This is a genomic window from Elusimicrobiota bacterium, from assembly GCA_026388095.1.
Lineage (GTDB): Bacteria > Elusimicrobiota > Elusimicrobia > UBA1565 > UBA9628 > UBA9628.
Window position 1 is genome coordinate 1 of the sequence record JAPLKL010000041.1, and the last position, 57,671, is coordinate 57,671.

The following is a 57,671-nucleotide window of genomic DNA, read 5'->3' on the forward strand; positions in this document are numbered from 1 at the left end:
ACGAGGTCCGCCCCAGATGCATTTCCGCCGGCCTTCGGCCGTCGGTTCCGCGCGACTCTGCGAGTCGCGCGGCCGGTTTATGAACCCAAGCCCATGCGGCCGGGACTTTTTACGAGAGGCTCAAGTATTGTGTCCCCGAATCAGCGGCCGCGCTGGAGCTGGTCGAGCCAGCGCAGCTTGGGGTCGGAGATGGGCTTGTCCTGCAGGACCGAGGACTGGCGCAGCTGGTCCTCCTCGATGAGCTGCTGCTTGCGGTCGAGGTTCTCGTTGATGACCTGGTTGTAGCGCTCCACCAGGTTGTTCTTGGCCACCCAGTCCACGCCCCCGGTGTCGCCTGACTTGCGCGCCTCGTCCAGCCGCCAGGTCATGAAGTCGTGGATGAGGTCCAGGCTCACGGGCTTGCTGCTCTTGGCCGCGAATTCGATGACCTGCGGGTCGCTCTTGAGCGTCTCGAATCGGGTGCGCTCCATCTGCTTGACGTAGGAATCGATGAGGGCCCAGTCCACCTCGACCGAATGGCCGAGCTTGACGGACTGCGCCTGGGCGAACTCGTGCACGGACGGGTCGTTGCGCAGGTTCACGAACACGTCGTTGTTGCGGTACATATCCTCGAAAGTCGCGTCCTTCTGCAGGGTCTTGATGTCCATCATGAGGCGGAAGTTGCGCTGCGCGCCCAGCAGCACGCGGCCCACGTCGATGCGCCCCTCGGCCTGCAGCAGATGCACCGCGCTCATCTTGTTCGGGTCCATGACCAGCATCTCGTAGTTGGTGTAGCCCTTGAAGGCGTCGAGGCGCGGGTCGCCCTTGTCGCCCTTGTAGTCCAGGTCCAGGCCGCGGCCGCCCACGCGGGTGTCGAGCAGCAGGACCTTCACCTTGCCCGACTTCATGCCCGAGAGGTTCATCTGCTCGGCCACGTTGGCCTGCGGACGGTTGAGGCGCAGGTACTCCGCGTCCGAGAACACCTGCGCGATCTCGCTCTCCGAGGCCAAGCCGGACTTGATCAGGTACTTGCGCACGGTCTTCAGGGCCCGCGTGTCGGGCAGGCTGATGACCACCAAAGCCGTGGAGCCCTGCGGCCGGCTCACCCCGGCCAGGTAGTCGCGCACGCCGATGTCGGAGATGCTCCTGATGTCGATCACCGATTCCTTCTGGCCGGAAAGGCCCTGGCTCTCCAGGAAGGCCTTGACCGGCTCCGGCGCCCGGGCCAGGACATCGGGCGTCTTGATGGAGACGAAGCGGCCGCCCTCCATGGTCACGCCCTGGCGGCCGCGCAGCATCGCGAAGTAGTCATAGACCGGGCCGTCGGGCAGCTTCTCCAGGTCTATGACCATGGCGTCCTTCTTGGCCAGGCCCTGGGCCTCCAGGTAGGTGCGCACCTCGGGCGGCGCGTTGGCCTCCGGGGCCAGGACCTCGCCGGGGCGCACGGCCACCAGCTGGCGCGAGCGCTGCTGGCCCTTGAGCATGGCCTCGGCCACGCCCGTGTACTTGCCGCCCTCGCCCTCGCGCACGTCCACGCTCTGGTTGGCCGGCTTCTTGGCGCCCGAGCCGCCGATGGAGATGCCGCTCTCGCCCAGATGCTTGATGTACTTCTCGCCGGCCGTAGCCGAGAGGGCGAACATGCGCGTCTTCTTGTTGGAGGTCACGTCCTTGATGGTGGAGAGGGCCTTGTGCGTGTAGGGCAAGGTGATGTCGGTGCCGTATTCGAGCTCCCAGAACCGGCGCGTGGGGTTGTCCATGGTCTCGAACCACTGCCCGTTGTGGATGACGTTGGTCTTGTGGGTCAGGTTGTCCATGCGCACCGTGGCGATGTCGTCGTAATAGCCGCGCACCAGGTTCATGAATTCCTCGCGCACCCAGCTCCCTTTGGGCTGGATGGACAGCTTCGGCTTCCATGGCGGCCAGACGGACCACTCGACTTGGTACTGCTTGTTGGGGAACAGGTACGAGGTCAGCGCGTCGGCGAAGAGCTTGTCGCGCTGGCCCGCGGGCATCAGCGGGTCGGCCAGGATCTCCTTCATCATCTGCTTGGAGTAGTCCCGGGTCAGGCCGGTGATGCGCTCGTCGTAGAGCTTGATGGCCCGGTCCTGGGTCATCTGCATGCTGCGCAGCTGCACGTCCACCCCGGTCTTGAGCGCCGCCTCGCGCGCCTCGGCGCCCTGGAACACGGACTCCAGGCGCTCTACGAAGGAGGTCTCCAGGCCCGGCTGCGCCGCGCGCAGGGCCTTGAGGAAGCGCTCGCGCTCCGTGGCGTGCAGCCCGGCCATGTCCATGGCCTCGCCCAGGCTCTTGAGCGTGGCCTCCCGGTCGCCGGGCGGGAGGCTGGAGAGCTCCTGCCACTTCTCGGACTGGGTGCGCAGGATGGCCTCGGCCTGCTGGCGCAGCTTCAGGGCGGCCTCGGACTCGCCGGGCTTGGCCAGGCCCTCGACCGACTTCAGGCCCGCGCTGAGCTCCTCGGCGCCGCCGGTCATGAGGGCCTTGGACTTCTCCACGGCCTTCTTGGCCACCTCCCCCTCATCGCGCTCCCAGATGGGGCTGCGCGCCACGGCGAAGGCGTCGGCCTTCATCTTCTTGTAGATCCCGTAGAGCGGGTTCTCGGCGCCCGCGTAGGCGTCCAGGAGGGCCTTGCGGCCCTGCAGCAGGCGCAGGGCCGCGGCCTGGCTCTCGGCGTCGCCCTTGTTGATGAGGTCCAGGATCTGCTTGGAGTTGTCGCTGAAGCGCGCCTCGGCGACCCTGAGGTCCGCGGCGGTGATCCGCGTCTGGGCCGTCTCGCGCGAGCGGGCCAGCACGGCCTGCACGCCGTCGGCCTCCGCCTGGAGCGTGCCCAGCTCCTTCTGGAACGGCTCGATGGGCCGGCCGGCCTTGGTGGCGTCGAGGATCTGGTCGTCCACGGCCGCCATGCGGCGGCCCACCTCGTAGAGCTTGGAGACGTCGGCCTGGTAGGCGTCCAGGACGGCGTTCTGCTCGGGGCTGAAGGACTGGCGCAGGGCGGCGAGGTCGGTCTGCGCGCCGGAGAGCCGGGCGTCGCCGCGACGCTGGCCCAGGCCCGCGTTGATGCCTTGCGTCTCGGCCTTCAGGGCCTGCAGCTCCGTGGTCAGGGAACCCGGGACCGCGCCGGACTTGGCCGTCTCGCCCATGCGTTCCGTCAACGCCGTCATGCGCTGGCCCAGCTCGAAGAGCTTGGCCACCTCGGGGGCGGCCCCGGAGCCGCCCTTGCGCAGGCTCGCGAACTCCTTCTCGCTCTGCAAAGACCGGGAGACCTTGCCGCTGACCAGGTCGATCTGGCCCTGCACCCCCTCGAGGCTCTGGCGCAGGGAGGCCGAGGTCTCCGGGTTGGCCTCCGCCGCCATGCGTTGGCGCAGGTCCGCGGCCCGCTCCAGGAGCGTGCCGAGTTCGGTGACCCGCTTGACGTAGCCGTCCAAGGTCTTGGGCGCGCCTGCGGCCTGCTCGGACTTGGCCTGCTGGGACGGGAACTGCTCCTGCAGCTCGAAGACCTTCTCGACCAGGCGCTGGGCATGGCCGAACTGGTCGCCCGCGAAGCGCTGGGCCAGAGCCACCTCGCCCTGGGCCAGGCGCATCTCCGACTGCAGGGCCCCCTTCTGGGCCAGCAGGTCGCCCTTCTCGCCCGTGGTCTTGGCCAGCCGCTCGTCTAAGCCCGCGATCTGGCGCTTGAGGGTCTCGATGCGCGCTTCGGCCTTCTCGCGCAGGCCCGTGGCCTCCAGGCGCAGGCTCTCCACGCGCGCCTGCGCGTCGCCGCCCACCAGAGGCAGGAGGTTCTCCTGCCGGGTCAGGTTGTCGGACACCTCCTGGTTCATGGCCTTGCGCGCGACCGCGTCCATCACGACGCCTTGGTCGAGCAAAGAGGAGATCTTGGCCGCGGCCGCCTGCACCGAGCCCTTGGTGGCGTCGGGGATGCGCGCGGTGGAGTGCAGGACGTTCTGCTGCGCCTCCACGGCCTCCTTGAGCAAAGCTCCGAGGTCGGCGTCCTGCGGGGGGTTGGCCAAAGTATTGAGGAGCTCGCCCGTGGAGCGGCGCAGGACCTTGGCCTGCTCGCTGGCCGCCAAGTCCTTGGAGCCGAGCAGCTTCTGCTGCTCGACGAGCAGCTCGCGCACCACGGCCAGGTTCTCGGGCGTGGCCTGGGCGCGGGCCGCGTCCACCGCGGTCTGGACCTCCTGGCTCTTGGCGAAGAGGCGCGAGAGCGCCTCGGGGAAGGTCGCCAGGCCCGGCGCGGACATGGCCGCGTTGAGCGCGGAGAGGTGCGTGCGGATGGCCTCCTCGGCCTTGATGCGCCCCGCCGGGCTGTCCGCGCTGGAGAGCTGCTCGGCGGCCTTGAGCAGCTTCTCCGTGGCCGCGCGCGCGGCCCGGGACTCGGGGGTGCGCACGTCCAGGCCGTCGATGACGGACTGGGCCTGGCGGGCCTGGACCTTGACCTTCTCGGAGAGCTCGGCCGCGTCGCGCTGCAGGAGCTGCTCCATGCGGGTGTTGAGCTCCTCCATGCGGGTGTAGACCGAGTTCTTGCGCGTGATCTTGCCCGTGGTCTCGCCCAAGGTCAGGGCCGGCTGCAGGGCCGCGCCGTCCATCTCGTCGCCCAGGATCCAGACCTTCTCCACGTAGGTGCCGCCCTTGTTCTTGGCCTCCGCGATCTTGGACTTGAGGCCCTCATAGGTGTCGAACTCGAGCTTGGAGCCCACCTTGCGCAAGGAGCGCCATTCCAATTGGGCCTGGGCGTCGAGGTTGGACTGCACCGTGAAGAAGCCCACCTCCATGTTGTGCATGCGCGCGTCGGCCTCGGCGATGGGCATGAGCCCCTCGAAGGCGAGCAAAGTCTTGCCCCCGCCCGTGGTCAGGCGCATGAAGCCGCGCACCGGGGCCCCGCCCTTGCCCATCTCCACGACCTTGGTCAGGGACTCGAAGTAGGTGACGAACTGCCCGGGCCGCCAGCCGCTCAGGGCCGTGTTCTTGGAGTCGTGCAGGATGTAGGGGGCGCCCTTCATGTCGCTGTTGACCGCGGTGCGCAGGGCCGCGGCGTCCTCGGGCGAGATGGCGCGGCTGCTCAGGGCCTCCTTGATGCCCGTGTTGAACTCGCCCAGCATGGTCTTGAAGGGAGCGGCGTCGGCCACCGTGGTCTTGCGCGCGGCGTCGGGGACCGCGTCGCGCCACTTGGCCAGCTTGCCGCCGAAGGTGTCGAGCAGCTTCTGGACCCCGGGGCTGCCCTCGTACTGCACGCGCAGAGCGGAGAGCTCCTCGTTGACGAGCGCGTGGGTGGTCTCCACGTTGTTGAAGCTCTGGAAGCGCCCCTCCTGGGCCTCGATGAGCTTGAACATGCTGGAGAGCGCGTCGAACTGCTCCTGGGTCAGGGCGCCGGCCTTGAACTTGGCCTCGACTTTCTGGCTGAGGTCCCGCGTGACGTCCATGTAGGACTTCTTGGTGACCTGGAGCTCCACGTCCTGGCCCCACTGGGAGACGTTGTCCTTGAGCTCCTTGATGAAGCCGCCCAGAGCCTCGGCCTGGGCCTTGGTCTCGTGGACGTTGGCCGCGCTGGTCTTGAGGAGCCTCTCGGCGGGGCCGCCGGCCTTGCCCAGGCTGTTGGAATCGAGGTAGCGCTGGATGTAGCCCTGCGCCAGGCCCTGGATCTTGGGAGAGACCGCGATGCCGGCCGGGAGCTCCTCGAGCATCATGGCCGCGACCTCGCGCTGCACGCCGGGGTTGACCCGGCCGAAGCCCTCCACGTTGCTGCCGGGCTTGGCGCCGAGGATCTGCTCGGCCAAGGTCGGGTTCTTGACCAAGGCCAGCACGCACTGCTTGCGCGCCTCGATGCGCACGTCGTCCGTGTTGAAGAGCTCGCCGATCATCTTGCGCTCGGCGGGGTCGGAGCGCGAGATCTTGAGGAAGGCCTCCGGGTTGATGGTCCCGAGGTCGGCCTCGGCGTTGCCGCCCGAGACGAACTTCTTGAGCTCGCGGGCGATGGCGCGGCGCTTGATGTCCTTGGTGACCAGGAAGTTCGCGTCGGCATCCTTGGAGCCGTGGTAGGTGAAGTTGAAGACGCGCTGCATCAAGGGCGGCTTGTTCTTGCCCAGCATGGGCAGGTAGCTCAGGTCCGCCTCCGCGTTGGCCAGCTGGGCGTCCTTGCCCGCCTTTATGTACTCGTCCTCGCCCTGCGCGCTGCGCTGGAAGGACTGGGCCGCCACCTCGTACTTGGCCGGGTAGGTCGGGATGAGCAGCCAGAGCGGCGACTCGGACCAGGCCGCGCCTGTCTTCTCGGAGCGCTTGATGCGCCGCTCCAGGCCCGCCATGACTTCCAGCGGCATGTCCTGGAGCTGGGCCAGCTCGTCCTGCGAGGCCCCGGGGCGCACCACGTCCGCCTCGTTGAAGTTCGCGTACCAGCTGACCTTCTTGGCCGCCCAGCCCACGCCTTCGCTGAAGACCATGTACTTGGCCAGGCTGTCGGCCGTGCCCCAGGCGAACTGCATGACCTTGCCCACGCCGGAGGCCAGCGCGGAGCCGCCGAACTTGGCCCCGATGCCCTGGATCACGGAGCTGTAGGCGCCGCCGATGTGCTCGGTCACGTTGGCGACCAAGGAGGAGCGCTCCGCGGCTTGGCCGACCACCCACTTGGCGCCCTGTTGGAGCGAGCCGATGGCGCCTCTCTCGCCGAGGGTCTGGGTGATGCCCGCCAGGGAGCCGCCCTCGAAGTAGCTGGAAGGCAGTCCGATGTAGCCCAGCATGGGATGGAAGGAGTCGTTGGCCCAGTACACGCCGCCGGAGAAGCCCTGCGCGAAGGCGTCGGCGGGGTTGCTGAAGTTCGAGTCGCCCTCGCCGAACTTGACGATGCCGAGATTGAGCTTGAAGGGAGCCCGGCCCGTGAGGTCTCCCAAGGCCGTCATCGCGCCGGAGAGGGTCCCGGACATCAAGGAGAAAACCACTTGGCGGCCGGCGAAGCTGATGCTCCGGTTGGTGCTTTGGACCAGATACTCCCTCAGGGCCTGCATCCCGCCGCCTTTCATGTTCCCCGGCTTCATGGTCTCCCGCGAGGCCTCCAAGGAGGCCAGGCGCAGGCGGGCCTGCTCGGCCACGGCGGCGATGAGCTTGAGGTCGAGCTTGAGGGCCACATTCTCGACGATGGCCAGGCCCTTGCGCAGGAGCGGAGCGCCCAAGCCGATGGTCACGGACCAGGTGATCAGGCTGCCGGCCGTGTCGACCCAGCGGTTGATGGCGGCGATCTTGGTGATGTTGTCGCGGGTGGCCTTGAGCGCGGCGGCGAGCCTCGCCGCGTCGTTGACCTTGGGGGTCTCGCCGTTCAAGGACATGGTGGGGTGCTCGTAGACCGCGTCGGGGTTGAGCTTGATGATGGCGGCGCGCGCGTCCCAGTACTTGCCGTTGGATATCATCCCCGCGATCTTCTGATACTCGGGCAGGGCGTGGTTGACGTCCGCGCTGCTCTTGCCGTAGCTGGTCCCGCCCGCCACGGTGGCCGCGGCCTTGTGCCAGAAGCCCCAGGACCACCGGGATGACCAATTCCACGGCTTGATCGAGCCGTTGAAGTCGATCGGATTGATCGAGCCGTTCAACTGGGGAGCCCAGCTGCCGGACTGCTGCTGCAGGGCCAAAGTCATGCCCGGCGCGGCCGTGAAGAGCTCGTAGTTGGACCCGATCTCGCCGATCTCCTTCTGGCTGGAGTTCAGCGCCGCCTGAGCGAGGTCGAGGTTGGAGGCGTAGTCGGTCTTGCAGAGCACGTCCTCGACGCGGCCCAGCACGGCCAGGAGGCGCTCCAGGCGCGCCCGGAGCTTGTCGCCTTCGCCCTTGTAGCGGCCCTTGGCGGCCGCGTCCAGGGGCATGGTCTCCAGGCCAGCCTCCACCATCTTCGAGTCCGGGGAGGCGGGGTCGAGGCGCTCGAGCTGGCTGCGCACCGCGTATTTCTGGGCCTCCAGGAAGGCCAGCGAAAGGTAGCGCATCACGAACTGCTCGCCCATCTCCATGGATTTGACCTGCGAGTCCGTGATCGAGGTGGCGTCCTTGAACTTGCCCATCTCGCCCTGGAAGTAGGCGATGCCCTCGCCCGCCTTCTTGAGATAGCCGTCGCGCACCCGGGTCTTGGCCTCGGCGATGTCCCAGAGGGAGTAGGTCTTGCCCTTGTGGCTGTAGGTCTTGGCCTTGGCCTTCTGGATCAGCTCGGCCTCGAAGGCGGCGTTGACCTTGCCCGGGTCGTTGCGGTCGAAGAAGACCTGGTCCTTCTTCTGCTCTCCCAGGAGCTCGGCCATGAGGACCATGCGGTCCAGGCGCGTGGCGAGGTCGAGCTGGTCGGCCTGCAGCTTGAGGCGCCAGTAGCTGACCCCGAACATCTCGTAGTTGTAGCGGCCGGTCTCGGGGACGAAAGCGGCCTGCTGGGGCCGGGTCTTGTTGATCTCGCGCTGCATCTTCTGCAGCTCCCGGTTGTAGATGGTGACCTTGTTCTTGTTGAGCACGAAGGCCACGCCGTCCTTATCCCGGAACGCCCAGCCCTGCTCGGGGCCGAGGTCCACCTGGGTGTACTCGACCTTGGGGGCGCCCACGACCGCGGCCCCGGTCATCATGGCCTCGCGCAGAGTGCCCAGCGCGAAGGTGTCCTCCGCGGACCCGCCCGGGACCGCCGGGAGGTCGCCGAACTTCTCGTTGTAGCGCTGCAGGGCCGTCTGGAAGGCCTTCTGGTAGGCGTCCTCCTTTTCCTTGTATGTCCCGTTCTTGGTCAGGGCTTTGAACGAGTCCTGCATGCCCTGCACTTCCTCGTCCGCGGCCGAATCCGGCCGGCTCTTGAGGTATTTGTAGAGGACCGCGCCGAAAGGGGTGATGAAGCCGTCCGTGCCCACGAAGTCGCGCAGCTTCTGATTGTCGCCGTCGAAGGCGTGGCGCTTCTCGAGGTAGTCGAGGACTTGCTTGGGAGTGACGCTGACCTTGGTGGGGCCGGCGGGCGGCGGGTCGGCGGCGCGCAGCAGGGGGGCCCAGCCGGGCGGCGGGGTCAGCAGGCAGAGGCAGAGCCCGACGGCGAGGCTCCTGCGCGGCAGGTCCCGGAGACTCATGGCGTCCATAGTGTAGCAGTGGGAAGTCCCATTCCGCCAGGGACCCGAGGGCCCATAGCCCTTGGGGGATTAAGGCCCAGATGGCCTGGGCCGAAGGGCCCAAAAAAAAGGGGCGGCCCAGCGTCAGGGCCGCCCCGTGCGCGCCGACCTCAGAGCTTGTCGTCCTTGCAGGCCTTCAAGGCCGCCGGCTCATCCATGCCCCACCAGACGACCGGGCCCAGGCAGTTGTCAGCGGATTTCGTCTCATTCTCCGGGGTCCCGCCCTTCCGCTTGACGGCGTACCAAAGGCCTTTCTCCGCTTTGCCGGCGTAGCGGAACTGGCCGTCCGGGATACCTTGGTTCTTGAGCCCCCGCAGTCCGACCTTTTCGATCGGGACCGCCGGGATGGGCATGTGCAGCTTGGGGTCGCTTGCGAAAGCCAAGCCGGGGCGGCCGTTGCGCCGGACCTCCACCGTCTTGCCCTTGTCGTCGAGGATGGCGAAGCGGTAGGCGAGATACCACCGGCTGTTGTCGCCGTTGGCGTAGAGCCGGGCCGTGTCGTCGCCCGCCTTGGCGATGACGACCACGCTCTCCGCGGGGTTGACGTCCTTCTCCTCGAGGATGCTGGCCTGGTCCTGGAACGGCACGTCCGGGACCAGAGCGAAGTCGAAGGCATGGCCCGGGCCCGCGGTGTCCGCGTGGCCGGCCGCGGAGTTGAGGTTGTCCGCGATCTTCGGCCAGAACTGGCCGAAGAGCCGGTTGCCGCCGAGGTGGATGTCGATGGTCCCCGAGTCCATGCCGCCCTGGATGGTGTAGATCTCCGTCCCCTCCCTGAGCTTCATCACGGCGTCGAGGTTCTTCTGGACGTCCTGGGCGGTCTTGCCCTTCAAGGGGAACTTGCTCAGGTCCAAGGTGGACTTGAACAGCGCCGCGTCCGAGATGTTGAACGAGGACTTGCTGATCTTGCCGACGTTCTCGAAGGGATGGTTCTTGGCCTTGTCATCCTCGATCACCACCTTCGCGGGTCTCGCCAGGTCATAGAAAAGGGTCTCCCACGACCGCGTGATGGCGACGACGTGGCCGTCGATGAGGTGGAGCTCGTCGGCCGTCTCGCTGAGCGGCAGCTCCGCCGACATCGGCATGGGCATGTTGCGCGCCGAGGAGAGCTCCGCAGGGAAGATCCAGACATGCCAGTAGCCCAGCGGGGGCTTGCCGGCCAGCTTAAAGGTCCAGATCTCGATCTCCTTATCCTTGAGATCCTGGTTCAAGTCCTTGCTGATAGGGTCGATCTCGTAGTTGCCCCCCCGCAAGGTGGCCTTGACGGTCTCTAAGAGGGTCCCCGGCTTGGGGCCGGTGCCGCCGGTCTGTCCGCCCGTCGCCGTGGTGGTGGAGGTGGCGGCCCCGGGGGCGGGGTCCTGGTCGCCTGGCCCATCCTTGACCTCCCAATAGCCGTTGTCCCTGTTGAACTCCAGATGGTACGGCTTGCCGTCGGCGGCAGTGCCCAGATCCCGGCCCACCTTGTACGGGATGCTCTGGTTGCCTCCGTCCGGACCGCGCTGGTTGACCTCAGCCGCCATCTCGGGAGACAGGTTCCCGCCCGAAGCCAGGCTGTCCTTGAGGTCGCTCGGGAAGAAGAGCAGCGAGCCCTTGGCCCCGCCCTGCCCCAGCACATAGTAGGACTTGTCTCCGACCTTGGTGACGTTGCCCTCGTCGATGGCCTGCTGGGCGCGCAGCGTGAAGAGCTGCGACACCGAGGTCTGCATCTGTTTGGCATTGTCCTCGCGGCCGAAGGTGATCAACGTGTCGCCGCCGCTGGGGGTGAACTCCAGCGTGTACTTCGGCTTGCCCGCCACACGGTCGTCCAGGGCGAAGGTCGTCTTGTTGGCCCCGGCCGAGATGGAGAACTTCTGGCCGAAGGTGTCCGCCGAGTTGGTGATGTCGAAGACGCCGATCTTGTTGACCAGAGCCCCGTTCTCCTTGACCGTGTACATCTTGATGGAGATGGCGCGGGAGACCTTGTCGCCGTCCTGGTAGACGAATTCAGCGACCTTGGCGCCGCTGCGGAAGAGGCTGTTGTAGTCGAAGCCCTTGGCCGAGCCCGTGATGGGCTGGCCGCCCCCCGCGCCGGGCCCGGTCGTGGGCACGGCGATGCCCTCGGCCCGGGATTGGATCTGGTGGGCGATCTCGCCCAGCTCCTTGAGGACCGTGGGGTTGTTGAGGATGGCGGAGCTGATCTGGACCGCGCTGGCGGCATAGGACGCCTTGCCCTTCTCGGTGCCCAGGAAGCTCTGCACCCAGATCGCCGCGTCGGTCTGGGTGCACTGGCCCACGCCATTGGCGTCGGGCGGAGTCCGGGTCCAGGGCTTCATGCTCTCGATGAACTTCGCCGTGCGCTCGGCATTCTGGTTCGTCAACGCGCCGGCCAAAGCGGTGTCGCCGGCCAGCCAGGACGGGGCCTGGTCGCCCGCGCCCATCACGAAGTAGAGCTGGGCGACGGCTACGGCCTCGTCCTGCTTGACTTTCGCCGCCACCCAGGCGGCGGGCAGCTTCTTGATCCGCTCCACGACCTCCGGATGCTTGTCCCTCAGGTCCTTGGCGATGAACCCCTGGGCGTTGCCGTCGACGATGTAATCGGCGATGCGGGCGGCCATGGACTCGCCCACCTCTTTGGGGCTCTTGATGAGCTTGCGCGTGAGGATGGTGACGGGATTGGTCTCGCTGCCGCCGGACTTCTCGTCCGGCTGGCCGGCTCCGTCGGACCGTGCGGTCTGGTTGGCGAGCTGCGTCGGGGGTTTTGGGGCGGCAGCGGCCGTGTCCTCGTCCAAGGCGGCCTGGAGCCGGCTCTTCTGGCCTTTGGCGCTCGTGGTCAGGGCGGCATGGATGCCCTTGGCATCGAGCGACTTGCCCGGGTGGGCCTTGCTGTAGCTCGCGACGGCCTCGTTCATGGCCGCGTAGACCTTCCGCGTCGCGGCCTCGCCCCCTTCCTTTATCTTCTTGTATTCGCCGGGGTTCTTGTCCTTGATCATCTGCATGACCGAGACGTAAAGGGTGGCCGGGAGCCCCGGGGGCCGATTCTCGGTGACCGCGGCCGGAGCCTTCAAGTCCAGAGCCAACGGTTTGGACCCGCTCCGGTCCGCCAAGAGAGCGAGGGAATGGTTGAACACGATGACGTAGTTCAACACGTAGGGTTCGTTATCCACTCTTTCCGTCGTCTTGAACCTGTAGAGCTCGACGTTGTCCAGCGCCTTCGCGGCGCCCACCGCGTCATAGAGCTCGCAGGATTTGTTCTCGGCGAGAGCGACGACCTTGGATTTGGGGACGTAGTAGGTCTTGCCGTCGGACTTGCTGGTCACCTGCATCCAAGCGGGATTGCCGGGGACCTCGACGGGCGTCACGGTCTGCTGGGTCGAGGTGGCGGGGTCCCAATAGTAAGGCTTGCCGTTGACCATCATGCTGGCCTGGGAGAGGCTCGGCAGGAGCGCGGGGGCTGCGAGGGCCAATACGGCAAAAATGACCATGCGGGATTTGGGGTTCATGGCTTTCTCCGAAAGACTACGACTTTCTATGTTTTGAGCTGGTCCGACTATATGTTGCCTCCAATCGAGTCCTTACGGCAAGGGCCAAAGGGCCTAGGTCCGCTCACTTCGCCGCTCATTTGACCTTCGCGGTCGCCCCTCCTGGCACGCAGGCGTCGCTGGTGCTGCTTCCACCGCACAGGCTCTCAGTCCCGAGCCTCTGCAGGTCGGCAGTGGTCTTTTGGGATACTGCGCCATCATAGCCCGCCGTGGCAAGGTCACGCTCGCCGTTGACGGCGGTCGCAATCTCCCCGAGTTTGGCCTTCAGGTCGGCCACCGGAGGCGTCGCCGGGATCTCCTCCAATTTGGAGGCCACATTCTCTTGCAACTTGACGAGACCGACGTTCTTATCGCCCGCCAGACCTTCGTTGCTCAGGCCTCGGCCGTAGTTCACGTACCCTTGCAAGGTCTGGGACAGCGCCACCTCATTGCTCTTGGCAGGTTCGCCCCCGCCCTTTTTCAAGGCATCCATCTGCAGGTTGGCGGTCTTCTGCAAGCCTCCGGCGGCTTTGGAATCCTTCGGCGTGCAGTCCGGGTTGCCGCAGGCCTGCTGGAGGGCGTCAGTGATCCCTCCCTCAGCGGACTTGATGTATTTTTCAAAACAGCCCTTCGCGTCCGTGCCGCAGCCTTCCAGCTTCTTGCCGGATGCGGGCACCCCTGACAGCGCGCCCCGAGCCTCCTTGGTATCGCCCTTGGCCTTGTTCAATGCCGCGATGACCTTGTCGATCTGGTCCTGCGTCTTCTGGACCTCCGGGATCCCCGCCGCGAACTGTTTCTGGGCCTGCTTCTGGGCCTCGGTGACCTTCCCGTCGTTATCCGCGCAGCCGGCGCACAGCTCGGGGTCCTTCCAACCTGCGACCGCGGGCTTGATGGTATTAGTCAGCAGGGTGTTGGCTTCAGCGACCGTCGTAGGCTGGGGCGGAGTGGTGCCATCGAGCTTGTTGGTCACATCCTCCTTGACCTTGTTGGTCTCGCCGGTCTTGAGCGCCTCGATGTTCTTCTGGAGCAGGTTGTCGGCATCGGTGAGCTTGAGGTACCCCGCCTTCACGTAATCCTGATTGCTCTTCGTCAGCCTGCCTGCGATGTTGCCCTCCGGCACGAAATTCTCCACCGTCGCTTGGCCGCATTGCACGCTCTTGACGTTGCCGGACATCGCGTTGTTCGCGGCCATGACCGCGGCATAGGCCCGCGCCACCGGCTGGCTGACCGCTTTGTAGGTCTCGTCCTGCGCGGCGGCCATGTCGTTGCAGAGCTTGTCGTAGTTCCCCGTCATGCCGCCGGGGACCGAGGTCCTCGGCTTGGTGGGATCGGTGCCGGGGACGTTGGCATTGTTCGGCGCGACCTCCGCTTTCGGCTTGGCATCCGACGCGTCTCCTTTCTGCTTCGAGCAGGAATAGCCGCCTTGAGGGATAGGCGGACTATAAGCGTCGAAACAGATATACAAAGTGCCTTGGCTGAATTGGCAGCACGCACCGGTGACATCCTTGCCGCAGGTCTTGGTGGAGCTTGGGAAGTTCTTGCCGCCGTCGCACTGGTAATAGGAGGTGCCAGGAGCATCAGAGCCGATCTGCTTGACCGCGTCGGCGATGCCGGCGGTGAGCGCCTTGAAGGGCGTCATCACGGCCTCCTCGAGCATCTTCTGCTTGAGGTCGGGCCAGAGCATGGCTTCCTTCTCCTTGAGCTTCCAGTAGAGGTCTATGGCCTTCTGCTGGTTCTCCTTGGCGGCCAAGAACGCCAAGGACTCGCCCAAAGACTTGGAGTCCTTGTTCCCGTTGCCGCTGCCCCCCTTGTCGTCCTTGCCCGACCCGCCCTCGCCTATGCCGCCGCCGGAGCCTGTCGGCATGTTCATCCCGGCGGCCTGCTCGGCGGCGTTGACGGCCGAGCCCTGCCGGTTGAGGGCGTTGCCCGCGTTGTCCGCGGCCTTCTTCAATGCGGCCAAGGAGCTCGCGCTGCCGCCCGTCGGACTGTGGGCCCCCACTCCCGCGTAGCCCGGCATCTTGCTCACGTAACCCAAAGAATTGCTCTGGGCGGCCGTGTTGGGCGCATGCGCGTTGATCGGCGGCGGCGCCCAGCTGGCGCCTCCACCCCCGCCCGAGCCCGCGCTCAGGCCGCGCAGGCCCGCGTTGGTCAAAGCGGGCTTGGGCACGGGCAGGCTGGCGGCCTTGGTCGCCGCCGACGCGCCCTTGGACGCCGCGTTGGCGATGGCGTCCTTCCAGTCCGTGTTCTCCTTGGCCGCAGGCGCCGCCGCCGTGGCGGTCGCCGCGGGCTGCTGAGCGGCTCCGGGGCCCATGACCAAGGCGGAAGGGTCGCGCACGTTGAGGGGCGTGATCACGTCGCCGCCGCTGCCGGCGAAGCTGCCGGGGGCCATGCCGTTGACTCCGGGCTCGAAGGGGGAACTCCCGTCCCCGAAGCGGCCGCCCTTGTTCATGAAGTCCCAGCCCGGCTTGAAGGTGCCGTCGCCCGCGTTCTCCGGGCTCATCATGAAATGCTCGGCCAAAGGCGCCATGAACAGCACGCCCAGACCCGCCAGGATGAAGGCCAGGTCCTTCTTCTTGAACTGCTTGATGCGTTCCACGAGGGAAAGCCTCGCGGCGAGTCCCTTGATCCGGACCTGGGGTTTCTGGGAATCCTTGAGGGTGGGGATCTTCGGTTTCTGGTCCATAAAGGTTCTCCTAGGCCTGCCTTCTACATATCAAGAAAGACCCGCGAAAACGATTCTAAGATGCGCGACTCCACTCGACGGAATCGAGGATAGTGTAATATGGCCCCTAGAGATTGTCAATAGTGCCAAGCACTTTTTACCGAATTTAAACCAAGCCCGAGGGAAAAGCGGAATAGGGCTTAAAAAGGGCCCCTCAGAACAGCCCTGTGAAGAAGGAGCGCGAGGGGGCGGGCGGCAGTAGCGAATCGCAGTCCGTCAGCGTGCAGCCCTCCGAGGCGGTCAACGGGCAGGCCTCGATGTGCGCGCACTGCGCCGCATTGTAGAGCCTGCAGGAGGCCGTCACCTCGGCGGCCTTCTCGTCGCAGCGGCGGCGGCTCTCCCGGGAGCCCCAACTCGGCGGGCAGCCCAAAGCCCGGAACTGCTCGATGCGCGCCTGGAGCGCCAGGGAGAGCTCCTTCTCCCGCGCCGAATAATCCGCGTCGGCCCGCCGGCAGGTCTGCAGGTCCTTCAGGACCTGGTCCGCCTCATCCGGGGCGCCGGCGCCCCGGGCCTCGGCCGGCGAGAGCTGGGACGTCCCGTCCACTTGGGGGGTGCTCAGGGATGAAGGACTGGCGGCCTTGACTTGGTTGCCGTCGTAGACCGCGCCCAGGTTGGCGGCCGCGAATTCGGTGGTGCAGCCGGTGGCAGCGGTGCAGTCCGGGGCGCGGGAGCCGCTCGCCCGGTCGCGAGCCTGGACCAGGTCCGTGACGGACTTGGCGCGGCTGTCGAGCAGGCTGCGGTCCATGCTCGCGCGCATTTCCACGGAGAGCGCCTTGCCCTTGGCCTTGGGCAGCCGGCCGGGGCTCACGCCCCGGACCCCTCCCGCGCCCGCCGCCGGGACGTCGGAGCCGTCGAGAGCGCCGCGCAGGTCCTCGCCCGCGCGCCCCTCCGCCCCCTGGCTGCCGGCGAAGAAGCCGCGGCCGGCATAAGCCGTGGGCTGGCCCAGGTCCGCGCTGGCCGCGCGCTGGCCCTCCAGGTCCTCGTCGCTGAGCGCCACGCCCCGGCCCGCGCGCCTGGCGTCCTCCGGGGTCAAGATGCCGCGCACGCTCTTGGCCGCTGCGCCGGGGGAGGCGACCAGGCCCAGCTCCGCGGCGTCGCCCCGGACGAACTCCACCGAGGAAGGGCCGGCCGCGGCCGGCCCGCGGCCGAAGATGGTGGCCCAGGACAGGCCTTGGTCGCGCTTGACCGCGCTGAAGGAGGCCCGCAGCCGGGACAAGGACCCGGCCGCGCCCGCCGAGCCGGTGAGGAGGTTCGAGCGCGAGACGAACACGAGCGCGAGGGATACCGCGGTGAGGCAAAGCAGGGCGACCAGGACCCGGCGGCCCCGCAGCCACATCCCCAGGATTCCCCTCTTCTTGTTGCGCTCCAGGAAATCGGACATGTTCTTTTGCCTGATCGATGATAGTGTAATATGACCCACAAAAATTGTCAATACCGGCAAGCATTTTTTTGAAACACGGCTTTTTCTTGATATAATCGGTCACCATGGCGGACGCAGTCCAGCCGGCTCTGCCCAGCTTCGACGTCATGTTCCAGCGCGCCCTCCTGATCTATCGCGCCCGCTGGCGGACCGTGGCCTCCATAATCGCCATCGGAGCGGCCGCCACGCTGGCCGCGGCCGTGGTCGTCCCGCTCCTGCTGTTCTTGGTCCTGCTGCGGCAAGCGCCCGGCCGGTCGTGGGAAGCCTTCATCTTCTCCACGGCCTGCGCGGTCTTCCTGGCCAGCGCCGTCTTCTTGTGGGCCCAAGTCGCCCTCGGGCTCTGCCTCGTGGACCCCGAGCGCGGCCCGGGCGCCAAGGAGTGCTTCGACGCGGCCTGGGCCAGGATGGCGGGTTTCGCGTGGGTCTGCCTGCTGGTGGGGGCGGCGTGCGCGGGCGGCTTATTCCTGCTCGTGGTCCCGGGGCTGGTCCTTTCGGTGTACCTGTGCTTCGCCCCCTTCATCTACCTCAGCGAGGGAATCGGCGGCTTCGACGCCCTGCTCAAGAGCTGCCATTACATCCGCGGCCGGTTCTGGCCCGTCACGGGCAGGCTGACGGCGTTCTGGGTCCCGGCCGCGGCCACCGCCTTCGTCCCCTTCGCCAAGGGGCCGGCCAGGCTCGTGGTCATGCCCTTCGTCCTCATCGGCAGCGCGCTTTTGCTGGCGGAGCTGCGGCGCCTGCGCGGCCAGACGCCGTTCGCGCCTTCCCGGCGGGCGAAGCTGCTCCTGGCGCTGGCCGTCTCGGGCCTGGCCGTGCCCGTTTATCTGCTGCCGCGCGCGCTGGGCTGGGCCTCGCCCCGCGTCCTGGCCATGGAGAGCCGGCTGGCGCGCAAAGCGCTGGATTCTCTGGCGCCGCGGCGTCCCGGACGCCGGGGGCCTTGACAGCCCCAGCGGCTGTGTTATACCTTGCTGGAAGACCAAATGCCCGCTTGCGAAAAGTACCTTGACATCGAGGCCTCCCCCCAGCGCATCTGGGACTTCATCTCCGATTTCAGCAACTGGGGAAAGGCGCTCGAAATCGGAAGCCCGCTGCGCCCCTCCTTTCCCCTGACCTGCACCTTCCGTCTAGCCGAGGGTTCGGTCCCCGGCGAGAACGCGGTCGTGGTGATGAGCCAGGACCCGGACAAGTATGGATTGACTAGGCGCGGCAGCCGGGAGAGGCCCTTGGCTTGGCGCATCCTGGAATGGGTCCCTCTGAGGAGCATCGCCCTCGGGACCCAGCGGTCTGGATGGATCTTGAACTACACCGCAGCCATGGCTTTCACCATCGAGCCCAAGGGCCAGCTCTCCACGCGGGTCGGGTTCGCGAGCGATGTGGAGACGCCGGGCAGGCTGCTGCAGCTTTTGTACTCCGAGTCGCGGGTCCAAAGGAACGCCGAGGAGCAGGCCCGCAACGTGCTCGCCCGTCTGAGGGAAGCGGTCCTGCCCTGAGAGCGGCGTCCGCCTAGCCTCCGGCTTTCCCGCCCAAGGCCTTGCCGATCACGCTCGATACGCCCGCGAGGGCGGCGACGATGGCCAGGACCACGGCCAGGTCCTCGGCCGAGCCTCCGTTCCACGCGAAATAGGTGGCGAGCATCCCGTCGAGCACGGTGATGCCTCCGGCGATCATGAACATGGTGCCTTGAGGCGCGCCGCCCATGGAATTGATCTGCGCGCCGTTGGAGACGATCATCATGCCCATGAGGGTGCCGATGACGCCAAGGATATCCGCGATGTAGCAGAGAGTCCAATACAACCATGCCGTATACGGGATATTGAACATCTCGGCGAGCATGGACAGGACGGCTGACATCGCGAGCAGGCTGGCGGCCGTGTAGACCATCTGCGTGGTGTCATCCACCAGCTTCTGCCAGGGCGTGGAGTTCTGGCCGTTCGGATTGGTGGTGACGCAGGCGTGCCCGTTCCAATAGGCGCCCGCCTCGTAATCGCACGAAGGGTGGTCGATGGTGGGGGTGTAAGCGGGAGCGCCCGTCCCGCTGCCGGTGCCGCTGCCGGTGCCGCTGCCGGTGCCGCTGGCGGTCTGGTCGGTCGGAGAAGTGGGCGGGGTGCCGCCGATGAGCTCGGTGGCCAAGAACTGGCTCGAAGCCGCCGCGGAGTTGGCCTCGGTGACCCGGCCGCTGGCCCGGATGGCGGGATTGTATTTCGACGCCATGCCGCGCAGCAGGGCCAAAGACCTGCTGGGGGAATTGCCCAAGTGCTTGAGCTTCATGCCTTGTCCCATCCGGGGGCTCTTGGCCTGCAAAGACCCGCCCGTGCCGGCCTTGGCCGCGCTCTGCCCGAATTGCCCGAGCATGCCGGACTCGGCCAGGGACTTCTGCATGTCCGCGCCGCCGCCGGCGCCGGGACCGCCGGCGAGGGCGGAGCCGGCGCCGACCTGTCGGCCCAAGCCGCTGCTGAGCTTGGAGCCGCTGAGGTCATGCGCCATCTTGTCGACGGGCATCCCGTTGCGGAGCTCCGAGCTGGCGCCGGCCCCCTCCGAGGGCAGCCCCTCCTCCTCCGGCGTGCCCCCGGCCCCGGGCCCCGCCGCGCTGGCGGACGGGGACTGCCCGTCGGAGGCCAGCAGCCCATCGCCGGACGGGGCCATGCCCAGCCCCGCGTCGCCGGCTTGGCGGCTGATCTTTCCCGAGGAGGCGATGCCGCCCAGGTCCGGCAGCGAGCCGCTCCCCTCACCCCTGAAGGAGCCATGCATCAGACGATAGCCGACGACCGCGGCCAGGCCGGCGACGAGAGCGGCCGCGGCCAAGACTGCGGCCTTCCCCAGCAAGGTCGCGGTCATGGCCGAGAAGAAGCCCCCGACCTGGGCGAAGAGACCGGCGAAGAACCCGGTCCCGGCCCCGGCCCCAGCCCCGAGCCCGGCTCCGGCCTCCCCCAACGCGCCGACTCCCAGACCCCGCGCCGCGCTGGCCGCGGCCCGGGCGATGCTGGCCGCGGCCCGGGCGCCCCCGCCGGTGGCGCCGCTGAAAGGAGCCCCGGCCGGCTTGGCGCTGCCCCAGGCCGCGCCGGTCTTCTTGCGCTCCTCTTCCTTCTTCTTCAGGTTCGGGATATCAGCGGCAGGGACATCCTCTTTGGGGAGCTTGGAGTCGTCTTTGTCAGGCATAGCGCTAGCCCTCTGCTTGGGCTCATCGGTCATGGACGGCGGAAGAGACCCGCCAAGTTGAGTTTAGCCCCCGAAGCCCTATTTGTCAATGGAAACCATGATAATTACTATATTTTTACCTGCCCCGCAGGAGCCATTGCATCACGAGCCCGGCATGGCCGGCCGCATATCGCCAAAGCCAGGGCAAAGCCCAGGGCGCCAGGCCGATCGGGATGAGGCAGCCGGCCATGCAGCAGAACAGCATGAGCTTCAGCCGCGGCGCAGGCGCGAAAGGCTCGCCTCCGCGCAGCCGGCGCAGCTCCGCGAGCAGCGCGGCCACGTTCATCAGCACGAAAGGCCAGGCCAGCATCTGCAGCACCGCTCCGGCTACCGGCACGAAGCCCGGCAGGCCGCCCGCGGCGCTGGCCAGGCACAGCAGGCCGGCCACGGCCACGGACCGGCCCCGCACATAGTGGACGCTCTTGAGCAGCGCATCCAGGGGGCCGACGTCCTCGGTCAGATAGATGAGCGGGGCGAAGGCCAGCCAAAAGCTGGCCAGCAAGCCCGGCAGGACCAGGAGGAAGAAGCCGCCGATGCAGGCGGCGAGATAGAGGCAGCAGGTCAGCAAGAAGCCGGGCAGCTTGCGCCAAGCGGCTTCGAGGCAAACCTGCAAGCCCCCCGGCTCGGCCGCCGCCCAGAGCAAGGCCGCTTGGCTCCAAACGAGGACGGCCGCGGCGAAGGCCGCCGCCGACATCATGGCCGTGAGCCCCACCACATCGGCCATGCCGCGCGCGAAGAAGAAAGCGCCCATGAACGACGCGCAGGCGGCGAGGAAGGCGGCCAGGATCGCGGCGTTGCCCAGCAGGATGACGGCGAGCACGACTTTCCATCTCTCGCGGTAGACCGCGGCCGCGCGGGCCCACAGCGCATCCGGGCGCGCCAGGCCGCCGCTCATCCCATGGGTCAATCGAACTCCAGGCTCCGGGACAGCGCCCGGCCTCGCCACAGCTTGAGGCCGCAATAGACCAGGAAGAGCCCGGGCAGGAGGGATATCCAGGGCGTGATCTCCCAACGCGCCAAGATCCGCCGCGCCGCCCAAAAAAGGGCATGGAACGGGACCGCGCCGGCCAGGAGATCCAGGATAGCCTGGGGCAGGAACACCTCCGTCTTGAAATGCTGCATGATGATCATCGCGGCGCTGACGAAGACCACGTAGAATGAGACGCTCGAATAGGCCATGTGCCACCTGTGGGTGCTGATGACGAGCCCGGGGAACTTCCCCAAGGTGTAGAGCGAGGCGAATATCATCAGCAGGACGTGCGCCGCTCCGGCGGTGATGAAGATCCCCCCCTGCATCCGACGGACGGGGTCCGAAGGTCCGCCGATCATAAAGATGCTTTGCCGCGCCGGCCGCCGAGCCAGGAGTCCAGCCGCTCGCGGAACCGGAGCTCCCGGAACGCCTGGCGGTTCTTGCGGGCGGCGGCCTCGAGGTCCCACATGTCGCTGAAGACGAACCAGTGGGCGGGATAGCGGCCGATGGCGCTCTCCATCGAGCGCAGGATGCGCCGCTCCAGGTCTTCCGGGGAGGGCTCGCCGTCCAGGCGGATCGGCTCGTCGCAGACGAGGTGATGGCGCCCGCCCCGGAATACGGGGTAGACGGGCAGGATGGGCGCCTGGGCGGCCAAGGCGAGCTTGGCGATGCCCTGCGGCGGGGTGAAAGGCGCGCCAAAAAAATCCATTGTGCGGCCGTCCGGGAAATACTCGATGTCGGCGAGAAGCAGGACCGTCTCGTTGTCGCGCAAGGCCCTGAGGCAATGCGCCGCCGCCCAGCCCACGCTGATGAAGCGGAGGTTCCTCGCCGGCCCGGCGGCCGGCCGGCCGGGCTCGGCGTAAAGGGACATGAAGCTGAGCGGCACGCCCAGGTCGGCCAATGAGATCGCCATGAGGAGCGTGTCGCCGAAATGGGGCGAGGCCAGTATGGCGCCCCTCTTCTCGGCCAGAAGGCCCTTGAGGACCGGCAGGAGTTCCGGCTCGGCCTTGCCCTCATAGGCCCGATGATCTTCATGGGGAACGAAGGAGAATTGGTTGATCAGCGACCGCGCATAAAGGCCCGCCATCTCATCGATGATGGAGTCCAACTCCGCCGGCTCGGGCTCTCTTTTGCGCGTATAGGAGAGGACGCGGCGCAGATTGCCGCGGATCTCCCGGCCCATCCGGAGATTGCGGAAGAGCAGCGCCAGGCCCTTGCGGACCACCGAGTCGGCGAACTCTTTGCCGGCCAGGGATCCAAAGAGGTTGTAAAGGCAGGAACTCGGGTCTCGCATCCGGCGCTGGATTTCAGGGCGCCCGGGCGATGACGCGCCCGTAGCGCAGGTAGCGGTAGTGGGTCTTGAGCATGGCCTTGAGATACGGGATCCCCAGCCGGTCGCCGGCCTCCAGGACTCCGCCCGATCTCTCCAGCACCCCCAGCCATTGCCGCATGCTTGCGTCGACTTCGTCGGTCAGCTCCTCGCAGCGCAGGATCTTGAAGCCCAAGCGCTCGAGAAGGGCGCGGAACTCTCCCAAGGAGAATTGGAACCAGATGCCGTGGTAGTACATCGGCCGATGGCGCGGAAGCCTGCGCCAGGCCTCGTCGAGGTCTCCGGCGTCCCCCCGCAGCCACTCGTTGAAGCCCGCCAAGGCCCCCGGCTTGAGGTATCTCAAGGCCCGCCGGAGGGCGAGCTCCTTGTGCTCCCAATGGATGGCGGTCTCGTTGGCGTAGAGGCGGTCGAACCTGCGGCCGCCCAGGTCGAGCTCATGAACGTCCTGCCGGACGTAATCGACGAGTTTTTCCACGCCGTGCAGGGCGGCGCAACCCTTGGCGTTGGCGACCTGCAGGGGGCTGACGTCCACGCCCGTCACATGGCAGCCGTAAAGCTTGGCGCACAAGCGGGAGGGGGCGCCGTTGCCCTCCCCAAGGCTCAGGACCTTGCAGCGGGGGGTCAGCTCAAGGGCCTCGAAAAGCGCTCGGACGCCTTTTTGCCGGAAATGCGCCAGGGACTCGGCGTCGAAGGCCCAGGGATGCGCCGTCCTCGGGTCCAGCCGCCACTTGGAGTAGAGCCGCCTCAAAACGCTCGCGGGCAAGACCCGGTAGGGCCCGTCCGGCCGATAGGCGCGTATGATGCGGGAGATGGTGTCCATGCTATTTTAGGTCCGATTTTATCATATAATTCCTTCCGGCATCGCAAAAGCGATTTCCAAGAGGGAAGAGCTCATGGCTGAATTCAACGAGGCTGTGCTGCGGCGCGAGGCGCTGCAGATGATCGCGGACGTTCTCGCCCGCAAGAAGTCCCCCATCAAGCCGGACCAGATCAAGGAGGGGGTGTCGTTGACCACCCAGCTCGGGATCGATTCGCTGGACATCCTGCAGCTCATGGCGACCATGGAAAAGAAATACAAGCTGAAGATACCCGACGATGAGCTAAGAGAGCTGGACGATCTCGGCGGGTTCATCAAGGTCGCCAGGAGACATTGGCCGAAGGACTGACGCGCGCCGCCGCCCCGCCGCTCCGACCCTTGCAGATCCGACTGATCTTCCCGGCTTGGGAAAGGCTCGAGTTCCAAAGCCGGTACGTGTTTCCTCCCTTGGGCGTCACGCTCGTGGCGGCCCTGACCCCGCCCGGCCACGAGGTCTCCATCAGCGATGAGAACATCGCGCCCGTCGACGCCGAAGCCCCGGCGGACCTGGTCGGCATCTCGCTGCTCATGGTCAGCCAACTGCCCCGGGCGCTGGCCTGGGCCGACCGGTTCCGGGCCCGGGGCGTCCCCGTGGTCATCGGCGGCATCTCCGCGGGCTGCGCCTTGGAGCTGGCAGGCCGGCACGCGGACGCGGTGGTCGTGGGAGAGGCCGAAGGGGTCTGGGAGCAGGTGGTGCGCGACGCGGCCCAAGGTCGGCTCCAGCCCTTATATCGCCGCCCCTCGCCGGCGCGCCCCGGCGAGATCCCGCTGCCCAGGCGGGACCTCCTCGACATAGACCGCTACGCCTACCGGGGCGTGCGGATGCTGGAGCTGCTGGAGACGAGCCGGGGCTGCGGAGAGCGTTGTTCCGAATGGTGCCTGATCCCGAGCGTCCACGGGCGCCGTTTCCGTCCCCGGCCGGCCCGGGCCATCGCCGAGGAGCTGGGCCGCATGCGAGGAGAACGCCTCTATCTGGTGGATGTCTCGCCGCAGCAGAGCGCGGCGCACGAACGGCGCCTTTTCCCGGCGCTCCGGGACGCCGGCAAGGCCTGGGTGGGCAATCCGATCTCGGATCGGCCGGACATCCTCAAGCTGGCGTCCCGCTGCGGCTGCTGGTACGTGTATCAGCCCGTCCTGGGACCCTCGCCGGCCCTGGCGCAGCGCATCCGCAGGCTGCGCGAGCAGGGCATCGGCGTGGAGGCCGCCGTGGTCCTCGGCGGCGACCACCAAGGCCCGGACATCTTCCAGAGGCTCCTTGATTTCCTGCTCCAGAACCAGGTGGACATGGCCGAGTTTTCCATCCTGACGCCCATCCCCGGCTCCCCCCTCTTCGAGCGGCTGCGTCAAGAGGGGCGCCTGCTGCACGAGGATTGGGGTCGCTACAACGGAGCCCACGCGGTCTTCCGGCCGGCGCGCATGACCGCCGAGCAATTGAGCGAGGGCTGCCGCTATCTTTGGCGGGAATACTACCGGCACGAGACCCAGCCGGCCAGGATGTCTAGGCTTTTCCGCAGGCTCCAAGGCCGTCCCGGCGATCCTCTGCGCCAGCTCTGCGCCCAGGCGCCCGGTCTTATCCCCGCCCCGGTCTCGGGCGGCGAAGTCCCCTGGGGCCCGGTGAGATGACGGCCCTGCGGCGGGTCGCGATCACCGGGCTGGGCGTCGTATCGGCCGTCGGCCGCGGCAAGACGGCCTTTTGGGAGGCCTTGCTTTCCGGCAAGTCCGGCGCGGCCCCGGTCAAGAGCTTCTCGACAGAAGCCTATCGCACGCATCTGGGCTGCGAGGTCAAGGATGCCGTGGAGCGCGGCGCCGTGGCCTTCGCGCTGGATGCCGCGCGGCAAGCCTTGGCCGACGCGAGCGCGCCCTCGCCCTGGCGCGCCGGCATCGCCTTGGGCACCACCTTGGGCGACTCCGCCTTCATCGAGCAGGCCCTGGCCCGCGCCGCGCGCGGGTCGAGCCCTGCGGAGCTCATGCGCGAGGCCTTCCCGCATTTTCCAGGCGCCATCCCCGCCGCCGTGGCGCGCGAGCTCGGCCTGAGCGGGCCCAACGCCATGCTGACCTCGGCCTGCGCCGCCGGGAATTTCGCTTTGGCCCACGCCTTCGAGCAGATCGCCCGCGGCCGGATCGACGCGATGCTGGCCGGAGGGGTGGACGTGTTCAACGAGATCACCTATGCCGGCTTCAACCGCCTTCTGGCCGTCGCGCCGGAGCGCTGCGCCCCGTTCTCCAAGGGGCGCCGCGGGCTCATCCCGGCTGAAGGCTGCGCCATCCTCGTCCTGGAGGAGTGGGAAAGGGCCGTGGACCGCGGAGCGCGCATCTACGCCGAGATGCTGGGCTACGGCATGAGCTCCGACGCCTTCCACGTGACCATGCCGGACCTGGACGGCGTGGTCAGGGCGCTGGAGGCGTGCCTGGAGGATTCGGGGCTGAAGCCCGGGGACGTGGATTACATCAGCGCCCACGGCACGGGCACGTCCGCCAACGACAAGACGGAGACCGCGGCGATCAAGCGGGTCTTCGGCGTGGCTGCGGCCAAGATCCCCGTTTCCTCCATCAAGGCCGTCCTGGGCCACGGCATGGGCGCGGCCACGGCCTTGGAGGCCGCGGCGTGCGCGCTGGCCTTGGAGACGGGCCTGTTGCCGCCCACGGCCAATTTCACGCCGGGCGACGCGGACTGCGACCTGGACTACGTCGCCGAGGGGCCCCGCCGGGCGGACCCGCGGGTCATCCTCTCCAACGGCTTCGCCTTCGGCGGGGCCAATGCGGTGATCGCTCTGGCCAAGCCGGGGCGGCCCCCGGCCGCGGCTTCGCCCGCGGCTCTCCCGAGGCTCGTGATCACCGGCATGGCGATGACGAGAGACCCCCAGCCCCTGGCCTTGGCCGAGGCGCTCTTGCCGGACAAGGATCTGCGCTTCATGGACAAGCCCATGGCGTACGCCTTGATCGCCGCGCGGCAGGCGCTCCAGGATGCCCGGCTCGGGACTTCCGGGCCCCAGCCGGGGGTGGGACTCGTGCTGGAGAGTTCGGGCGAACTGGAAAGCCAGCTGCGCTTCGAGACCGACCTGGTCACGCTCGGCCCTTCGGGGGTCGAGCCCATGCTGTTCCCCTCCATCCTCGCCAACGCGGCCGCCAGCCGCACCGCCATCCTGCTGGGCCTCAAGCTCATCAACAAGAGCCTGGCCGGCTCATTCCCGGGCGGAGAGACCGCATTGGCCGCGGCCTGCGACTTCCTGTCCAGGCGCGGCCGCGGCATCGTGCTGGCCGGCGGAGTCTGGGCCGCGCCCGGGCCGGCGCCCGGCCTTCCCGCCCTGCCCGAGGGCGGCATCATCTTCGTCGTGGAGACCCGGGAGGGCGCCTTGGCCCGCGGGGCCAGGATCTATGCCGAGATCGGCTCCTGGGAAGAATCCTTCGACCCCGCGGGCCGGGCCGAGGCCGCGCCTGACGGACTCTGGGAGGCGGTGCGCCGGGCCGCGGCCGGCGCCCGGGTCCGCCACGAGGCCAGGGGTCTGTGGGGCGGCCGCATCAGCATCTCCCTGAGCCCCTGAAGAAGGGCTTTGGCTCAGGTTGACAACGGCCTTCGCGCGTGTCAGAATATGGCCATGGCTATAGTTGAAGACTCCGTCTCCCTTTTGGTCCCTGCCAGGACCGTCTGGTACCGCCTCATCGAGTTCGAGCGTTGGGACGAATTGCTGTGGGCGCACATCCCGAAGGACGCCAAGATCGCCCTGGGCGACACCATGCGCCTGCTGGGCGGCGAAGGCACCGAGATGCGTTTCGGCCTCTTCGGGGGCGGGGTCCTCAAGCAAACCTTGCGCGTCACCGCCTGGGACCCGCCCAAGCGCCTGGACCTCTCTTTCGAAGGCTGGAACCCGAAGTCCGTGGTCAATTCGAAAAACAAGATGAACGACCGGGCGGCGAACCTGATGGGGACCTTGGGAGCCGTGAGCTTCGCCTGCAGCGCCGAGGTGGCCCCGGTCTCGGACCTGGAGACCAGATTCACCTTCCGGATGGAGGCGGCGTTCACCCATCCCATCATGGGTCCGCTGCTCTCCTTGCTCTACGTCATCCCCGGGCGCTCCGCCATGCGCAGCTCGGTCGAGGGATTCACAAGCCGCTTCGCCCAATCCTTCGAAAAGCCGAAGGCCACCTGATCAGGCGGCCCTGGCTTGCGACGCCTGCCTCGGCGAGCTAGCTACAGGCGGCCGGCGTCGTCGGGGTTGGCGGGTGCGAAGTCCTTGCAGCCCGAGTCCGGGTTCTTGCTATCCACAGGCGCCTGGCCCTTCGGACAGCTCACCTCCTCGGGCGTATCCGGGGTGGGCACGTCGGGAGGCGGCGGGCTCAGCAGGCCCGTGCAGAGGGCCATCAGCGCCGGGAGGAACACGATGATGGACAAGATCAAGGTGTTGGCCCAGAAGAACTGGGTGAAGAAGCTCATGATGATGGAACCGATGCCGCATAGGATGAACGTGTTCCCCATCTTCGTATACGTGTCTCCCAGCGGCTTGCCGCCCTTGTCGTTGATCTTCTTGCCGTCCTCGACGATCTTGCCCGCGCAGGCGATCGCGCCCGCGGCGCAGCCCAGCGCAATGGCGAAGAGTATCCACCCGATATAAGAGCAGCAGGTCTTGGCCCAATAGCCGCCGATCACGGCGATGATCCCGGCGATGGTCAGCAGGATCATGCACAGGTTCATGTTGCTCTTCGCGTCCTCGACATCATCCTTCCAGGCCGTCGAGTCATGGTGCCTGACGCTCTCGTAGACGCAATGATTGTCCTTCCAGTAGCCGTCGGTGCGGCACTGCTCGATGGTGGGCGTATAGCCCGTGCCGGTGCCGGAGCCGGTCCCGGAACCGCTGCCGGTGCCGCTGCCGCTGCCGGTGCCGCTGCCGGTGCCGCTGCCGGTGCCGGTGGCGTCGGTCGGCGATTCCGGGGGTTTGGGGTTGCCGGTGAGATCGGTCGCTTCGAACTGGGACTGAGCCGCGGCCGCTCTGTAATCAGCGGCCTTGCCTCCGTTCATCATGGCGGGGTTGTAAGTCGACGCCATGCCGCGCAGCAGAGCCAGGCTCTTGCTGTTGCCGCTGGCCAGGTGCTTCAGGGGCATGGAGCCGCTCTTGCGGATGTTCTTCGCCTGCAGAGTCCCGCCCTTGCCGGTCGTGGCCGGGGCCTGTCCGGGCTTGCCCAGCTTGCCGCTGGTGCCCGCGTAATTCGGCACGATGCCCTGGCCGCCGCCGCTGCCGCCGCCGAGGGAGTTGCCGCCTCCGCCGAATATGCTGTTCGCGCCGAAACTGCCCGCGCCGCCGCTGAGATGCGGCTGCATCATGGTCCTCTCTGCCCCCATTCCGCCTTCGCGCAGAGCCGCGGCGGCCTGGGCATCAGCCTCGGCCTTGGCCTTGGCGGCATCGTCCTTGGCGGCCTGTTCCTTTTCGCCGGCGGCCTTGACGTCGTCGGTCCCGACGGATTTGTTCTCCCAATCGAGTTGGCCGTTGGCGGACTTGGCCGCGTACTGCAGGCGGGAATCGTCCGTATCGTTCCGGATCTTCATCGTGGAGCTGATGTCTCCCAGTGCCAGCTCGGGCGTCGGTTGGTTGTTTCCGGCCAGAAGCTTGTAGGCGATGGCCGCGATCCCGCCGATCATGAGCGCGGCTACGGCCAGGACCGCGACCTTGCCCAGCACGGTCGCGGTGAGCTCGCCCAGGACACCGCGCACGGCCCCGGCGAGGTTGCCCAGGGCAGCGCGCAAAGGTGCGGTGAGCCGTCCCAAGAAACCGCCGATGCGGGCCATGAGGTTGCCGAAGAACCCGCCCCCGGCTCCCCCGGCTCCCGCGGCGCCCTCGGCGCCCGCAGCGCCTGCTGCGCCGGCAGCGCCCCGTGCGCCGCCCGCTGCAAGGGCCTCGCCGGCCTCACCGGCGGCGCCGGCAGCGCCCCGTGCGCCGCCCAATGCCGCCTCAGCGGCCTCTCCGGCCTCGCCGGCGGCGCCTTTGGCGCCCTGGAAAGCTTTCGCTCCCTCTTTGCTGCTGCCCCAAGACAACCCGCCCTTCTTGCGCTCTTTCTTCTTGAGGTCGGGAATCTCGGCGTCGGGAATCTTCTGGTTCGGGAGCTTGGTATCGTCCTTGTTTGTCTCGGCCATATTGATATCCCTCGTATGGGGTCCTTCCTCCTCGATAAAGGTCAGGACGGGCAACCGGGACCCACCATGGTCAGTTTAGCCCCCGACTTGGCGATTGTCAATAGAAACAATCGCGTTTACTATAATTTTACTTTGCCGCCAATGGGCGGGTAGTGGGCGGGTAGTGGGCGGGTGGCGGGAGCCGTCCAGCTTGCTATAATCTGCCCCGGGAGAGCCCTTGACCCAACCCCCAGACCTCGCCGAGCCGGTTCCGCCTGATTTCGGCAATGTCGTAGCCGGCATCGGGTTTGCCGCCGGCGCCATAGGCCTCTTATGCCTTTTCGACGCCCTCAGGGAAGCCCTGGGCGCCTACCTGTACCACACCTCCATCCCCGTGCTGAGCATCTACAAGGGCGTGCTGGGCATCTACGCGGCGGTCCGCCAGGGGCATCAATGGAGCGACCCCGACGCCAAGCCCTCGCTCGGCGGCCGTTTCTTCGTTCTCGCCTGGCTTGCTCTTCCCGTTTTCTTGAACGCCCTGGAAGTGGGCAGGCTGTGGTCTCCTCCCCCCATCCAGCCCGCGAGTCTCAACAGCACCCTATGCTGGGTCATAGGCTACTACGTCTTCAGCAAAGTCTCGACGCTGACGAGGCTGAACGGCTACCGGCCTTTTGGCCTGGGCAAGGACCTCGACCGCCCCCCCTTGCCCGAGGCGAAGCTCAAGATCATGAAGGAGCTCGGGCTGGCGGTGGACGTCCTGGGCGCCATCTGCCTTTTCGACATCCTCCGCGAGGGCATCGCCCCGCCGAACCGATCCTACATCGACATCCATTTCGCCTACAGGCTCGCGCTTGCGGCTTACGCCGGGACCAACCAATGGCGCAAATGGACCGACCCTGAGGCGGACTCGCCGCGCTGGGGCTTGATGTGGGTGCTGACTTGGCTGGGCGTGGCGGTGCTGCTCAAGGGCCTGACGCTCATCAGCTCCGACAATCTCATGGTCATGCCCCAACACCTGACCGGGACTTTGCTCTGGGTTCTCGCGATCTACGGCCTGGGCCGGGTGCCGACCTTCCTGGGTTGGAATCCTTTGGGGTCGGCCCCGAGACCTCCGATCCCCTCTCCGCCGCCGGCAGAGGACGACCGGACGCCGGACGATGGGTCGGATGACTCTCAGGGCGATCTCGATGCCGTGGCCGCCGCCTGCAAAGCGGCCGGGGAATTCTCCCGTTCGGACATCATGAAGGCGACCGGCCTGGGCGCCGATGCCGCCAAGCGCCGGCTCGGGGTCCTGCTGCGCAGGGGCTGGATCGAAAGGATCATGTTCGGGAGGTATCGCTGGAAGGGCCCGAGGTCCGATGCCTGAACAACGCAAAATAGACGGCTCGATGTTCCTGGCGAGCCTGTGCGCGCTCTCGGCCTTCATGGCGTTGTCCGTGATCTCGGTGTGGCGGGAAGTGCCTTTCGTGTATCCGCCCAATCCGATTGCGGAAGGCGAGCAGGCCTCAAGCCAGTCTTTGGAGCGGGTCGCGGTCCTGTCTTTCGAAGACACCCGGGGGGCTTCGCCTTACGCGGCGGCGCTGCGCCGCGAGGCGTCGGCCAACGGCGGCGGGTTGGTCTGCGAGCTGGGCGCGGACTCGAACCATTTGGGCCGGGTGGACGGGGCGGCTCTGGCGCGGGTCCTGGCCCAGGAGCTGGCGCGCACGGGGCGTTATGCGAGCGTGCGCTACATCGGGGCGCCCGAGGAATTCAAAGACGAAACGGCGATCGTCTACGGCAAGGTCCTGGAGGCGGAGATGCGCATCCGCAAGGACGGCAACAGGGAGTATGCTGTGGGCGTCGAGCTTTCCGCGGCCCGGGCTAATGCCGAAGGCCGTACCGTGCAGGCGCCGTTCTGGCAGAAAACTCTGCGCCGCAAGGCGCGGGCCGAGGGGGCTCCTCCGGCCTACGAGATCAGGGCGTTGGTGGGCGCGCTCAGCGCCGAAGCCGCCGAGAAGCTAGCTGAGGATTCTTGGGGCGGGCCCGCAAACAGGCCGTGAACGCAGTGCAGGGCCTCCAGGAGAATCCACCTTGTCCGAGGAGAGACGGTCATGCCTGACCGCAATCTGGCAAAGCTACGGAGAATATTGCCCTATTTGAACCGGACCAACTCAGCATCCTGCCCAGCGCCTTCCAACATTGGCGTCTGGTCCCGGTTCTGTCTGCTGGCCGCATCCTGCACCTTAGGCTTGAGGTAGTCGTAGAGTCCGCGCATGGTGATTGCGCCGGACTTATCCTTGGCCTCGCCCCCCAGCCCCTTGAGGAAGTAGTAGGTGAATATCCCGTGGCCTTGGTCATCCAAAGTGCTGGTGGTCTCCTTGGCTGAGGTGGCGGCGAAGAGAACGAGTTTGCCGTTGGGGGCGACGTCCATGTCGACCTTGTTGACCAAAGGCCGCGTGCCCTTGGCCAAAACCGAGCGTCCGCCCGCACCCGAGAAACAGGCATCCAAGGCCACGATGACCTGCTTGGCCTTGAGGCCGCCCAGCTTGGCGTAGAGCTTCTTGAGGGGGTAGGCGGTCTTGTCGAGGAAGCTGGGGTTGCCATCCCAGGGGACGAGGTAGGCTTGGCCGGACTCCGGGTCCGGGGCGCCGTGGCCCGAGAAATAGAAGAAGACCCGGCCTCCTTCCTTGACGTTGCGCGACAGCCAGTCCTCGGTATAGGAGGCCAACCCCGAGAGAGTGGCCCGCGGACCGACCAGGAACTTGATGTTGCGCTCGGGGACGCCGAGGGCGAGCAGGTGGTTCTTGACGGCTTGGGCGTCGCGCTCGGCGAACTGGGCGTCGGGGAGGTCGTTGGAGTATTTTTCTATACCCACCACCACAGCGAAATCGCCGTCTTTCTGAGGGAGTCTGTAAGCCGGCTGGCCAACATCCGGGTAGACTTCCTGCGTCGGCTGAACTGGCTTCGGAGCGCTCACCTGCTCCGCCACTGGCTGAGACATCGGGCTGGCCTTCTCTGCCTCGCGGACAGGGAGTCTTGGAGGTTGCGCAGAGACAATCCTCCACTCCTTCAGGGGTGACGAACGCCGTTGGGCAACGATGCGGGAGTGGAATTTGGAGCCCGGAGAAAAAAGACCGCAGATTTCCGCCCCAGCACCAGCCCAAGCGCGCATATCCGATTCAGGACGAGGCGATCGCGCCATAGAGAGCGTCTGCTTGGAATAAGTCGACAATACGTCGAACCTGGCGCCTTGGTCGCGGAAGAGAATAGTCACATCATGAGCAGGAGCTGCATCCAATGCCGCGACTTGCACTATGCTGCTACCGCAGATTCGAGAACAGCCTTCGACCATAGCCGCGAACGCATTGCCAGGCAGATTATCATCCATCACGACGCCGAAGGTCAAAGGCCCGCCATTCTTCTGGCAAGTCCCTGCTTCCTCACCCGCCAGCACCGATTTGGAGCCGCTCCAGGACAATGCAACGATAAGAAGCGGCAGGACCGCCAATATTTTCCGCAAAGAAAGATCAGTTCTCATTATCGTCATGATGCAACCATTATACTACACCAGTCCCAGGACAAAAAGGCGCGAGCCAAATGCTCACGCCGCTCTCAGCGGCTTGAGCGCTTGGCTCGTGCTACCGTGCTGCTACGACCCGGAGACTAGTCCCACTGCTGCGTGTCTGGATTCCAGTGGCGAGGATCCACATTGTGGAAATCGCCATAGAGGTTCGATCCAGTGCCGAGGCTCCCCATGCCTAACGAAGTATTTCCTGCGGACATGACACCTTGGTTGGCAGTGATTGACGCCCCAGTGGTGCTAGAGGGAAGGTTGGCCATGGATGACGTCTGTGCCTCAGTCAGACCATTGGGATTAGATATCCCATATCCGGTATTCCCAGAAGCATGTCCTCCCTGGTCCATGAATGTCCTCTCGGCCGCTGTCTGCTCTTTCCCAGCCGACTCGACGGCTTTGGCGTCTGCCGAGGCCTTGTCCGCGCTCGCATACGCCATGTACCCGGCGATTGAAGTCAGGGTACCCATGATCGCGAAGATCGTACCCTCTGGCTTGCGGCCCATGCCGGCTACCATCAAGCCCAGAATCGCTATCAGGGCGCCGACCGCGCAGAGCATCACGCCGCAGACCTTTGCCATCGCGAAGCCCAACATCATGGTCGCCGGCACGACGCTCTTCTGCAGGAACCCAGCAAGGAGCAGGAAGACGCTGAGGATGGTGGCTATAAGGGACAGGATCTTCAGCATGTCGAAATACTGGTTCGTCGGATCATCCTTCCCGGTACCGGCCACGTTACCTTGCTTGAGTACGCAGCCCCCGTCCGCCGAATTGACGAAGTCCCCATGCCAGCCGTACTGCGACGCCAAAGTGCCGCAGTCATCAGGCCCGCCCGAACCGACGTTGCCGCCGGCACCCACCGGGGCCCCGCTACCTCCACCACCCCCTGAGGAAGGATTAGAATCCTTGGCCCCTGCGCGGGGGCCGCCACCCAATCCCCCCCCGGACCCGCTGAGCAACTGGCTATCCCCGGAACCGGTGTCGAAAGGCACTCGCGACGCATCCGAACGAGTCTCGTTGGCGCCAGCCTTCATCTGCCTGGCGCCCTGGACAGCACGGTTAAGCTGTCTCTGGGCCAGGCTCCGGCCCGGGTTCCGGCCCGTCGAGATCCGGGAAGACGAAGAGCCCGCACCCATTCGTTTGCTGCCCAAAGTGGACAGGGCGCCGGCAGCCCCCGGGTTAGGCTTCACCTGGGCAAAGCCCTGCCCGATCCCGCCCGCCATCCCCCCGCCTCCGGACAAGCCGCTGCCCCCCTTGCTGAGCTCTCCGAACTTACGGCTGAACGCAGCCGCCTTCTCCTTCTCGGCCGCAGCCGCCTGCGCCGCGGCCAGAGCGGACGGGTCAGGCCCAGCCGGGACGTTAGCCTCCTCCTTCGCCTTGGCCTCCGCGTCGGCCTTGGCCTGGGCTTCGGCCGCCGCCTTGGCATCCGCCTCAGCCTTGGCAGCCCTGGCCGCGCGCTCCTCAGCGGTCAAACCGTCCAGACTGCCCGAAACCATGGTGACGCTGTTCTGCCCCGAGACCGTCCCGCCCGGAAGCTTGGAAAGGTCTCCCTCGTACTTGGGCTTCTCGTTCTTGGAAGCGAAGAGCTGCGGCTTCCTTTCGAACTTGCTCTCATCCGGCCTCAAGCCCTTGCCCGCGTTATAGGCGCCGACGCCCACCGCGCCCGCCAGCAAAGTGACCACGATCTTGAGCGCGGACTGGCTCATGATGCCGGAGACCGAGCCCCAGATGCCGCCGCCGCCGCTGCGGCCCGCCGCGCCGGCGCCGCTGTGCCAGAAGGCTCCGCCCTTCTTCTTCCGGCGGTCGTCCCCGACCTTGGCCAATTTCAGCTCCGGGATCTGCGGAGCGACTTGTTTAGTGTCCATGGCGGTTCTCCTGACCTAGACCAAATACCGGTCCAAAATCCCCTGCGAAGGCGGCCTGACCACCTGCGACGACTGGTAAGGATGGTCCCAGTCCGGCGGCCTGCCGTCCTTGAACAAACTCGCCTCGTATGACTTCTTCGGAGCCATATAAGCCCAAGCCGTGGCGGCCAAAGCGGCACCGCCGCAGACCATCATGAGGAGATGGGTGTTGCCGCCCATGGCCGTAGCCAAGGCTTTGTCGTCGGCTGTGGCGTTCGCCTTAGTTGCGCCGGCCGCATCATAATTCGCGGCCGGATCGCTCCCCTTGATCGGGTCTCCTGCTTTAACAGGATCGCCTTCGGCTTTAGCGCCTGCCGCGCTGACGATGAGGACGGCCGAAGTCGCTATGAGGCAGCCTCCCGCCAGAGCCAGCATCTGCCCCTGCAATTGCTGACCGAACTTGCCTCCGCCGATCTCCGCGCCCAGGGAGACGACCTTCGCTGCCAGCGCGGCGGCGATGATAGCCAATAGGATGATGATGGCCTTTGCCAACCCAAGAGACAATCCCTGCATGCTGCCGATCTTCGAAGCCATGAACAAGATCATGGCCGAAGCCATCACCAGCATCATGGCGGTGTTGATGGCCGCCTGCCAAGGCGTGACGTTCTTGCCGGTGACCGCGGGCACTGAAGACCCGAATTGACTGTCAGGCGAGCCGCCGCCGGAGGGATTGACCGACGGATTTCTGTCATGCGCCCCCTCCTGCGCGGCCGAGGGGCTTTCCGCCGACGGCGACGCGGCCTGCGCGGTATTGCCATCATAGGTGCGGCCCGCGCCCATGCTGCTCGTCGCGCCCTTCTGGTCGTGGTGCACCGCGCTGAGCTGCCTGACGACTCCGCTGCTGCCCAAGGCGCGGCCCGAGCGCAAGGCCTGCAGGCCGCTCGCCCCGTGGGATGCGGTGTTGGCGCCCAGATTGCCGCGGTTGGCTTTGGCCAGAAGCGAAGCGTTGCCCGCCGGTCCCCCGGCGGCGGGAAGGGAGACCGAGCCGCCCGAGCCCGAGGTCGCGCCCTTGGTCAGGTCTCCGATCTTATGGTCCATCTTGAGCTTGGCGATGGTGCTGCCTCCGACATTGTCGTTCCTGAGCGGCGGCGGCACGGCGGCGGCCGAGGCCGAGGGGGCGGCCGGCGCGGCTGCAGCCTCCGGCGCGGCCTGCTCCTGCGGCGCAGCTTGGCCCTTGGAGTTGGCATCCACGAGGAATTGCAAGGATTTGGAGGCCCCGTTGGCCGATGCGGAGCTGTCCTGCCCGCCCGCGCCAGCCTGGTTCTGGGGCTTGGGCGCGAAAAGGGATGTGAAGCTGGCGTCGCTGCGGTCCGCGGCCGTGGGGCCGAAGAGCTTGTAGGCGACCACTCCCAAGGAGCCCGCCACCGTGGTCCCGACCAGGATCAAGCCTATGATGCCGGCTTTGGTGGCCAGCAGGCCGCCGCTGATCCCCGCGCCCAGCAGGCCGCCCAGGCCCCCGGCTCCGCCGCCGCCGACCGCGCCGAGTCCGGCCGCGCCGCCGCCGGCCTCGGTCCCGATGCCCAAGCGGAACAGGAGCGCCGCCAAGCCGCTGCGCTTCTTCTCTTCCCGGTTCACTTCCGGGTTGATTTTAGGAAGATCGGTTTCTTGGCCCATAGCGTTCTCCCATCGTCAGTGAATTGTCTGTTGACCGTGAGTCGGATCGATCTGGTTCGCCATTGCGGCAGTAGTCGCGCTGTTCGCGGCCCCGCCCGCCACGCCGCCGAAAACGCTGCCGACGACTCCCGTGACCACCCCGCCCACCACCGCGCTGATGACCATCATCATGATGGCTTTGCGCATCTGCTCGCCTTCGTCAACGGCGGGAGCCGCGAATTTCCCGGGCACGGACTCCATCTTGTTTACGTTGGCGTTGGGATCATTGGCCTTGAGGTTCGCGGGCACGGCGTCAAAGCCCGTGTAGGCCCCGCCCTGGGCCGTGCCCGGGCCGCCGCCGATGGCCGAGCCGCCGCGGCTGCCGTCGAAGCTGGCGCCGGACATGGCCCGTGCCGCGTCGGCGCTCTTGGTCGTGAGCGCGGCCTGGCCCTGGGAGGCCGCCCCCTTCAAGGAGTTCATGATGGGCTTGCCGCCCTGGCCGGCTCCGGAGTCGCCCGGGCCCAAGCCCCGAGTCTGGGCGAAGCCGGTCTTGGCCACGCTCGTGCCGAACGCTCCCGAGACGCTCGGGCCGGAGCTGGCCCCGCTGCCGCCGGATCCCCCCATCCCGGAAAGCGAGCTGAAATTGCCCTTGGGGGGCGTGAAGGGGACCTGGGGCTTGGCGCCGCCCCAGCTCGCCGAGGCTTCGGTCTTGCGGCTGACGTCTTTGAGTGCGTCGGCGAAGGACGCGGAGCCGGTCAGCGGCGCGCCCGGAGCCGCCGCCCCCGTCGCAGCTTCAGGGGGGGCCTGATAGAGAGAAGACATGGATTCGCCGTCCGCCTTCTTCTTTCCGTAGGCGTTGTCCATGGAGAGGTCCACCGCCTGGCCGGGAGCGCCGCTGGGGTTGGCCATGCTGTCGAGGCTCTGATTCTCGCTCTTGAGGCCGTGCGCGCGCACGGAGCCGGACCCTACGGAAGTGTCCATCAAAGGCATGCAGACCCAGGCTCCGACGCCGGCGAAGCCAAGGAGGATGACCCACCAGTACTTCTTGAACGGGTCATTGCCCTGCTTGATCTTGATGATGTTCATAACCACCACTGAAGGCGGCCCTGCAAGCGCGCTGAACTCCGACACGCTCAGTTTAGCCTCCGGCTATTGTTTTGTCAAGAGAAACCGTTTTCCTTACTCTATTTTTACCGATTGGCCCCCCCATGAATGGCGCCCGGAAGCCCGGTCCGTCCGGAAGGCGCGCTCAGGCGGGCGGCGCGCCCGGGGGGACAGGAAAGGAGGCCGGGCCTGCGAGCGGCTGAGAGCCGGGCGGCAGAGGGATGGGCCTGGGCGGTTTGCCGTATTCCATGAAAATGCTTACGATCTCGTCATAATCGAGCTCGTCGCGCCGCACCAGTTCGGCCGCGAAGCGGTCCAGGATGCGCGATTCGGTCCTCAGGACTTGATCGACTTCGACCAGGCACTCATGGAGGATGCGCTGGGTCTCGATGTTGAGCTTCGCCTTGAGATGCTCGGAGAGCTGGTCTCCCCGCATGCTCTGGCCCGAGGGGATGACGGAGAAGTCCCCGATGAAGCCGTCGCCGCCCATACCCAGGCTCCAGACCATGTCGTGGGCGAGCGTCATGGCGTTGGAGAAGTCGGCGGAGACCCCGCTGGTGGTCACGCCGTAGCGGATCTTCTCGGCGGCATAGCCGCCCAAAGAGGTCTTGATATGGCCCAGAATCCGGTTGCGGTCGGAGAGATGGAGCTCCTCGCGCGGGATATGGTGCACCACGCCCAGACTGCCCGCCCGCTGGATGATCGAGGCCTTGAACACATCGTCCGTGGGATGCAGGAGGTAGAGCACCATCAGGTGGCCGGCCTCGTGGTAGGCCACCATCTCCCGCTCCCGCGGCGACATGGTCAGGCGGTGGGCCACGCCGAGCTCGATGCGCTCGAGGGCAGTGGAGATATCCTTGTAGTTGATGAGCTCCCGCCGGTCGCGCAGGGCCACCAAGGCGCCCTCCTTGAGGATGTTCTCGATCTCGGCCGGGGTCTTGAAGACCGCCTTGCGCGCCAGCCGCCCCAGATCCACGGCCGGGTCGAGATGGACCTTCTTGGCGTAATAGGCGAAGATCTCTTCACGCTCCTGCAGGTTCGGCCGCCCGATGGCGATGGTGCGGTCGAAGCGGCCGGGCCGCATCAGGGCGGGGTCGAGGACCTCCTCCCGCGCGTTCATGGCGCCGAGGACCACGATGTGGCTCTCGTCGTCGGTGAGGCCGTCCATCTCCACGAGGAGCTGGTTGAGGGTGCTGTTGGACTCGGAGGAGCCGCCGAAGGCGTCCAGGAACGTGCGCTGCTTGCCCACGACCTCGAGCTCGTCTATGAAGATGAGGCAGGCGCCGTAAGCCTGGGCGTACTGCCGGGCCTGCTTGAAGAGCTTGCGCACGCGCGAGGCCCCCACGCCCACGAAGACCTCCACGAACTCCGAGCCGGCGGTGGAGAGGAACGGCACGCCGGCCTCGGTGGCGATGGCCTTGGCCAGCATGGTCTTGCCGCAGCCCGGGGGCCCGACCATGAGCATGCCGTGCAGGATCTTGCCGCCCACGCGCTTCAAGGCCGCGCGGTCCTTGATGAGCTGGACCATCTCCCAGGCCTCGCGCTTGGCCTCGATGAGGCCGATGACGTCCGTAAAGCGCACCTTGACCTGGGAGGCGTCGACCTTGGACTTCTTGAGCTGGGCGAAGCCTCCGCCGTACTGCAAGAGATACAGGAAGCCCACGAAGACCAAGGTCTGCAGGATGCCCCAGGGCAAAGAGGCCACGTTGATGCCCACGATATAGCGCCGGACGCTCTCCTCCATGCCGGACATGTACCAGACCGGGATGATGATGGCCACGATGAAGCCGACCACGATGGCGACCACCAGCCAGTTGCGCTGCATGAAAAGGCGGATCTTGGCCCAGAGCATAGGAATTTTAGTTTAGCATTTAGCGGGCCTGAGGCGTGGCTGCGGCGATGGCCATCAAGGGCCCAGACCCGGCAGGATGAAGGCGATGGGCCGGTCGCGGTTGGGCACGTACTTCGTCACCTCGAAAGTGAAGCCCGAGCTCTTGTAGAACGGCATGTTGATGGGATGGGTCTTGACCGTGAGGGTCACCACCTGCCAGACCTGGGTGCGGTTGATGTCGACCTGGGCCGCCTGCCCCAGCAGGTCGAGGAACGAACCGGCCTTGGTGCCGTAGCCCAGGTACTGGCTGACCTTGGTCTGGATGTCCCCCATGAGCTGGTTGTCCGAACTCACGTAGGCCGCGTTGCGGTGCGACTCGAGCTGCCAGCGCCGGGCCGCGTAGAAGGACGCGATCTCGATCTTCTGCACGAGGATGAGCAGGGCGTAGATCTTGGCGAAGGCGAAGAGGAAGAACATGAACAGGGGGAAGAGCAGGACCGTCTCGGTCATGGCCTGCCCGGGCCGGCGCCTGCGCCAAGGGAATCTGATCATGGGTATGTCCGGACCTGGAACTTGGGCGTCGGGTTGGGCCAGACCGAGGCCTTGGTGCCGGTGCCGTAGCCGTCTATGGCCACGGAGACATGGATCGCGGGGCCCCCGCCGGGGAAGTCGGTCTGGAAGTCGTGGTTGAAGTAGTTCTTGGAGACGATGAAGTTGTCGCCCGCCCCGCCCCAGAACTGGTTGACCGGGACGCCCCGGCTCCCATACTGGCTCGAGCTCAGCGCCGCGTTGAGCTTGCCGTCATGGGCGGAGCTGCCGTGGTGCACGCCCGTGATGCCGTCGCTGACCGTCAGGATCTGGAAAAGGCCGTGGCAGCCGTTGATGGGGCTGGCCATCTGGACCGGGCCGCCGTCAGGCGAATAGACCTGCCAGGGCTGGAACGTGGTGCCCGTCGGCTTGTTCCCGTAGAAATTGACGTACTGGTAGCAATGGTACTGGAGACTGCTGCCCAGACCCCAGCTGCCCATGCCCGCCTCGAAGAGGTTGGAGGCGGCGGCCGCCCCGTTGACGTCGGAGCCGGTGTTGAGCCAATAGGATTTCCGGAGGAAGTTGTGCGCCGACGCCAGGCGGTTGAGCACCGAATACTGGGCGTCCTCGACGGAGCCGAGCAGCTGGTAGATCTGGACGTAGAGCTTGTAGATCTGGTTGGCGTCGTCCCAGTTGAGCCAGTAGGCGTTGGCGTCGTCGTCTTTCTCCAGGCCCGTCAGGATCGTGATGCAGGGCGACTTGCCGGTGGGCGGACAGGACTCCCCGTCGATGTTCGACGGATCGTCGTTCTTGTCGCGGCCGGGCGGGCCCCCGTACCTGATGTTCCAGGAACCGTCGCTGTTGCTGAACTTGTCGTCATGCCTCGGCACGCAGTCCCCGTTGCGCTGGGGGAACACGCCCCGCCTGCAGAGGATCGTCCAAAGCCTCTTGTCCTCGGCGCCCTTGCTGTCGCAGCCGCCCTTCATCGAGCAGTCGAGGGTGGTGTCATAGAACCCCTCGTCGAAGATGCGCATGGGGAAAGCGCCGTTGACGTAGGCGGTCCGGTTGAGGAAGTCGGAGTAGTTGGTCATCTCCACGAATACGGCCGCGTCGATGGCGAACTGATGGCGGATCTTCTCGCGGGAGAGCTTCGCCGTCTCGTAGATGAGATAGACGAAAAGCATGAGGGTGGGGAACAGGAACAGGGCGGGGATGATGACCTGCCCCAAACGGCCTCTGCGGCGGGATAGCATCCCTAGAAGGTTAGCCCGAGGCCCGTGAAAAATCAAGGCCGGGACGGTAAAAAAGCGGTATCGGCGGGACCTAGACGACCAGGAACTTGGCGGTCTCTTCGGTGTTGAAGCTGACCTGGGACGCCGCGAAGTCGATGGAGGTCGCGATGTGCTGCTGGAGCATCCCGTCCCTGCACCGGTTGATGCGCAGCTGGAAGGTCGTGGAGTAGAGCTCCCCGCGCACGCTCTCCACCTCGGCCCAAAGGCCCCGGTCGCCCCAGGGCTTGAGGGTCTCCGCCATGCCGGCCCGGTAGGCGGCGTAGTCCTCATCGTTCATGCGCCCGGTGGTGGCCATGTTGAAGACCAGCAGGCCCACGTCCTCGTCCGGCGGGATGTTCTTGGCGATGAAGCGGGGGGCGTGCTCCGCCGGGCAGGCCACCAGCTGGAGGAAGCTGGCGTCCCGGGAGACCAGGTCCAGGACCACGTCTGCGGCCTGGTCCATCTCCTCGATGGCGCGCATGTTGTCCGGCGGCACGGCCGCGGTCAGCCAGCGCCTGTGGCTGATGTCCGAGAGCAGGAGCGGCTCAGGGTCCAGCCCGATGCGAGCCGCCACCAGGTCCGAGGCGAAGTTCTTCTCCGGCCGGACCATGTCCGCACAGAGGTCCAGGCCGGCGCCTGCGTTGACCTCAACCAGGTAGTACGGCAGCTTGCGGAAGCGCTGGAAGAACAGCAGGGCCGGGACCTTCCAGAGCCCGGTCCGCGCCGCCACGTAGGAGCGGCGGTGCCCGAGGCGCAGGCGGTGGTAGAACGAGTCCGGCGCGGCTGCCAGGAAACGGTCCAAGGCCGGAGCCGGGTCCGCCTCGGGAGTGCCGCCGCAGGAGGGGAAGTAGCGCACCAGCGGGCAGTCCTCGTCGCTCAAAGCCTCGTAGTGCACCGCGCTCAGGAAGAGCTGCCAATCCTCGGTCCAGGCCACGAAGTTGCGCTTCTCCCAGGCCTTGAGGACCTTGGCCAGCCAAGGCGGGTCCCGCTTGACCGCCTCGGCCAGGTGGCGCACCATGGCGCCGGTCACGGGCAGCTTCATCGTGACCAGGGTCGCGCGCTCCAACTGGGCGAGGAACTGCTCCTTGGTGATCAAACTTCGTCCCCCCGACGGAACGGCCGCCCCCCGCGGGGGGGCGGCCGGACTCGGCGCCTTCGGCGCCGAGTTCGAGTTCAAGTCTCTTGCGGCGAGATGAGCCCCATCTCGATGCCCTTGACCACGGCCTCCGTGCGGTTGGAGACCTCGAGCTTTTGGAACACGGCGTTCAAGTGGTTCTTGATGGTCTTGACCGAGCAGTCCATCTTGGCCGCGATCTCCTTGTTGGACATGCCCGAGCCCAGCAGCACCAGCACCCGGATCTCGGTCTTGGTCAGAGCCACCGGCGAGCCCTGCCCCTCGCCCGAGGCCATCTGGCGCAGCCCGGCGAGGAGCTTGCCCATGACCTGCTGGGGGATCATCACGCCGTCGTTGGCGAAGGCCTTCAGGGCGTTGACCAGCTCGGAGGCGGGCAGCATCTTGGAGAGATAGCCGTTGGCGCCGGCCTGGATGGCCTCCATCACGTGGGCCTCGTCCTCGTAGCTGGAGAGGATGAGGACGTTGGTGTCCGGGCATTCCTTGCGGATCACCCGCGTGGCCGCGATGCCGTCGATCTGGGGAAGCTTGATGTCCATGAGGATCACGTCGGGCTTGAGCTTCTTGGCCTGGCGGATGACGTCCTGGCCGTCAACGGCCTCGCCGACCACTTCGACGATCTTCTCGTTCTCCAGCAGGTCCTTGATCCCTTCGCGGAACAGCGTCTGGTCGTCGGCGATCAGCACTCTGACTCTTTTCTTCGGCGTGGGCATTTCTTTCCCCCTTGGTCGTGTGTGTGAGTATATCAAAAAATTCAACCGCCGGATTTCGGTATGGGGATCGTGAAATAGAATGTGGACCCCTGGCCCAGGCCCGGGCTCTCGACCCAGATCCTGCCCTTATGGCTGCCGATGATCTCCTTGGCGATGGACAGGCCGAGCCCGAGACGGCCGCCGCCGGCCTGGCTCTTGGCCTGATTGAAGCTCTCGAAGATCGTGTCGAGGTTCTCCGGCGCGATGCCTTCGCCCGTGTCCCGGATGGCGAACTGCACGCAGTCGCCGGCCTGGCTCACCAGGACCGCCACCTCACCGCCCTTCGTGGTATGCCGGATGGCGTTCTCCAGGAGGTTGTTGAGGACTTGCATGACCCGCCGCTTGTCGCCGCAGACCATAGGCAGTCCCGGCGAGATCTGCGCCTTCAGAGACAGGCCGCGCGCCGCGGCCCGCCCCTGGGGCCCGAGCAACCCCTCCTCCACCATGGCCCCGGGAGCGAAGAAGCTCATCTCCAGACGGAACTTGCCCTGCTCGATGCAGGCCCAATCCACCAGGTCTTCGATGAGCCGGGCGAGCTGGCCGATGCCGTTGGAGATATAGACCATGCGCTTCTTCTGGTCCGCGTCGGGAGTGATGGACTGGGTGAGCATCTCGAAGCTCACCTGCAGGGTCATGAGCGAATTGGAGAGGTCGTGGGAGGACATGGAGAGGAACTTCGACTTCATCGCATTGAGACGGGTCAGCTGGGCGTTGGTCTCCTTGAGGTCGGCCATGAGGCGGCGGTTCTCGACCTCCAGGCGCAGCTTCTCCATGGCCTTGACGATGGAGTGCTTGAGCCGGTCGAAGTCCACGGGCTTGGCCATGAAGTCCGTGACCGATTCCTGGATGGCCTTGACCGCGGTGTCGAGGTTGGCGTGCGCGGTCAGCATCAGGATCTGGCTCTCGGTGTTCACGGTCCGGATGCGCTTGATGACGTCGATGCCGGTGGCGTCGCCGAGGTTGTAGTCCATGAGTATGACGTCGAAGAAGCGCTTCTGCACCGCCGCCAGGGCCTCGGCCCCCGAGGCGGCCTGCGCCACCTCGTAGCCCTCGACCTCGAGGTTGTCGTTGATGCTCTCGCGCATGTTCGCGTCGTCGTCCACGATCAGGATGGAACCTTTCATATCTATGCCGCCTTAGGACATGTGTTGGGGGCCCGCCGCGCCTGCGGGAGCCCCGCTGGGCGGCGGCGTGCCCGGCTGCGCCACCGGGAGGGTGAGCTTGAAGACCGTGCCCTGGCCGACCACGGACTCGACCTCCACGCCCCCGTTGTGGCGGTCCAGGACCTTGCGCACGACGGCCAAGCCCAGGCCGGTGCCGCGCGCCTTGGTGGTGAAGAAGGGGGCGAAGATCTTGTCCAGCACGTCCGCCGGTATGCCGGGGCCCGTGTCGCCGATGAGGATCGCGACCGATTTGCCGTCTGCCGCCATGCGCGTGTGCAGGCTGACCGTGCCCTTCTGGGGCATGACCTCGATGCCGTTGTTCATCAAGTTGCGGATGGCCTGCTGCACCTCGGTGGTGTCGATGTCCACCAGGGGGTTGGCGGGGTCGAACTGCTTGTCCAAAGCGATGTGCGGCGGGAAGGGGTAGACGGAGAGGAGCTCCTCGAGCCAGGCGTTGAGGAGGACCCGCTCGGGCTTGAGCTCGCGCGTGCGGGAGTAGGTCAGGATCTCGTTGATGATGCCGTTGGCCTGCTTGATCTCCGACTCGATGATCCGGATGTGTTTGTCGATCTTGGGGTCGGTCCCCGCCGGCGCGGTCCCGAGCTTGGTCTTGATGAAGTAGATGGAGTTGTTGATGACCGCCAGCGGGTTGCGGATCTCATGGCCGACGACGGAAGCCATCTGCCCTATCGCGGCCAGCCGCTCCTTCTTGATGAGCTCATCCTGGGCCGCCTTGAGCTCCCGGGTTCGCGCCTCGACGCGCTTCTCCAGGAACTTGGTGAACTTCTCCAGCTCCTGCTTGGCGTGGATGAGTTCCCCCGTCTTCTCCTTCAAGGACTCGCTCATGGCCAGGAAGGTCTGGGCGAGGTCTCCGATCTCGTCGTTGGTGGTCGTCATCTCGGGCAGGTCCTCGAACTGCCCCCGGCCCAGCCGAGCCGCGGCCTCGCGCAGGAGGCGGATGGGCTGGGTGATGTGGCCGGCCACGGCCAAGGAGAGCAAGATCGTGAAGAGCACCACCCAGACCAAGACCCGGAAGATCTGGTTCTTCATCTCCGCCGCGGTCTGATAGGCGTATTCCACCGGCTGCTGCACGTAGACGACCCAGTCCAGGTCGCGCACGTCGGCGTAGGCCCCCAGCAGGCGCCGGCCGTCGCCCAGGGCCATCTCGCCGCCGCCCTTGGGGGCGGTCTGGGTGGTGATGATCTTGAGGACCTCGTCGCTCATGCGCGCGTCGGGCTTGAAGACCTCCTTGGGGCTCGAATGCGCGATGAGGAAGCCGTCGCGCTTGTCCACCACGGCCGCGGCGGATTTCCCCGTGGCCGGGAACTCCATGCCCAGCATCGAGGAAAGGCCGTTGAGGCTGACCCGCGCCATCAGCACCCCCACGGCCTTGGCCGGCTGCGCCTTCTGATCGATGACGGCCACGGCGATGGTCGCCGTGGGATAGAGCCCCTGGAAGCGCTCGAGCTTGCCGATGTACTGCCCCCGGCGCATGGCCTCCACGAAGAACTCCTCGCCCTCGAAGCTGCGCATCTCCGGCGCGGAGCCCAGGAACCGGCCCGTGCGCATCTGCTCCACGCCCAGGGTGCTGCTGACGGAGAGCTCCAGGACGGCGAGGTGCACCTGCATGATCCGGTTGAGGTACTGCTGCTGCTTGACGGGGTTCATGGAAGCGAACTCGTCGATGCCGGCGGTCTCGGCCAGGACGTTGCGGAAGGTGGTCACGTATTTGTAGACCGTGTCGGCGAAGCCCACGGCCAGCGACTCCTGCATGGCCAAGGTCTCCTTGCGCAGGGAGGCCTGGGAGATGCCGACGAGGTGATAGCCCACCACCCCCATGGGCGCCAGGGAGATGAGCAGGAACCAGAAGAGGATCTTGTAGGCGAGCTTGCCGCGGCGCGCAGGAGGCGGCATGTCAGATGTCCTCTCGGTTCGTCACGCTAAGGTCCCTCGGGATGTCCGGTCCCGGGCGGGTCCTGCCGCCGGCCACCCGCCCGCAGGTCAACCGCCAGGCGTCCGGCGCGACAGGAGCTGCTTGATGCGGATGGACAGCTCGGCCAAGTCGAAGGGCTTGGTGATGTACTCGTCGGCGCCCAGTTCGAAGCCCTGCTTCTTCTCCTCAGAGGAAAGGAAGCGTCCGGTCATCATGATGAGGATGGTCTGGCGCGAGCGCTTGCGCAGGGTCTGGCAGATCTGGAAGCCGCTGGAGTCCGGCAGCTGGATATCCATGATGACGACGTCAGGATCGACCTTCTTGGCCGCCTCGATGCCGGAGTGGGCCGCGCCCGCCTGGGTGCATTCGAATCCCTCCAGCTCCAGGACCTCGGCGAGGCTCTCGCGCAGGTGCGCGTCGTCGTCGATGATGAGCAGCTTGGCCATGTTACCTCCGCAGTTCCGTGCCCGGCGGGACCAGCTTGTAGCCGACGCAGGGGATGGTGGTGATGAAGCGCGCGGCCGATCCCAGCTTCTCGCGCAGCCGGCGGACGTGAACGTCCACCGTGCGCGGCGAACCGAAGTAGTTGTAGCCCCAGACGCGCTCGATCAGGTAAGGGCGCGAGAGCACCCGGTTCGACGAGCTCAAGAAGACGTAGAGCAGGTCGAGCTCCTTCGATGTCAGCGCCACGCGCTTGCCCGAGACGTGCAGGGTGTAGCTCGTCAGGTTGAGCTCGATGGGGCCCATCTTGATGATCTCTTCCGAGGCGTTGACCTGGGTGCGCCGCAGCACGGCCTTGATGCGAGCCACGCACTCCGCCGCGTCCCAGTTCTGGGACAGGCACTCGTCGGCCCCGGCCTGGAAGAACTCCAGGCGCAGGGAGGCGCCGCGGGTGCCCGGGGCCGCGATGGCCGGGGAAGGCTGGGACTTGGTGAAATAGCTGGCGTAGGCGGGCCGGACCACCGCAGCCGGCGTGGATGCGGGGGCGTCGGCGTGCTCCACCAGCGCGATGATGGGGAGCTGCTTCGTCGGCCCGCGGGAGCGCAGGGTCTTGACCATGGACACGCCGTCCTCGTCGACCAAGCGCTCCCCGATGAGGAGGAGCTCGCAGCTGCGGTTGGCCAGCAGGCCCAGGAGCTCCTTGGACTTCTGGGCCACGGTCACGGAGAGGCCGTTGGCCGCCATAGCCTCCAGGATGACCGCGGCCCGGTTGGGCTCGCGCGACGCGTAGACGACGTTCACCCGCATGGTCTTCTTATTCCGCGGCGGGCTGGTCCTCGGCCGCCTCCAGTTCCAGGCGCACGGCGCTCATCCCGAAAGTATCCGAGAAGAGGTTGTAGAGCACGGACAAGACCAGGATGAGCGCGTCCATGAGGACCATGTAGAAGACCGCGAACATCAGCGTGGCCACCAGCTTGAGAGGCAGGGACATGCCGGCCGCGCTGAGGTTGGGCACGACCACGAAGCTGAGCAGCCCCCCGGCCAGGCCGAGGGTCCCCAGGACGGCGGAGAGGACCGGCCGGGCCGCGAAGAGGATCGCCAGGGCCGCCACGGCGCCCCCGACCACGGCCAAGACGGTCGCCGCCTTGAGGTAGCCGATGAGGGCGAGGATGGCTCCGACCGCGACCCCGGTCGGGATCATCGGGTGGGTGTGCCAATACGGGTCGACGCGCTTCACTTGCTGGGTCATTTCGCTCTCCTGATAGTATCCTGCGTTAGGAAAGATTAACAATACTAATAAGAGAATACAAGCGGATTGCCGTTGGGGTGGCGAGCCAGCGCCTTCAACCGAAAGCCCGCATGCCGCCCGCCGGGCCGCCCTTGGGCTCGAAGAGGATGAGGGTCCGGCGCAGCTCGCCTTCCTCCTCCAGGTGCACGGCCCGGACATGGCAGGATTCGCCGTGGAACATGGTGTCCGCCTCGACCAGCTGGTTGGGCCGGTCCAAGGCCACTCCCACCAGGCGCAGCACGTCCTGCTGCTGGCTGTCGATGACGTCGAGGAGGTGCATCTTGCCGTCCGCGCCGCCCGCCGCGGTCATGGGAAAATTCGTGAACAGGACCGAGTTGTCCTCGTCGACCACGATGGCCTTGTGGCTCTTGGCCACCACGGCGCTGAGGATGGACTGCCACCAGCGGGCCTCGGCCACCCCCCGCTGCTTCTCCTTGACCATGGTGTTGGCCACCTCGGCCTTCACCTTGGAGAGGAAGATGTTGATGACGTTGGCCAGTTCCCCGATCTCGTCGTGCCGCGGCGGGAATTTGAGCTCCAGGTTCTTGAACAGCGACAGCAGCGGGTTGAGGACGAAATGGTGGAGGAAGAAGTAGAGCGGGATGCCGAGCAGGAAGAGCACCCCCACCGCCCCGACCGCGTATTTGCTCATGGCCTTGTTGATGACCTTGACCACGCCCTCCCGGCTGATCTGCAGGTCGAGTATGCCCATGACCTCGCCGCGCAGCGCCAGGGGGATGGCGATGTCGTAGAGCGGCATCCCGGGCACGGCGCGCACCACCGGAGTCTTGGCCAGCGAGGCCTGCTCGATGGCGTCGGTGGGCAAGGACACCTCCTTGACGAACTGCTCGAAGGTGTAGGTGATCTTGCTGGGGTCGCGGAACCAGCGCACCTCGCCGAACTTATTGAGGTAGAGCAAAGAGGCCACCCGGTCGTCCTTGGAGAAGCGCATGACCACGTCGTGCTCGTCCATGGAGAGGGCGCTCTGGCTGCGGGCCAGGCCCGTGATCAAGGTGGGCGCGTAGAGGCGCACCATGTCGATGGCCTCCTGCTTGAGCTTCTCGTCGAAGGTCCACTTGAAGAGGTTGTAGTAGAAGATGCCGCCCAGGACCATGACGTAGATTCCGATCATGGTGAACCACATGAACCACTTCGAGGAGAGTCTCATTGGGGGCTGCCGTAGAGGTTGTTGATGCGTTCCAGGCCAGCCTTGGCGTCGGGGTTGGCCGGGTCGAGCTGCAGGGCGTGCGTCCACTCGTTGCGCGCTTTCTCGAAGTCGCCCTTGTCGTAATAGATGATGCCGGAGAGGTAATATTGCTGAGACTGGCGCTTGTTCTCCTCGCTGGTCCCGAGCGCCGCGGCCGTCTGCGTGACATCGGTCTTGGCGGTGCCGGTGCTCGCCGAGATGTTGGTGGCCGCGGCCTTGGCGTCGGCTTCCGCCTTGGCCTTGGCCTCGGCCTCCACCTTGGCGACTTCCGCGGCCCGCTGCTTCTCCTCATCAGCTTTCAGCTTGGCGATGTCCGCGGCGCGCTTGCGGGCGGCGTCCTCGCGACGGACCTGCTCTTTGGCCCGGGCGATCAGTTGGTCGGCCGCCCTGGTGTCGTAGCCGTAGCCGACCGCCTTCTTCCATTCCCCCTGAGCCTCGTCGTATTTGCGCGACTCGTAGAGCTTGCGGCCCGCCACCAGGTGCTGGCTGGCCATCTCGGAGCGGATCTCGGCCTGCAGCTTCTGCGCCTTGGCGTTGCCCGGTCCCAGGGCCAGCACCTCGTCGAGCATCTTGATGGACTCGTCGATGAGGCCCTGGCTGTAAAGGTTGAGCGCGGTCTGGAGCTTCTCGTTGGCGTCGGCCTCGCGGGTCTCGGCCTCCACCTTGGCGATCGCCGGGACCAGGCGCGGGTAGCGCGGGTTGAGGACCAGGGCCGCGTACCACTGGTCCAGGCACTCGCGCAGACGGTGCTGCCGGTAGGCCTTCTGCCCGCGCCGGAAATGGTCGTCCGCCATCTCGCTGCGGGCCTTCTTGAGCCACCAGCGGGCCTTGAGGTTGCTGGGCGCGAGCTTGACCGCCTCCTCCCAGCGCCCGGTCGCCTCCACCAGGCGCCCCTGGCGGTAGAGCGCCATCCCCTCCTCGAAGCGGTCCTCGATGAGCTTTTGCTCCGAGGCGTACGGCTTGGGCGAGCCGTTGAGCTCTATGGTGGCGCGCTGCAGGATCGAGGCGTCCTCGTAGGCCGGGTCGATGGCCAGGATCTTGGAGGTGAGATCCCGCGCCCCGTTGAAGTCGCCCTTCCGATAGAGGTCGAAGGCGTTGTCGTAGACCCCGCCCAGGGTCTTGCGCATCATGCGCGCCTTCTCCAGCTGGATGGTGTAGATGTACTTCTTCTTGTCCTCCTCCGAGGTGATGGTGCCCAGATTGAGCTTGGCCATGTCCAGAAAGAGCCCGTCGGCGTCCTTGACCCGGGGGAGGTCCTGCCCCCAGGAAGCCGCCGCGAGCCCGAGCCACAACAGGAGTTGCCCGTGCATCAGAATCCCAGGCCTCCCGAGATGAGCGACTTCATCATCGGCGCCAGCATCAGGATGAACACCGTGGGGAAGATGAAGATGAAGAGCGGGATGAGCATCTTGGTGGAGGCCTGGGCCGCGAGCTTCTCGGCCTTGTTGAGCCGGCGGAAGCGCATGTCCGTGGCGTAGTTGCGCAGGAGCTCCACCAGGCTGGTGCCCAGTTCGTCGGATTGGATGATGAGCCCCACGAAAGAGCGGATCTCCTGCACGCCCGTGCGCATGGCCAGGCGCTTGAGGGCGTCGCGGCGGGAGTAGCCCAGCGAGATCTCGTTGATCATCTTGCCCAGCTCGACTTCGAGCTCGGTCTTGGCCTTGGCGTTCTTGAGGATGCGGTCGATGGCGGTCATGTAGTCCAGGCCGGCCTCGATGGTGAGCGCGGTCAAGTCCACGAAGGTCGGGAAGTTGCGCATGATCTCGGTCTGCCGGGCCTTGATCTTTCCGTTGAACAGGGAGTCGGGGATGAAGAAGCCGACCAGGCCGAAGATCCCCAGGATCGGCGAGCCGGTCATGAAGTAGATGAAGCCGGTCAGTCCGGCGGCCAGCATCTCCTTGAGATGCAGCATATCCAGGGGAGAGGGCTTGTTGGGCCTGCCCATCATCATGTGCATCTCCTCGAGCTTGACGTCGAGGTGGAAGGTCCTGAGCAGGAAGAGGTCGATGCGGTCGAGCAGGCCGCCTTGCGGGTTGAGGCCCGAGAAGGCCGAGCTCATGCCCAGGTCCTTCTTGGCCAGCAGGGCCAGGTCGGACTTGTCCACATCGGGCGGCGGGGCCAGCAGCCGATGGATGGAGGTGTAGGCGGCCACCGACCCCAGCACCCCCACCACCAGGAGCAGGAAATGCACGAACTGGCCGCTCAGCAGGGTGTCGCTCATACCTGGACATCCCCCAGCTTATTGACGATCTTCATGCCGATGGCGATCCACATCGTGCAGAACATGAGCACGCAGACCCCCAGCGGCGTGAAGTAGAAATCCTTCATCGGGCCCGGCTGGAAGGCGAACATGATGAAGAACATGACCCAGGGCATGACCCCCACCACGATGGCCTGGATGCGCTGCTGCGCGGTCATGGCCGCGGTCTTCTCGATGAGCTTGGTCTCCTCGCGGATGTTCTCCACGATGCGGTCGAAGATCTTGGTGAGGTTGCCCCCGACCTGGCGCTGGATGACCACGGCCTTGATCATGTAGGAGAGCAGCCGACTCTGCACGCGCTCCTCGACGCCCTCCAGCGCCTTCTCCAGGCTGGTGCCCAGTTGGTAGTTCTTGATGCAGAGCCCGAACTCCTCGGAGATGGGCGGCTGCAGGTCCCGGTGCACCAATTCGAGGCATTGCACGAGGTCGATGCCGGATTTGAGGCCGTTGGACATCAGGATCATGGCGTCCATGAGCTGGGCCTCGCACTTCATGCCCCGCCGCCAGCGGATGTTGCGCAGCAGCCAGCCGGGAAGGATGAGCCCCCCGTATACGCCGAACCCGGTGAAGATCAGGAAGCCGAAAGGATCGAAGGTCAGCAGGCCGATGAGGACGCCCAGGGCCGCCGGCCCCCCCACCAGATAGTTGACCTTGATGGTGATGAACTGGCGTTCGTAGTCATGCGCCCACTCCTTGGCCTTGACCTTGTAATCCGCGACGTACTTGGCGATGCGCGGCTCGTTGAGCGAGCCCACGAACCAGAAGGCCGCGAAGAACAGGGCGATGCCGCCCAGCTTGAAGAGCGTGGCCAGCGCCAGCGCGGTCTTGCGGTCCCCCGGGGGCTCCGGAGGCGCGTAGCCCCGCGGCATGCGGTTGAGCACGCGGAAGGCGTTGTCGGTCAGGCCCCCGACGGCCAGGACCGCTTCCCGGTAGCGGTCGGCGTCCGACGAAGTCAACGCGTCTATGACGCTGTCCATCTCCTTGAGGATGAGGTCGAAATCGGCCATCACCGCCCGGCCGCGGCCGCCCAGAGAGCTGCCCAGATGCGCGCGGTAGAGGCGGTCCAAGGACATCTGGAACCGGATGCGGTTGTCGGCGTAGTCGCGGATGAGGGCCCCGGGCTGGAGCAGCTGGCCGCCGTCGGAGGGCAGGAAGGTCTTGCGGGTGAGCTCGAAGAACTCGTAGAGCACCGAGACCGGGGCCTGCCAGAGCTGGGCCTCGTTGATGACCCCCTCCTCCGGGTCCTGCCAGACCGGCCTCTTGAGCATGGCATCGAGGGTCGAGTCGATCCAGGAGGGCACCGGCAGGCCGGGGTCGCGGTCCTTCTTGAAATAGTGATAGATGATCTGGCTCTTGGCCTCGGCCCCGTCGGTCTTGTCCACCAGGAACTTGACCTCCGCGGGCGAGAAGATCTGCGCGCCCGCGGGCGCGGCCATGAGCCACAGGATGATCCCGAGCCAGGCTCTCATTTGGGCGCCGTCCCCGGCGGCGGGGGGCCTCCGCCGGAACCCTTCTTCTTCTTGGTCTCGTCGCTCTCGTACATCTCGCGCGGCATCTTGATGCCCTTGAGTTTGAACTCCTCATGGAAGCTCGGGACGTAGTCCTGGCCCGTGTAGTAGCCGACGCTGCGGCCCTGCTCGTCCACGGACACCTGCTTGAACCGGAAGATGTCCTTGGTCTTGACCTGGTTGCCGTCCTTGCCCGTGATCTCCGTGATGTAGGTGACCCGGCGCTTGCCGTCCGAGAAGCGGGTGATCTGCACGATCATATGGACGGCGCTGGAGATCATGTCGACCAGGACGCTCATGGGCAGTTCGGTGCCCGAGAACAGGCACATGGCCGAGAGGCGCGAGACGGCGTCGTTGGGGGTGTTGGCGTGGATGGTGGCCAGCGACCCTTCGTGGCCGGTGTTCATGGCCTGGAGCATGTCCAAGGCCTCGCCGCCGCGGCACTCGCCGACCACGATGCGGTCGGGGCGCATGCGCAGGCAGTTCTTGACCAGGTCGCGGATGGTGATCTCGCCCTTGCCCTCGATGTTGGGCGGCCGGCTCTCCAGGCGCACCCAGTGCTCCTGCATGAGCTTGAGCTCGGCCGTGTCTTCCACCGTGACGATGCGCTCGTCCTCCGGGATGAAGTTGGAGAGCATGTTGAGGAAGGTGGTCTTGCCGGTGCCGGTGCCCCCCGAGATGATGATGTTCTTGCGCAGCAGCACGCAGTCCTTGAGGAACTCGATCATGTCCGGGGAGACCGAGCCGAAGCCGATGAGCTGCTTGTAGGTGAAGGGCTTGGCCGAGAAGCGCCGGATGGTCAGGCTGGGCCCGGAGACGGCCAGGGGCGCGATGATGGCGTTGACGCGCGAGCCGTCCTTGAGGCGGGCGTCCACCAGCGGCACCGACTCGTCGATGCGCCGGCCGATGGGGGCCACGATGCGCTTGATGACCTGGATGACCTGCTCGTCGCTGCGGAAGCGGTTGGGCAGGAGCACCAGCTTGCCGGCCCGCTCGATGTAGATGTGGTCGAAGGAGTTGACCATGATCTCGTTGACGGTGGGGTCGCGCATGAGGGCCTGCAGGGGCCCCAGGCCCAGGATCTCGTCGACCAGCTCGCCGACGAACTGCTCGCGCTGCGCGCGCGAGAGCGGCAGGTTCGCCTCCCGCTGCAGGAGGTTCTCGATGATGGAGGAGACCTTCTTGTGGTTCTCGTCGTTCTGCCCCACGTCGTCCGAGATGCGGATGCGCTCGGTCTCCATGGCGGTCACGACCTGCTTGTGCATCTTGGTCTTGAGCTCGTCCCAGAACTCCGGGATCCCCGCGGCGGCCGCCGCCCCCGCCCCCGCGGTCTTGTTCGTCTCCGCCGCCGCGGTCTTCGCGGCGGTGCCGCCGCCCGCGCTGCCCTGGGGCTTCCAGAGGAAGTCGGCGCCCTCGCTGAACTCCTCGGCCGGCATGTAGCTCTCCCAGGACTTCGGGGTGGGCTTGAGCTCCATGGTCCGGCCCAGGATGATGCGCAGGGTCTTGACCCACTCGCTCTGCAGGTTCTCGACCACGAGGATCTTCTGGGTGTTGGCGTACTCGGGGAGCAGGTCCTCCCAGGGCATGTAGGCCAGGACCTTCTTCTGCATGGCGCTGAAGAACCGGTCGACCTCCTTGGGCGCCAGCGCCCCGGGGAGGTTCGCCGCGTTGACGATGACCTCGAACTTCTCCAGGGGGAAGTGCAGGGCCTTGATCTCCTGGAACATGTTGTAGGTGGCCTCGAAATGGGCGCGTTGGGGCAGACAGACCCAGTAGATGAGGTCGGCCAAGTCGAAGGAGAAGATCTGCATCGGGAAGAAGGGGTCCACGTCCAGGAACAGGTCGTAGGCCTCGGCGAGCGAGCCCAGGATCTGCACCACCAGCTGCGGGGAGAGGCTCAGAATCTCGGAGCGCTTGGCGGCCAGGGGCAGCAGGCCGACCCCCCACTGGGTCATGGGGATGCGGCCCTTGAGGAGCCTGCCCAGGCCGGTGGGGTTGTCCCCGACGAGCTGCGCCATGCTGGCCACGGTCGGCGGGTTGACCCCGAGCAGGTAGGAGATATCGTTGCGGCAGAGGGGGTCCATGTGGACGATGATGACCTTCCGGTTCTGGCTGCCGGCCCAGGCCAAGGCCAGGTTGAGGCACAAGGTGGTCTTGCCGACCCCTTCCTTGGGGCCGGTGAACACGAGCACCCGGCTCGGCTCCTTGGCGAGCCGCCCGGTCTCAGTCTCGGGCTTGACTTCTGCCATGACGGCGCTCCCTTATTTGACGATCTCCATGGTGATGAACAGGAACAGCGAGGACTGCGTCTCCACGACGCTCGAGCTGGTGAAGAGCAGTCCCAGAATCGGGATCCGGCCTATATAGGGTACGCGCGTCTTGGTCACGTTCTTGGTGCTCGACTTCAGGCCCCCCAAGACCAGCGTCTCGCCGCTCTTGATCTCGACCGAGGTCTGGATCTGGCGGGTGACGAAGGACGGCACCGTGGTGTTGCCCACCTGCACGGGCTTGGAGTAGTCCGGGTTGGAGACCTCCAGCTGCAGCTCCGCGCGGATGGTGTCCTTCTTGTTCGGGTTGATGACCGGCATGATGTTGAGGATGACCCCGTACTTCTTGAGCTCGACTCCCACGCTGCCCGTGGCCCCGGTCACCGGATAGGGCTGCTCGCCGCCGACCACGAAGTTGGCCTGCGATTGGGCCTGCACGATGACCTTGGGATTGGAGAGCAGCTGCGCCTTGCCTTCGGTCTCCAGCATCTTCAGCGAGGCCTGCAAGGCGGTCTGCCGGGCGAAGTCCCCGATCTTGTATATGCCGGGGATCTCCTTCTCCGCGAAGTTGATGCCGCTCTGCAAAGGTCCCCATGTGAAACCCGTGGACACATCCTTGGAGCCGGAAAGCTCCACGATATCCGCCGAGACCGCCACGAGGGAATCCTCGGGCTGGGCCCAGAGCTGCGCGCCGCCCAAAAGCAGCGCCAGCGAAAGCGACAGACGCCCTGACAGTTGTCTCAGCATGATGTCGTACCGTTGCGGCTCGAAACGCCTCTACGTCAGGTCCGGCTACTTGAACAGCTTGCGGAAACTCGCCATCTCCATCGGATGCATCTCCACGTCGCCCAGACCCCGCAGGACCACGGTCGTGTCGCCCTGCTTCATGGCCAAGGACAGGTACTGCGCCTCGTTGGGGTTGAGCGCCAGCGCGATCATGGCCTTCTCCGAGAAGGCCGCGGTCTTGTCCTCCTTGTCCGTGGCGACCTTGGCCTGCTTGGCGTTCATCCCCTGGCCGAGGTTCGTCCCCACCGCGATGACCAGGACGTTCTGCAGGATGGTCGCCGTCACCCGCTCCTTGCGGCCGTCCGCCATCACGGCCTCGAAGGTCACCAGGACGTCCACGCGGTCGCCCGGCTTGATGAGGGGCTTGAGCTCGTTCTCGATGCCCAGGATGGCGCCGCGATAGCCCGGCGGGATCTTGACGCTCAGGCCGGCCTCGGGAGACAGGGAGATCAGCGCCGACTGGCAGATCTGGTTGCCCTTGGGGACACGCACCCGGGTGACCAGGTTGGCGATGAGCTTGATGTCGGCCGGAGTCTTGACCTCGAAGGCGTCCTGCTCCATGAACTTGCGCGGGACCTGCATCGGCTCGGCCATCTCCTCCTTGAGCACGGTGCGCTCCGGGATGTCCACGCGGGCGACCAGGACCTGGCCGGTTTCATAGGCCGAGGAAAGCGCCCGCTCCTTGCTCGTGAGCACCATCAAGTAGAAGATGGCGGCCCCCATGGCCAGCACCATCGGCACCAATATCCCTTTCTTTTCCATAGTTCAGAAGGCCAGAGGCCTCTCGATGGGCATGCGCACCTCCGCCGAGATTGTGCACCAGCCCCCGCCCGGCCCCTGCGGGCAGAGGATCGGCGACGACATCAGGATGCTGCTCAACGGGAAGACGAACTTGATCGGGTTGCTTCCCGTCACCACGAGGTCTGCGTTGGTGACCTGCGCCTGAGTGTCCTGGAAGGAGTGGTAGTCCAAGGTGCAGGACACGGTCGCGGACTGGAGGATGCGTTTCATCAGAGGCACCAAGCGGCCGCAGTCAGGCAACACCGTGCCGCTGGAGAGGCATTGGGTCATGGCCCCGATGCGGGCCACCTCGTAGGTGGCGTGGTTGAGCAGGATCATCTGGAACGACATGTAGCCCATCTCCATGATCGTGAAGACGATGGTCAGGAAAATAGGCAGGACGAGGAGCATCTCCACGAGAACCTGCCCATGTTTCCATCCCCTCTTCGACACGACCCCCCCTCGGGGCCCTCGCGGGCCCGCGTCTTTGCGTCAAACGGCGAGGCTGCAGCCTGCGGCTCTTAGTTGCCCTGCCCCAACGACGTGGCGGCGCCTGAGATCATCTGCTGGATCGAGCTGAACAGACCCGGCATGAACCGCTTGAGCGCCACCCCGGCCACCAGCACGACGCCCACGACCACCGTCAGCATCAGCAGATACTCTACGGTGTTCTGACCTTTCCGGCTCTTGAGCCACTTGCGCGCCGCTTCCACTCTCATCGTCATCATACGTTTCGCTCTCCTTGCACGATCAGTAATAGGTCGAAAGAATCTTCTTGCCGGCCAGGATGAACAGCAGCTTCAACTGCCCCTGGATGAACCCGTACATGGCCGCGAAGCACGTCACCAAGACCATCGTGGTCAGGATGTACTCGACCGCAGCCTGTCCTTTCCGCCATCCCGGCATCTTCAGAGCCATGTACGTCATTGAGTGTATCAGCCACGGTTTTCCTTGTCAATAACCTTTCCATTAAAAATACATTAAAACTTGACCTTAAAGGAGAATTGGTCGACGGTGCCGAGAGCTCCGTAAGGGACGTAGGCATAGTCCAGGGCGATGCCGTACCCGAAGGCCCGCGAGGTGAACAGCCCGAAACCGAAGGAAAGACCGGCGGTCCGGTCCATGCGCAGGTTCTTGAGCGTGCCGTCGAAGCTCTGGCCCAGGGTGTCCGCGTTGTAGTACCCCGCCCGGAAC

At 66.2% G+C, this 57,671-nt stretch carries 43 protein-coding genes (1 of these 43 running past the window's edge); 8 read left to right on the top strand and 35 right to left on the bottom strand.

The window, feature by feature from the left end; genetic code table 11:
- Window positions 1-140: 140 nt before the first annotated feature.
- The 4 genes from NTY77_09355 to NTY77_09370 all read right to left on the bottom strand — a co-directional run bounded on the left by NTY77_09355 (window position 141) and on the right by NTY77_09370 (window position 16,686).
- Complete coding sequence (locus tag NTY77_09355; protein ID MCX5795686.1) at window positions 141-9,050, bottom strand: hypothetical protein; 8,910 nt, start codon at window positions 9,048-9,050, stop codon at window positions 141-143.
- A gap of 149 nt (window positions 9,051-9,199) precedes the next feature.
- The gene (locus NTY77_09360; protein MCX5795687.1) at window positions 9,200-12,565 is read right to left on the bottom strand and encodes a hypothetical protein; all 3,366 of its coding nucleotides are present in this window, start codon (window positions 12,563-12,565) and stop codon (window positions 9,200-9,202) included.
- Between the two features lie 115 nt (window positions 12,566-12,680).
- Window positions 12,681-15,266 carry a hypothetical protein gene (locus tag NTY77_09365; GenBank protein ID MCX5795688.1) on the bottom strand — a complete coding sequence of 862 codons (2,586 nt, stop codon included), beginning with the start codon at window positions 15,264-15,266 and terminating at the stop codon, window positions 12,681-12,683.
- 193 nt (window positions 15,267-15,459) lie between these two features.
- Entirely contained in the window at window positions 15,460-16,686 is a 1,227-nt protein-coding gene (locus NTY77_09370) for a hypothetical protein (GenBank protein ID MCX5795689.1), read from the bottom strand.
- A 104-nt stretch (window positions 16,687-16,790) separates the two neighbouring features.
- Here NTY77_09370 and NTY77_09375 point away from each other — a divergent pair, with 104 nt between their 5' ends.
- Both NTY77_09375 and NTY77_09380 read left to right on the top strand, forming a co-directional pair.
- Complete coding sequence (locus NTY77_09375) at window positions 16,791-17,663, top strand: hypothetical protein (GenBank protein ID MCX5795690.1); 873 nt, start codon at window positions 16,791-16,793, stop codon at window positions 17,661-17,663.
- A 39-nt stretch (window positions 17,664-17,702) separates the two neighbouring features.
- A complete protein-coding gene (locus tag NTY77_09380) occupies window positions 17,703-18,212 on the top strand; it encodes an SRPBCC family protein (protein MCX5795691.1) in 510 nt (169 codons plus the stop codon).
- 13 nt (window positions 18,213-18,225) lie between these two features.
- On the opposite strand, the gene NTY77_09385 is transcribed toward NTY77_09380, so the two are convergent.
- The 5 genes from NTY77_09385 to NTY77_09405 form a co-directional block, all read right to left on the bottom strand.
- Window positions 18,226-19,878 (bottom strand): hypothetical protein, encoded by a 1,653-nt coding sequence (locus NTY77_09385; protein MCX5795692.1) that lies wholly within the window; start codon window positions 19,876-19,878, stop codon window positions 18,226-18,228.
- A gap of 115 nt (window positions 19,879-19,993) precedes the next feature.
- Entirely contained in the window at window positions 19,994-20,824 is an 831-nt protein-coding gene (locus tag NTY77_09390) for a hypothetical protein (protein ID MCX5795693.1), read from the bottom strand.
- A complete protein-coding gene (locus tag NTY77_09395) occupies window positions 20,821-21,246 on the bottom strand; it encodes a hypothetical protein (GenBank protein MCX5795694.1) in 426 nt (141 codons plus the stop codon). Before NTY77_09395 ends, NTY77_09390 begins: the two co-directional genes overlap by 4 nt.
- Window positions 21,243-22,181: a lysophospholipid acyltransferase family protein gene (locus NTY77_09400; protein ID MCX5795695.1), complete on the bottom strand. Its 939-nt coding sequence runs from the start codon at window positions 22,179-22,181 to the stop codon at window positions 21,243-21,245. Before NTY77_09400 ends, NTY77_09395 begins: the two co-directional genes overlap by 4 nt.
- A gap of 13 nt (window positions 22,182-22,194) precedes the next feature.
- Entirely contained in the window at window positions 22,195-23,037 is an 843-nt protein-coding gene (locus tag NTY77_09405; protein ID MCX5795696.1) for a methyltransferase domain-containing protein, read from the bottom strand.
- A 73-nt stretch (window positions 23,038-23,110) separates the two neighbouring features.
- Between NTY77_09405 and NTY77_09410 the strand changes: the two genes are divergently transcribed.
- The 4 genes from NTY77_09410 to NTY77_09425 are packed head-to-tail and all read left to right on the top strand — an operon-like array spanning window position 23,111 to window position 27,221.
- A complete protein-coding gene (locus tag NTY77_09410) occupies window positions 23,111-23,383 on the top strand; it encodes a phosphopantetheine-binding protein (protein MCX5795697.1) in 273 nt (90 codons plus the stop codon).
- A gap of 29 nt (window positions 23,384-23,412) precedes the next feature.
- The gene (locus tag NTY77_09415; GenBank protein ID MCX5795698.1) at window positions 23,413-24,696 is read left to right on the top strand and encodes a cobalamin-dependent protein; all 1,284 of its coding nucleotides are present in this window, start codon (window positions 23,413-23,415) and stop codon (window positions 24,694-24,696) included.
- Window positions 24,693-26,615 (top strand): beta-ketoacyl-[acyl-carrier-protein] synthase family protein, encoded by a 1,923-nt coding sequence (locus NTY77_09420; protein ID MCX5795699.1) that lies wholly within the window; start codon window positions 24,693-24,695, stop codon window positions 26,613-26,615. The genes NTY77_09415 and NTY77_09420 overlap by 4 nt, the downstream gene beginning before the upstream one ends.
- Before the next feature lie 54 nt (window positions 26,616-26,669).
- The gene (locus NTY77_09425) at window positions 26,670-27,221 is read left to right on the top strand and encodes an SRPBCC family protein (protein ID MCX5795700.1); all 552 of its coding nucleotides are present in this window, start codon (window positions 26,670-26,672) and stop codon (window positions 27,219-27,221) included.
- 41 nt (window positions 27,222-27,262) lie between these two features.
- Here the strand turns inward: NTY77_09425 and NTY77_09430 are convergent, their stop codons facing one another.
- Entirely contained in the window at window positions 27,263-29,197 is a 1,935-nt protein-coding gene (locus NTY77_09430; protein MCX5795701.1) for a hypothetical protein, read from the bottom strand.
- A 217-nt stretch (window positions 29,198-29,414) separates the two neighbouring features.
- Between NTY77_09430 and NTY77_09435 the strand changes: the two genes are divergently transcribed.
- Both NTY77_09435 and NTY77_09440 read left to right on the top strand, forming a co-directional pair.
- Complete coding sequence (locus tag NTY77_09435) at window positions 29,415-30,542, top strand: hypothetical protein (protein MCX5795702.1); 1,128 nt, start codon at window positions 29,415-29,417, stop codon at window positions 30,540-30,542.
- Entirely contained in the window at window positions 30,535-31,215 is a 681-nt protein-coding gene (locus NTY77_09440) for a hypothetical protein (GenBank protein MCX5795703.1), read from the top strand. Before NTY77_09435 ends, NTY77_09440 begins: the two co-directional genes overlap by 8 nt.
- Before the next feature lie 92 nt (window positions 31,216-31,307).
- Here the strand turns inward: NTY77_09440 and NTY77_09445 are convergent, their stop codons facing one another.
- From NTY77_09445 to NTY77_09565, 25 genes are all read right to left on the bottom strand, one after another.
- Window positions 31,308-32,156, bottom strand: a complete 849-nt coding sequence (locus NTY77_09445; GenBank protein MCX5795704.1) for a caspase family protein — start codon at window positions 32,154-32,156, stop codon at window positions 31,308-31,310.
- 662 nt (window positions 32,157-32,818) lie between these two features.
- Window positions 32,819-34,552: a hypothetical protein gene (locus NTY77_09450; protein ID MCX5795705.1), complete on the bottom strand. Its 1,734-nt coding sequence runs from the start codon at window positions 34,550-34,552 to the stop codon at window positions 32,819-32,821.
- Window positions 34,553-34,609: 57 nt separating this feature from the next.
- Complete coding sequence (locus NTY77_09455) at window positions 34,610-36,247, bottom strand: hypothetical protein (protein ID MCX5795706.1); 1,638 nt, start codon at window positions 36,245-36,247, stop codon at window positions 34,610-34,612.
- A 15-nt stretch (window positions 36,248-36,262) separates the two neighbouring features.
- A complete protein-coding gene (locus NTY77_09460) occupies window positions 36,263-37,312 on the bottom strand; it encodes a hypothetical protein (protein ID MCX5795707.1) in 1,050 nt (349 codons plus the stop codon).
- Between the two features lie 163 nt (window positions 37,313-37,475).
- Window positions 37,476-39,182 (bottom strand): AAA family ATPase, encoded by a 1,707-nt coding sequence (locus tag NTY77_09465; protein MCX5795708.1) that lies wholly within the window; start codon window positions 39,180-39,182, stop codon window positions 37,476-37,478.
- A gap of 54 nt (window positions 39,183-39,236) precedes the next feature.
- Window positions 39,237-39,713, bottom strand: a complete 477-nt coding sequence (locus tag NTY77_09470) for a hypothetical protein (GenBank protein MCX5795709.1) — start codon at window positions 39,711-39,713, stop codon at window positions 39,237-39,239.
- A complete protein-coding gene (locus tag NTY77_09475; GenBank protein MCX5795710.1) occupies window positions 39,710-40,918 on the bottom strand; it encodes a hypothetical protein in 1,209 nt (402 codons plus the stop codon). The genes NTY77_09470 and NTY77_09475 overlap by 4 nt, the downstream gene beginning before the upstream one ends.
- A 94-nt stretch (window positions 40,919-41,012) precedes the next feature.
- Window positions 41,013-42,056, bottom strand: a complete 1,044-nt coding sequence (locus NTY77_09480) for a DUF2332 family protein (protein MCX5795711.1) — start codon at window positions 42,054-42,056, stop codon at window positions 41,013-41,015.
- Window positions 42,057-42,133: 77 nt separating this feature from the next.
- Complete coding sequence (locus NTY77_09485; GenBank protein ID MCX5795712.1) at window positions 42,134-42,805, bottom strand: response regulator transcription factor; 672 nt, start codon at window positions 42,803-42,805, stop codon at window positions 42,134-42,136.
- 41 nt (window positions 42,806-42,846) lie between these two features.
- A complete protein-coding gene (locus NTY77_09490) occupies window positions 42,847-43,968 on the bottom strand; it encodes a response regulator (protein ID MCX5795713.1) in 1,122 nt (373 codons plus the stop codon).
- Between the two features lie 12 nt (window positions 43,969-43,980).
- Window positions 43,981-45,921 (bottom strand): ATP-binding protein, encoded by a 1,941-nt coding sequence (locus NTY77_09495; GenBank protein ID MCX5795714.1) that lies wholly within the window; start codon window positions 45,919-45,921, stop codon window positions 43,981-43,983.
- A gap of 87 nt (window positions 45,922-46,008) precedes the next feature.
- Complete coding sequence (locus NTY77_09500) at window positions 46,009-46,386, bottom strand: response regulator transcription factor (GenBank protein ID MCX5795715.1); 378 nt, start codon at window positions 46,384-46,386, stop codon at window positions 46,009-46,011.
- Between the two features lies 1 nt (window position 46,387).
- The gene (locus NTY77_09505; protein MCX5795716.1) at window positions 46,388-47,188 is read right to left on the bottom strand and encodes a response regulator transcription factor; all 801 of its coding nucleotides are present in this window, start codon (window positions 47,186-47,188) and stop codon (window positions 46,388-46,390) included.
- Window positions 47,189-47,195: 7 nt separating this feature from the next.
- Window positions 47,196-47,630, bottom strand: a complete 435-nt coding sequence (locus NTY77_09510) for a hypothetical protein (protein ID MCX5795717.1) — start codon at window positions 47,628-47,630, stop codon at window positions 47,196-47,198.
- A 94-nt stretch (window positions 47,631-47,724) separates the two neighbouring features.
- The gene (locus NTY77_09515; protein MCX5795718.1) at window positions 47,725-48,837 is read right to left on the bottom strand and encodes a hypothetical protein; all 1,113 of its coding nucleotides are present in this window, start codon (window positions 48,835-48,837) and stop codon (window positions 47,725-47,727) included.
- Window positions 48,834-50,186, bottom strand: coding sequence for a tetratricopeptide repeat protein (locus NTY77_09520; protein MCX5795719.1), 1,353 nt, complete (start codon window positions 50,184-50,186; stop codon window positions 48,834-48,836). Before NTY77_09520 ends, NTY77_09515 begins: the two co-directional genes overlap by 4 nt.
- On the bottom strand, window positions 50,186-51,097 hold the full coding sequence (locus NTY77_09525) for a type II secretion system F family protein (GenBank protein MCX5795720.1): 912 nt from the start codon (window positions 51,095-51,097) through the stop codon (window positions 50,186-50,188). The genes NTY77_09520 and NTY77_09525 overlap by 1 nt, the downstream gene beginning before the upstream one ends.
- Window positions 51,094-52,605: a type II secretion system F family protein gene (locus NTY77_09530; GenBank protein MCX5795721.1), complete on the bottom strand. Its 1,512-nt coding sequence runs from the start codon at window positions 52,603-52,605 to the stop codon at window positions 51,094-51,096. Before NTY77_09530 ends, NTY77_09525 begins: the two co-directional genes overlap by 4 nt.
- Window positions 52,602-54,893, bottom strand: a complete 2,292-nt coding sequence (locus tag NTY77_09535; protein ID MCX5795722.1) for an ATPase, T2SS/T4P/T4SS family — start codon at window positions 54,891-54,893, stop codon at window positions 52,602-52,604. The genes NTY77_09530 and NTY77_09535 overlap by 4 nt, the downstream gene beginning before the upstream one ends.
- 12 nt (window positions 54,894-54,905) lie before the next feature.
- A complete protein-coding gene (locus tag NTY77_09540) occupies window positions 54,906-55,658 on the bottom strand; it encodes a type II and III secretion system protein (protein ID MCX5795723.1) in 753 nt (250 codons plus the stop codon).
- 45 nt (window positions 55,659-55,703) lie between these two features.
- The gene (gene cpaB, locus NTY77_09545) at window positions 55,704-56,459 is read right to left on the bottom strand and encodes a Flp pilus assembly protein CpaB (GenBank protein ID MCX5795724.1); all 756 of its coding nucleotides are present in this window, start codon (window positions 56,457-56,459) and stop codon (window positions 55,704-55,706) included.
- A 3-nt stretch (window positions 56,460-56,462) separates the two neighbouring features.
- Window positions 56,463-56,894, bottom strand: a complete 432-nt coding sequence (locus NTY77_09550) for a pilus assembly protein (protein MCX5795725.1) — start codon at window positions 56,892-56,894, stop codon at window positions 56,463-56,465.
- 104 nt (window positions 56,895-56,998) lie between these two features.
- Window positions 56,999-57,205, bottom strand: a complete 207-nt coding sequence (locus NTY77_09555) for a hypothetical protein (GenBank protein MCX5795726.1) — start codon at window positions 57,203-57,205, stop codon at window positions 56,999-57,001.
- A 22-nt stretch (window positions 57,206-57,227) separates the two neighbouring features.
- On the bottom strand, window positions 57,228-57,383 hold the full coding sequence (locus NTY77_09560) for a hypothetical protein (protein ID MCX5795727.1): 156 nt from the start codon (window positions 57,381-57,383) through the stop codon (window positions 57,228-57,230).
- A gap of 74 nt (window positions 57,384-57,457) precedes the next feature.
- Window positions 57,458-57,671, bottom strand: partial view of a PorV/PorQ family protein gene (locus NTY77_09565; GenBank protein ID MCX5795728.1) — the 3' end only. Its footprint extends 761 nt past the window's final position; the window shows 214 of its 975 coding nt (coding positions 762-975); its start codon lies off the right edge, out of view; its stop codon occupies window positions 57,458-57,460.

Excerpts from the sequence above, each read along its gene's own strand:
- NTY77_09355 (MCX5795686.1), bottom strand. The coding sequence starts at position 9,050 with ATGAGTCTCCGGGACCTGCCGCGCAGGAGCCTCGCCGTCGGGCTCTGC.
- NTY77_09360 (MCX5795687.1), bottom strand. The coding sequence starts at position 12,565 with ATGAACCCCAAATCCCGCATGGTCATTTTTGCCGTATTGGCCCTCGCA.
- NTY77_09365 (MCX5795688.1), bottom strand. The coding sequence starts at position 15,266 with ATGGACCAGAAACCGAAGATCCCCACCCTCAAGGATTCCCAGAAACCC.
- NTY77_09370 (MCX5795689.1), bottom strand. The coding sequence starts at position 16,686 with ATGTCCGATTTCCTGGAGCGCAACAAGAAGAGGGGAATCCTGGGGATG.
- NTY77_09375 (MCX5795690.1), top strand. The coding sequence starts at position 16,791 with ATGGCGGACGCAGTCCAGCCGGCTCTGCCCAGCTTCGACGTCATGTTC.
- NTY77_09380 (MCX5795691.1), top strand. The coding sequence starts at position 17,703 with ATGCCCGCTTGCGAAAAGTACCTTGACATCGAGGCCTCCCCCCAGCGC.
- NTY77_09385 (MCX5795692.1), bottom strand. The coding sequence starts at position 19,878 with ATGCCTGACAAAGACGACTCCAAGCTCCCCAAAGAGGATGTCCCTGCC.
- NTY77_09395 (MCX5795694.1), bottom strand. The coding sequence starts at position 21,246 with ATGATCGGCGGACCTTCGGACCCCGTCCGTCGGATGCAGGGGGGGATC.
- NTY77_09400 (MCX5795695.1), bottom strand. The coding sequence starts at position 22,181 with ATGCGAGACCCGAGTTCCTGCCTTTACAACCTCTTTGGATCCCTGGCC.
- NTY77_09405 (MCX5795696.1), bottom strand. The coding sequence starts at position 23,037 with ATGGACACCATCTCCCGCATCATACGCGCCTATCGGCCGGACGGGCCC.
- NTY77_09410 (MCX5795697.1), top strand. The coding sequence starts at position 23,111 with ATGGCTGAATTCAACGAGGCTGTGCTGCGGCGCGAGGCGCTGCAGATG.
- NTY77_09420 (MCX5795699.1), top strand. The coding sequence starts at position 24,693 with ATGACGGCCCTGCGGCGGGTCGCGATCACCGGGCTGGGCGTCGTATCG.
- NTY77_09425 (MCX5795700.1), top strand. The coding sequence starts at position 26,670 with ATGGCTATAGTTGAAGACTCCGTCTCCCTTTTGGTCCCTGCCAGGACC.
- NTY77_09430 (MCX5795701.1), bottom strand. The coding sequence starts at position 29,197 with ATGGCCGAGACAAACAAGGACGATACCAAGCTCCCGAACCAGAAGATT.
- NTY77_09440 (MCX5795703.1), top strand. The coding sequence starts at position 30,535 with ATGCCTGAACAACGCAAAATAGACGGCTCGATGTTCCTGGCGAGCCTG.
- NTY77_09445 (MCX5795704.1), bottom strand. The coding sequence starts at position 32,156 with ATGTCTCAGCCAGTGGCGGAGCAGGTGAGCGCTCCGAAGCCAGTTCAG.
- NTY77_09455 (MCX5795706.1), bottom strand. The coding sequence starts at position 36,247 with ATGGGCCAAGAAACCGATCTTCCTAAAATCAACCCGGAAGTGAACCGG.
- NTY77_09460 (MCX5795707.1), bottom strand. The coding sequence starts at position 37,312 with ATGAACATCATCAAGATCAAGCAGGGCAATGACCCGTTCAAGAAGTAC.
- NTY77_09465 (MCX5795708.1), bottom strand. The coding sequence starts at position 39,182 with ATGCTCTGGGCCAAGATCCGCCTTTTCATGCAGCGCAACTGGCTGGTG.
- NTY77_09470 (MCX5795709.1), bottom strand. The coding sequence starts at position 39,713 with ATGATCAGATTCCCTTGGCGCAGGCGCCGGCCCGGGCAGGCCATGACC.
- NTY77_09485 (MCX5795712.1), bottom strand. The coding sequence starts at position 42,805 with ATGCCCACGCCGAAGAAAAGAGTCAGAGTGCTGATCGCCGACGACCAG.
- NTY77_09490 (MCX5795713.1), bottom strand. The coding sequence starts at position 43,968 with ATGAAAGGTTCCATCCTGATCGTGGACGACGACGCGAACATGCGCGAG.
- NTY77_09495 (MCX5795714.1), bottom strand. The coding sequence starts at position 45,921 with ATGCCGCCTCCTGCGCGCCGCGGCAAGCTCGCCTACAAGATCCTCTTC.
- NTY77_09500 (MCX5795715.1), bottom strand. The coding sequence starts at position 46,386 with ATGGCCAAGCTGCTCATCATCGACGACGACGCGCACCTGCGCGAGAGC.
- NTY77_09505 (MCX5795716.1), bottom strand. The coding sequence starts at position 47,188 with ATGCGGGTGAACGTCGTCTACGCGTCGCGCGAGCCCAACCGGGCCGCG.
- NTY77_09510 (MCX5795717.1), bottom strand. The coding sequence starts at position 47,630 with ATGACCCAGCAAGTGAAGCGCGTCGACCCGTATTGGCACACCCACCCG.
- NTY77_09515 (MCX5795718.1), bottom strand. The coding sequence starts at position 48,837 with ATGAGACTCTCCTCGAAGTGGTTCATGTGGTTCACCATGATCGGAATC.
- NTY77_09520 (MCX5795719.1), bottom strand. The coding sequence starts at position 50,186 with ATGCACGGGCAACTCCTGTTGTGGCTCGGGCTCGCGGCGGCTTCCTGG.
- NTY77_09525 (MCX5795720.1), bottom strand. The coding sequence starts at position 51,097 with ATGAGCGACACCCTGCTGAGCGGCCAGTTCGTGCATTTCCTGCTCCTG.
- NTY77_09530 (MCX5795721.1), bottom strand. The coding sequence starts at position 52,605 with ATGAGAGCCTGGCTCGGGATCATCCTGTGGCTCATGGCCGCGCCCGCG.
- NTY77_09535 (MCX5795722.1), bottom strand. The coding sequence starts at position 54,893 with ATGGCAGAAGTCAAGCCCGAGACTGAGACCGGGCGGCTCGCCAAGGAG.
- NTY77_09540 (MCX5795723.1), bottom strand. The coding sequence starts at position 55,658 with ATGCTGAGACAACTGTCAGGGCGTCTGTCGCTTTCGCTGGCGCTGCTT.
- cpaB (MCX5795724.1), bottom strand. The coding sequence starts at position 56,459 with ATGGAAAAGAAAGGGATATTGGTGCCGATGGTGCTGGCCATGGGGGCC.
- NTY77_09555 (MCX5795726.1), bottom strand. The coding sequence starts at position 57,205 with ATGATGACGATGAGAGTGGAAGCGGCGCGCAAGTGGCTCAAGAGCCGG.
- NTY77_09560 (MCX5795727.1), bottom strand. The coding sequence starts at position 57,383 with ATGCCGGGATGGCGGAAAGGACAGGCTGCGGTCGAGTACATCCTGACC.